We start from the raw sequence: 57,671 nt of genomic DNA, 5'->3' as shown, positions 1-57,671 counted from the left end.
AGGACTGACAGCGAGTCATTCACGCGCTCGGGTGCGGATTACAGTATCCTGAATACGCCCGGCACAAGCATGCAGGTGAAGAAAGAGCCGCCGGAGCTTGAAGAGCAGCTGGATGCGCTCAACAAAGAGGGCATCGACTTTGTATTGATCGAAGGCTATAAAGATCTTTCTTTCCCTAAAATATTCATGAGCTATTCATTCAGGTATGGTCATACAACTGTTGATAATATCGGTCTTGGAAATGTGTTAAAGACCTTTGATGTAAGGTATGATGGAGAGACAATGATGGATTGGTTTAAAGAATGGAGTTCTGACATATGAAACAATATGAAATTACGGAAGAACCGTTGGACATTACACGGTATCATTCATATACAATCAACGAAAGCCAGGGTGCCGTATGCATGTTCACCGGACATGTGAGGGAATGGACAAAAGGGACCCGGACTGTGTATCTAGATTATGAGGCATACAAGCCAATGGCGGAAAAGAAGCTCGCTGAAATCGGTGAGGAGATCAGTGAACGGTGGCCGTCGGTAATCACAACAATCGCGCACAGAGTGGGAAAGCTCGAAATATCAGATATCGCAGTGGTGATTGTAACAAGCGCACCCCACCGCAGTGACAGCTACCGTGCCAATGAGTATGCGATTGAACGCATCAAAGAAGTCGTTCCGATATGGAAAAAGGAAATATGGGAAGACGGCGAGGAATGGATCGGGGATTCACGCCAGTATCATTCCAGTCTGGAGGGGAATCAATCATGAATGTTCTGCTTTTTGCCGGTCTCAAAGAAAAAATCGGGGACAGCAGAGTCAAGCTGCCTGTCGAAGAAAAGATTACAGCGGGAGAATTGAGGGAACTCATATATGCAAGCTTTCCTCAAGTTGAAGGGGATGTTTTCCAGATTGCCTGCAATGAAGCATTCGTCAAAGACGGACACCTGATTGAATCAGGGGATGAAGTGGCATTGATCCCGCCGGTGAGCGGCGGATAATGAAGACGCTCGGAGTGATTCTGGCCGGTGGAAATTCGACCAGATTCGGTGAAGATAAATCATTGTACAAAATTGACGGGAAACCGATGGTCGAGCATATTGCAGACATCATCAAAGCATCACATGCAGCTGATGAAATCATCGTGAGTACAAACAGCAGACTGAAGACGGCTTTCAACTATGAGACAGTCACAGATGACGACAGATTCACAGACAAAGGGCCGATCGGCGGTCTATTTGCCGCAGCCAGTGCATATCCGGACAGCAGACTGCTGGTGGTCTCATGTGACACACCGTATGTACCCGCCCGGTGGCTCCGAAAGCTGCATGATGCAGCTCTCGCCGACAGTGAAACACTCGTCCTGACGAAAGAGGGAGACCGGATCCACCCGCTGATAGCTGTCTATCAGGGACAGGATCTTGCCGAATCACTGGAAGCACAGCTCAGAACAGGGCGGCTGAGCATGAAGGCATTTTTTGAACACAGGAAGACAGTTATACTTGATGCGAAAGAAAACGGTGTGCCGAAAGACGCGCTGGTAAATATAAACCGGAGGACGGATATCCTCTGAGGAGGGAAGCTATGGTCGAATCAATTACGGATAAGTTCGGCAGACCGATAAGAGATCTGCGCATATCGGTCACGGACCGGTGTAACTTCAGGTGCAGATACTGCATGCCAAAAGAGATTTTCGGTGATGATTTCGAGTTTATGAAGCGGGATGAGCTTCTGTCATTCGAGGAACTGGAACGGGTGGCACGCATATACGCTGAACTCGGAGTGAAAAAATTGAGGATCACAGGCGGTGAACCGCTTCTTAGAAAAGATCTTCACGAACTGATTGCGAAACTGGACAAGATCCCGGGTATTGAAGATATCGGCATGACGACAAACGGAATGCTTCTGAAAAAGCACGGACAGAAACTGTATGATGCAGGACTCCGGAGATTGAACATCAGCCTGGATGCAATGGATGACCAGCTCTTCGGTGAAATCAATGACCGGGGCATCGGAACTTCGCGCATCATAGAACAAATTGAGCATGCGATATCGCTCGGTTTCCAGATAAAGATCAACATGGTTGTGCAAAAAGGGCTGAACGAACATGAAATTCTGCCGATGGCCAGATTCTTCAAAACGCTGCCGGTGACCCTGCGCTTTATAGAATTTATGGATGTCGGCAATGATAACGGCTGGAACTTCGATAAAGTAGTGACGAAAAAGGAAATACTTGAAACGCTGCAGGAAGAATTCGACCTGGAGCCATTGGAGCCGGCATATTACGGTGAGGTGGCGAAAGTATACCGTCATAAGGATGCGGAATCGAATCTCGGGTTCATAACGAGTGTATCCGAAAGTTTCTGCTCCACATGCACAAGGGCAAGGCTGTCATCCGACGGCAGGTTCTACGGGTGCCTGTTTGCCACAGACGGTTTTGATATCCGCACCCTGCTCAGAGAAGGGATATCGGATGAGAGACTCAAAGAAACCCTGACAGGAGTTTGGAACAGGCGGGATGACCGTTACTCGGAACTACGCACAGAGATTACAGCAGAACGCCGCAGGCAGCGTAAAAAAATCAATATGAGTTATATCGGGGGGTAAAACGTGGAGGGTCACTTCACGTTTTTTGTAACTGAGGAAGGAATGTTATGAAGATTAATATACCCGCAAAATACCTGGTGCTTTATGTTCTGATGTGCCTTGGGGCCGTCAGTGCTTTTATATTATTCGGTCACAATCTGTCGCTGATCCTGGAGGACATAGTAATCCGGGCCAGTACGCCGGACAGCAGTCCTCTCATGTGGACGGCTGTATTTTTCATGCTGTTTGCCGTCCTGACCCTCACTTATAAACTGGTGAGCCAGCGTGTTGCGAACAAACGCATCGAGTCGCTGGGCAGGAAGGTTTTGGATAAGATAGATGACCAGACGATGAAGTATTCAGAATCCATGCTGAATGCTGTTTTTGTGCACCTTGAGAAGTACCGTCCGTTTGAAAGAGTGTTCATACCGACAATCATCCAGACGATGGTGAGGCTCGGGGCAATCATCATTGCGATGTTCTTCATTCACAGAAATGCAGCATTCATCATGATTTTCACCGCGCCCTTTGTACCGTTGTACTATGTGCTGGTGGGATTGAAGACAGCGGACGAATCAAAGGCACAGGCGTCACAATTCGATGCGCTCGGGACTTTATTCCTGAATCTGATCCGCGGAAAGAACACGGTGAGGAATATGCAGGCTGAAAGAACTGTGACAGGACGGCTGAAATCATTCAATGAACGGTATGTAAAAGAAACGATGGATATTTTAAAATATGCATTCCAGTCCACATTGATGCTCGAATTCATCACGATACTGGGCATCGGACTAATCGCACTTGAAGTCGGACTGCAGATTATCATATTCGAGAGTATTACATTTTATGCCGCGTTCTTTACACTGCTGCTTGCGCCTGAATTCTATAATGCACTGAAAGTGCTTGGAATTGAGTTCCATAATGGGAAGCTTGCGCAGGGCAACTTGGAAATGATTGAAGAATGGCTCGAAAAAGAGACGGTTGCCGGGGATTACCGGTTTCAGGGTATCAGGGACAATGCAATAGAGATGAGAAACATCAAACTCGGGTACGGCAGTGAAAATCTGCTCGAAGATGCGGAATTGACTGTGCCGGAAACCGGCTTTACCGCGATTACAGGGCCGTCCGGTATAGGCAAGACGACACTGCTGCGCGCCATTATGGGACTGCATGCTCCGGCAGAGGGCGAAGTGCACATCAAAGACGGGGACATCGGTTATATATCCGACCGGATATATTTCTCGGATACGACTATTTATGATTATGTATCTGAAGGCGGATATGATGAGGAGAGTGTCAGGAATATTTTAGAGGCGCTCGGCCTGATGGAGAGCATGGAGAATCTGGAAGAAGGTATCCACACAAAAATTGTGAATCACAATATCCCGTTGTCGGGCGGAGAGATTGTAAGGCTGAAAATGGCGAGGGTGCTGGTCAGACGGCCTTCCGTTATACTCATGGACGAGCCGACTGAATTCCTGGATGCAAAAACAGAACAGCTCGTAATGAGCCATCTGGAGATTCTTAAGGAAAGTACAGCTATTGTAGCGGTCGTACACCGCAGAAAACTCCTGAAAATCGCAGATCGGCATTACACGCTGGAAAACCGCCGGATTGTACGCCGAAATGGAGGGGAATACTGATGGAATACTTGAAAAGTGAAAGGAAGCAGATATTTTACAGTATACTCCTCGGGCTGGCCGGCGGGCTCGTCGGTGTTGCACTGTTTGGGCTGAGTGGCTATATGATCAGCCTGAGTTTCTTCGAACCGCCGTTTTTCATCATCATCCTGATCATTGCAGTCATCAAATTGTTCGGTATGATGAAAGGTGCTTTCCGTTATATTGAGCGGCTTCTGTCACATGAAGCGACATTTCAGATGATCGGAAGACTCAGACTGAATTACTTCACAAAATCGCTGGCCATGGATGAAGATACCCACAGCGTCAAGTTCATCCAGAAACTGAACCAGCATTTCGACCGTGTGGAGGACTACTATATAAGGATCATCTACCCATATGTTACAGCTGCGCTGCTGACATTGATACTTTTACTGCTGGCATTTTATATCAACACAGAAGTGGTACTCATAATGGCAGCAGCATCACTGCTGCTCCTTTTCGCAATTCCAAAGCTTTTTGAAGGGCTGTCATACAAAGAAGCTGAAAAAAGGGAAGAGACGGACGATGCTTTCTATATGAAACTCTATCATTACATCCATGACTATACTGATTTGTTCGTGCGCAGACAGACAGAAACACATAAAAAAGGATTGTATGGATATCTGGCCGGCATCAAAAGGCATGAAGATAAAAAGGCATTGTATGAGAGTCTGATGGGCTTTGCAGCGAACCTCATCCAGATTGCCATGATCATACTTGTGATTTTTGTAATGTATCAGGAAACACCAATGCTTGTTCCGATGGTCATGCTTCTCGGGCTCAGCTACTTCGACCAGGTGGTGCCTGTAATTCAGCCTGCGAGCAATTACCGGACGGTAAAAGATGCAGTCCGGGAGCTCGATACAGCAGAAGTGGAAAGGGAAGATGAAGCGGAGACAGATAAAAATATAGAAAAGATAATAATAGAAGATCTGGCTTACAAATATCCGGGCTCAAACACGAATGTATTGAAAAATATCGAGGTGGCTTTCACAGCGGGTGAGAAGCACGCAATCATCGGCAGCAGCGGATCGGGTAAAACGACATTGCTGAACCGCATTATAGAAGGCGATGATGCGGTAAACTTTTACGGCAATAGTGAAAAGGCGGGGCATGATACGCTCATCAATGATGCATCCGTAATGCCCCAGCACCTTGATTTCTACAATGCAACGATCGAGGCGAATATCACGATGTTCGGTCATCTGAAAACATCGGCGGAGTGCATGAAAAATCATCTGGCAGAGATGGAGATGTCCTATTACACGCCGGACACGATGATCACCCATACAGGCAGACTTTCAGGCGGGGAGCAGAAAAGGCTCCACTTCATCCGCATGATGATTGAAGATAAGCAGTGGTGGGTAATGGATGAACCGACAGCACGGCTGGATGAGAAGCTCCGGGAGAAAATCTGGAATCATGTGCTGGACCGCGAAACAGCCATTGTCAGCACCCATGACCTCAGCAGGCTGGATGCGTTCGACCGGATTTCTTATATGGAGCAGGGTGAGATAATAGAATCCGGAAGTTATGACGATCTGATGAACGAAAAAGGGGCGGTATATCATGCCGTCCTGCGCTACGCTGATAATTTATAGTAAATGGCCGTGTGAGATGCTAAAATTAAGATAATTTAAAAAGAGTTAGGAAAGAAGTGGTTGAATGAATAAAATAGCAATCGTTACAGATTCTGCTGCAGGACTGTCCCGGGAATATATCAATCAGCATGATATCAAAGTATTGCCGATGTCGGTCATTATCGACGGCAAAGCATACAGAGAAGGTGTGGATGCTTCTACAGAAGAAATATACGACATGCTGAAGAACAGCGGAGAAGGAGCCAAAACATCCCAGCCGCTCTTCGGTGAATTTCTGGAAATGTACGAAGCACTTGATAAAGACGATGCATACGATTCGATTGTGGCAATCCACGCTTCAAGTGAACTGACCGGAACATACCAGAGTTCACTCAGTGCGTCGGAAGAGGTGAATAAGACGGTTCACGTCATAGACTCCCGAATTGGAAGCTATCCGCTTGGGAAAATGATAAAAACAGTGGTTGAAGCACGCGGATCGAACGAAGCATTGCTTGATGTTGTGCAAAAGGTAAAGGACCTGACGCACCAGGCACAGCTCTATCTGTTGCCGCAAAGCTTTAGCCAAATGAGAAAGAGCGGACGTGTATCAGCCTCCCAATCCATGCTGGCATCGCTCCTTAACATCCATCTGAAACTGATGTTCGAAGACGGCAAAGTGATTGTCGGGGAAAAAGTGCGCACGAAGAAGAAATTGGTCAATGCCGTGATGAATAAGCTGGAAGAACACGTAAAAGAAGATGCCGTCCGTACTCTCGCAATCGTTTATGCGGGCAATGAATCATTGATTCATGACTGGAAAGAGCGCATCGAAGACCGGCTGGGAAATCTGGAACTCGTTGTAGAACCGCTTGTCCCTGTTGCAGGGGTGCATACAGGACACGGCACAGTCGGATTCGGATTTATAAAAGGATACTAGGACGGACGATTCGGATAATGTTTCCGAATCGTTTTATCTTTAATATATTTACTGGAGTTAATGTATATGGGTAGCGAAAATGTATAAAATTATGGTAAAATACCCTTAATTATTATGAAAAACGGTAGGAGGTGACTACAATTGGGAAGGCGTATTTGAAATCTTATTTGCAGATTGAAGTGTTGATCGGAAACATAGAAAAGATGGCAGGCAGCAGAGTAGAAAGCGCTTTTTCAAAAAATGTAGTCAAATATTACCGGAGGTGAATCCCTTTTCATAAAGGGAACTAATTGGACATATCCACTTTAATAAATTTAGCATTATTTACATTACTCATACTGCTTACAATGTTGTTTGTAGGCTCTGAGTTTTCATTAGTAAAAGCAAGAAAATCACGCATAGACCATTTGGTGGAAGAAGGCAGCAGACCTGCAAAACGTGTACAGGGGATGACAGCTCGGCTGGATTACTACTTATCCGCATGTCAGCTGGGTATTACAGTAACCGCACTCGGACTCGGTTGGATAGGTGAATCGACGTTTGAAGTCATACTGCATCCACTCTTCGCTTTCCTTGGCATACCCGATGAATTCAGCACAGTATTTACAGTAGCTGCAGCATTCTTCATCGTTACATTCATACACGTCGTAGTCGGTGAACTTGCACCTAAGACAGTTGCGATTCAGTATGCTGAAAAGATGGCGATGGCATTTTCAGGCCCGCTGTATTTCTTCGGTATCATAATGAAACCACTTATCTGGTCCATGAACGGGACATCAAGACTGCTTCTGAGACTGATCGGTTTCAAAGATATGCCGACAGAACAGGCCCATTCCGAAGATGAACTTAAGATCATCATGACACAGAGTTACCAAAGTGGTGAAATCAACCAGACAGAGCTTGCGTACATGCAGAATATTTTCTCATTCGATGAAAGACTCGCAAAGGATATCATGGTGCCGAGAACGCAGATGATCACTTTGACAGATCCGGTGAACATCGATGATGTGCTGGAAACAGTCAAAGAGCATAACTTCACAAGATACCCTGTAGCAGATTCAAGCGGGGACAAGGATCAGATCATCGGTTTCATCAACGTAAGGGAATTCCTGACAAACCATGTGTCGGATGAAGACGTTACACCCGAAGAATACATGCATGAGCTGCCGCTCATTACCGAAGTATCACGCATCAGCGATGCACTCATCAAAATGCAGAGGGAACGCGTCCATATCGCACTCATCATAGACGAGTACGGCGGTACGGCAGGGATGATTACAATGGAAGATATCCTTGAAGAAATTGTCGGCGAGATCCGTGACGAATTCGATGAAGATGAAGAACCGGAACTGGTGAAGGTCGAAGATAATATCTATCATATCAACGGCCGCGTGCTGCTCGATGATCTGGAAGAAAAATTCGATATCAGCTTTGATAAAAGTGAAGACATCGATACAATCGGTGGCTGGATCCAGAGCATCAACACAGACATCGAAGTCGATGACTATGTAAATACAGAAAACGACAAGTGGATCGTGCTTGATATGGAAAACCACCTCATCAAGCAGGTTGCATTGCTGAAAGACCATAACAAGAATAACTCGAATGAAGAAGAAAAAGATGAAGAGTAAAACTGAAACCGAGATGCGGATTTTAATCCGCATCTCGGTTTTTTAGTGTGTATGGGCTTCTAAATATCTGTAGATTTCATAATCCAATGCATGCTCCATCACCATGTTCATAGTAACTACCGGTTTCCCCTCTTTTGAACCATTCATCGTCGTCTCCCGGAGTGTGTCATAATCTATATCAGCTTTTCCGAGATAATAGAAATCTTTGCCTTCATCATCGTCTTTTTTAACAAAAATATAAATGGGAAGATCGTACTTTTCATGGCCTTCCAAAATATTTCTGATCTCTTTTGATTCCAATGTACGATTGCTTCGGGTAAACCATTTCAAAGTATGCTGATCTAAAAATTGATCCTCATATTTTATAGTATCTTCTATTTCATCATCTTTATGATAGGTGATGAAGATGGGGCATGTGTGATGTTTATTTTTATATCCATACATGGTGGATGCTTCATCCTTATCCCAATTCAGCAAGCGGCATACATCTTTTCTGCCATACTTGTTATTCAATGTAAGCTGTTCTGAGTGATTATAAGCTTCCGAATTCAGCAATGATAATTCAAGGATATCTTCTATCTGTTTCTTTATGATGTCTGTTTCCAGGGCATCATTGAAATTTTTTGTGAGTGCGAGAATATCATCATCCACTTCTACAAGAGGATACCCATACTTTTTCTGCTCTTGTGCCTTGAAAAAACTATGGGTCAGCACACCGATGATCGAATCCATCGTCCGGTCGGTCATATGATAGCCTTTCCTGATCATCTTCAGTTGGAATTCCCTGATGTCGACGGGACCTTTCATTGCCTCTTGTATCAACAATGTTTCCTGTACGCGTTTGCCTTCGGAGATTTCCTGGGAAATAAAAGTCAGTATGCGGTGATCCTTTTCCGCAAGGCTGATATCGATTTCTTTGATCTTCTGCAGAAACTCGATGTAGTGATTATATTTATCGAAGATGATCAGCGGATCCATGACATCTTTGTCTTCATGAAAATCGATGAGTGTCGGCTGATGACCAATTTTATTCTTCAGATAAGTATACATTTCCCGCATGAATTTCTGACTGTTCAAAGTGGAAGTGCTGATGGACTTATAGATCTTTTCTTTGGCTATCTTTTCAAAATTGACGGTCGAAACTCCAGAAATAGTATTTCGCGTATTGATTGATTTTCTCAATCTATCTTTGTTGTATGATTGGTCACCAGTAAGTGCAATGGGAATCATATAGTTGTTTTTATAATTCCCGATGAAATCTATTACCGTCAAATAGTCTTTATCATCATGTTTCCTGAGCCCACGGCCGAGCTGTTGGACGAATATGATACTGGACTGGGTCTGTCTCAACATGACGACCTGGTTGATGGAAGGGATGTCGACCCCTTCATTGAATATATCCACTGTAATGATATAGTCCAACTGGTTGGCTTCCAGTTTATCCACCGCATTTTTCCGATCTTCCTGTGAATCTTTTCCAGTAAGGGGAGCTGTTTTATATCCCCGCCCATTCAGCATAGTACTTATTTCTGCAGCTTCATCTCTGTTTGAGACGAACATGAGTCCGCGGCGTTCCTCTCCTGATTGTCCATAGTATTCTATCTTCTCGATGATATGGTCGATCCGTTCATTGCTTACCAGGTTGGAAAGCGAGGTGGTTTCATCAATCATGACACCATTTCTCTCATAATCAGTTACACCGAAGTAATGGAAAGGGGCGAGTATCTCCTCTTCCAATGCACGCTGCAGCCGTATTTCATAAGCGATGTTGTAATCGAATAAAGAAAATATGTCCATATCATCGGTTCTTTCCGGTGTAGCGGTCATCCCGACCAGGAAGTCAGGTTTTAAATAATCGATGATTCTTTTATAAGTTGCAGCACCGGAACGATGTGCCTCGTCGATGATGATGTAGTCAAAATCATCCGGGTCAAATTGTTCGAGGTTATCCTGCCTGGAAAGCGTCTGCACGGTGGCAAACAAATATTTAGCCTGGATATCCTTCTGATTCCCGCTATAGACACCAAACGCTGAAGGTGCCTCCTTAATCAATGATGAGAAATCCTGTTTGGACTTGTTCAATATTTGTTCGCGGTGTGCGAGGAACAGCATTCTTTTCGGTTTGTATTGCTTTACGTCGAAAGCTGCCAGATAAGTTTTCCCTGTGCCCGTGGCAGATATGACGAGACCCTTGTCCTTGCCTTCTGCACGAAGGCTCTTCAATTGGTGCAATGCTTCTTTTTGCATCAGATTCGGTTCGATCTTATCTTTGACGATAGATTTATATTCATATTTTGACTGGTCTTCGATAATCTGGATGATTTTTCTGCGTTCAGGTTCTTCCACGTATTCAGCTTCATACTTTTCAATCCATGATGCATCTACGGGCACGGAGTTTTCCCATAATTCCTCGAAATTTTCGTTAAAATGATTGATGACTTCCCCGTTTTCCAGACTGGTCAATTTCAAGTTATACTCATAGTTTTTCTTCAGTGCAGTGTCGGTCAAGTTGGAGCTTCCGATGAACATGGCACTGTATCTTCTATTATTGAATATGTAGCCTTTCGCATGGAACCCTTCCTGGCTGGTCACTTTCACTTCAACATTTTCCAACTTCAGAAGCTCTTTGAAAACTTTCGGCTTATTGAAATTCAGATAGGTGGATGTCACGATACGTCCTTTGACATTCCTTTTTGCGAGTTCATAAAGTGTAGACTTCAAAGTCGCGAGGCCGCCTTCAGTGATAAAAGCGACAGAAATGACAAAAGAATCGCAGGTCTCCATTTCGTCGAGAATAGGAGATAGAATATTTTCTTCACTGGAATTGATGATCAGTTTAGGAGGATGGTGCGCAATTTTATTGGAATTCTTATCCAAGAATCCTTTTTCGTACGCATTCAAAAGATTATTCGGATCGACCTGCATTTAAACGCCCGCTTTCTAAATCGTGATTATATCAAGTATAAGGAAAGAAGTTCCCTTTTTAAAGATCTTGCATGTCCATTTAAAGAAAAGTGGATGGGACTGCAATGTATTGTGGTAAAATATTACTAACAGAATAAGGGGTGTATGTATATGGGTATATTAGAATTTCTTGTGGCTACAATCCCAGTCGTAATGGTATTCTCCATTCCGCTTTATGCAATCGGCCGTACATTTAACCAGAAGGATAAGAAGCTTGAATTAAGAGAACTGGAAGAAAAAAAAGAGTTGGAAAGATTGAAGCAGGAGAATTTTGTTCTTGAAAATAAACAGATGCAGATTGAACTGGATAAATTGAAGAAAGAACGTGAAGAAAGGACACTCAATGAACCCAAAAAGGAACGCTGGTTGATTGAAGAGACTAAAGAAGAAGAACGCTTTTGACAAAATAATCCCTTCGGACTTCTGTCCGAAGGGATTTCGCGTTTTATATTATGCTCTGTTGCCGCCGAGGGCTTTCATGATGAATGATACAATCAAGATCAGGATGATTGCACCGAGTAAGCCGCCGATGATGCTGACGCCGCCGAGTGTAGGACCGAAACTGAGTCCAAGTGCATTGGCGATTGAAGCACCGATCAGACCGGCGATGATGTTGCCGATGATGCCGAACGGTACATCTTTACCTAAAATAAGACCTGCAAGCCAACCGATGATACCGCCTACGATTAATGTTATAATCCAACCCATTATCAATTCCTCCTTAACTTCTAAAAATAAATATTAATTATTATTTCTATTTAGTTAGTTCCCATATTGTTAAGGAAGTAAACAAAAAAGTGAAGATTTTATATGCGGGATGCATTGGATCCGTTTTCTTTTTTGTATCTGTTCATCATGATCAGGAAGAGTATCAGTGCGATGGACACACTCACTGCGCTTGTGAAGTAGATTGTACTGTAGCCGAAAGCTTCTGCGACGAAACCGTAAGTCATTGCACCGAATCCGACACCGAGATCGAACGCTGAGAAGTATGTGGCGTTCGCCATCCCGCGCCTGTTATTCTCTGATCGATTGACCGCCCATGCCTGGAGTGCCGGCTGCACGCAGCCGAACCCGAATCCGTACAGGGCTGCAGCGATGAACAGGTATGCAGGGGTTGGCAGGAATCCAAGCAGGATCATGGCAATGATGATAGACAGGGAGCCCGGTATGAATACGACCGCAATCCCTTTTTTATCATAAAGACGGCCTGCAAATAATCTTGACAGCATTAAAAATGCTGCATATATCATGAAATAAAACTGGATGTACTGTGAATCGAATCCCTTTTCAAATGTGTAGATCGGCAGGAATGTCGCGATGCCGCCGAATGTGACGGTGATGAAGAATAATAGAGAAGCGGCAGGCACGGCCTTTTTTTCCACGATATCGAAACGCGGAACGTAAGTGCTCTTTGTCTCAGGTGCTGATTCTGCTTTCTTGTATTTGATGTTTGAAGCAAGGATGAGTGCAGTGAGCCCGAGTACCCCGCAGATGGAGAAGAGCAGCGTAAATGAAATATGATCTGTTAGAAAGAGCCCGAGTGCGGGACCGAAGGCAAGTGCGATGTTACCGCTCAGGCCGTAGTAGCCGAGTCCTTCCCCGCGCCTTTCTTTTGGGACAAGGTCGGTTGCGATGGTACCTGATGAAGTGCTGGAAAGCCCCCAGCCGGCTCCCTGCATTATTCTGACCAGGAGCAGGATAGCTATCGTATAGCTTGCCGCCAGTGAGAACATAGATATGACGAAAATGCTGAGCCCGGTCAGAAAGACAGGCGCACGGCCTTTGGTATCGAGCATTTTACCTGCTGTCGGCCGGATAATGAGTGCCGAGAATGTGAAAATGCCGACGACGATGCCGATCCAGCGGTCACTCGCACCGATTTCCTGTACAAACAGAGGTAAGGTGGGGAGTGTCATCTGGAATGCAGTAAAGATGAAAAAATTGACGAAAATTATCAGTACAAAGTCCTTCGTCCATATTCTCTGATTGGGTTCTGACATTAAATTTCAACCTTCTTCTTATGATTATATTGATTTTCGGGATATTTTATTTCGAATTCCGAAAAATCATTGATGCCTATTATACAATATAGAAAACATTTTTTCATCCTCCATGGGACTGAATGAGAGGAGTTTTTGCATGCAGGCATTGTGTGGTAAAATGTAGAAAATAAAATGCAAAGGATAGTCGTTGAAACAATGAATATTCTCATGATAGACAACCATGACTCTTTTACATACAATCTGGTCCATTACATGGAGAGCGGTGTGTATGATATTGAAATGATCGTTATAAAACCGGAGGATTTATATGAAGGGATAATGACAGAAAAGGAAATTTCGGGTATCGTCATATCCCCGGGTCCGTCGCATCCTGCAGACCGGCCGGATGTCATTGATTTTCTGAGACGCCAATGGACGCGTGTGCCGATTTTAGGCATCTGCCTCGGTCACCAGTTATTGTGGCACATGGCGGGCGGAACGGTCGGACGGGGAGAACGTCCGGTTCACGGTCATGTTTCCCTTATCAATCATGACGGTTCATGGCTCTTTGAAGATATTCCGTCATCGTTCAACGTCACACGCTACCATTCGCTGGTGTGCTATGGAGAGACTCCTGAAGGATTTGAAATCTCAGCCAGGACAGAAGATGGGGTGGTGATGGCCATCCGCCATAAGCGATATGATATTGCCGGGTTACAGTATCATCCGGAAGCCATACTCTCTGAAAATGGAAAAAGGCAGCTGGAGTCATTTATAAGGAAGGTAATGGAAGGTGGACATCATGTACGTACACGCGAAGTTCAAGAAGGATGAAGCAGTAACTGACCTGTATTTTACAAAGCCGGTGGATGTGCTTACTGAACCTGCTTATACATACGCGTCGGCACTCCGCCAGGCGGAGATGTACGCAGAAGAAGGCAAATATGTGATTCCCGCACTTGCTTATGAAGCGGGATCGCACGGTGCAGAAGGCGGACTGCCTGCGTTTGTCATCGGCGTTTTTGATACTCCGGTGAGTGAGGCTTTATTCCGCGAGCATTATAAGGGTGACGGAGTCTACCGGATGGGTGAGCTGGAATTTCTGGAGCATCAGGATGATTTTAAGAATAACGTAGAAAAAATCCGCGGTTTAATAAGGGATGGACATACCTATCAGGTGAACTATACAACCCGGCTGGCCGGGGACTTTGAAGGAGACCCGCATGCTTTGTTCCAACAGCTCACTTCAGACAACAATGGAGATTACGCCATGTTCATCGAGTGGGAAGGCAGGTCCATCGTGAGCTGTTCACCGGAACTGTTTTTCGAGATCGACGGAAACCGGCGTATCCGGACGCGTCCAATGAAAGGGACTTCGAAGCGGTACAGTGATTCCGTGCTGGATGAAGCGAGTCTTGCATTCCTGAAGGGATCTGAAAAGGACCGTGCGGAAAATGTTATGATCGTCGATCTGCTCAGGAACGACCTTTCGAAAGTGGCCAAAAAAGGCACGGTGTCGGTCCCTGAACTATTTACGGTTGAGAAGTATGAAACGGTATACCAGATGACTTCGACTGTCGAAGCGGTTCTAAGGGAAGGTGCAGGTCTGCCGGAGATCATGGATGCATTGTTCCCGTGCGGTTCCATTACCGGTGCGCCGAAGGCGATCACCATGGAAATCATCGAAGCGCTGGAAAACACCCCGAGAGGGTTTTACTGCGGGACGCTGGGAATGATGTTTCCGGACGGTACGGCGGTATTCAATGTACCTATCAGGACGCTATATATAGAGCAGGGGCGTTTCATATACGGTGCAGGCGGCGGGATCACATATGATTCCGAACCTTCGGATGAGTATGAGGAAATGTTGGCAAAGACCCGTTTTTTAAAAGGCGGCATGTACCAGCTGATTGAGACCATGCGTCTTGAGGACGGTTATGTAAAACGGTTCGATCTCCATGAAGCGCGCATTTTAAAATCCGCGGAGAATCTGTCATGGAAGCGGCCGGACTTTAAAAGATCGGTGCTTTCATATATAGAAGAGAACGGGCTGGACCGCTCGGAAGGCATCGTTAAATTGAGGGTGACTGCGGAGACGGGAGGTACAGTATCACTTGAGCATGCTTCTGTCCGGGAAACAGGTGAAGCCAGAGCAAAGCTTGCTGATAAGGAAATCAGGGCGCCGCGGACATTTTTGGAGAATAAAACGACGGTACGGCATCACTACCATAGTACAGACGATGAATTCGGCATCGTTTTGTATTATAATGAATATCATCGAGTGACGGAATTCAACATCGGCAACCTGATTGTAGAGGAGGCGGGGGTATTTTATACGCCGCCGCTGTCTGACGGATTACTTGATGGTGTAATGCGCCGTTCACTTATAGAAGACGGCAGGGTTTTGGAGCGCACTTTTACTAAAGTTGAACTTGTCCGGAAATATAAGGACGGGGATATACAGGTATATATGATCAACAGCCTGAAAGAATGGGTTAAAATCAGTTTGGATGTTTCGGGGTGAAACCATGGTAACTATACTATTAATACTACTTGTCATCGCCATCGTACTGTTCACACATTTTGTGGTGACATATCTCATTGAGAATAACATTAAGATTGTGGGAATATTGTTTGCATTTGTCGGTGTCATCGCCGCCATTGTCGTTCTGCAATTCATAATCAGCGGCATGGCAGAATTCGTTGCAGGAGAGCTTTCGTTATTTTACAGGGATAGCTAGGCGTTTTTAATTAGGAGGAAGAAAGATGATTTTTGCAAATGGAGACTGCTACATTACGTATCAGCAGGAGGAATTGATCAGTGATTCCGAAAAGACGAGGATTGAGGCCGGCTTTGAAAAAGAGACGCACACATATCTGACAGAGCTGCAGACGACAGAACATACATTGACGTTCCTTTATTCACCGGTCAAAGTGATGGAAGCGCACAATACAATCGAACCATGCGACCTGGTAATAGATGAAGTCCGGGCATTTCTTGCCAGAATCGAGGTGACGGCATGAGTCTCATAGTACAGGACAGCGGACTGCTCACGATTCTGCAGACATTGGATCCACAGCCATCCGATAAAGGCAATGAGTATAATGGTGCATGTGACCGTCTGGCCCATCAGCTGGCGAATCAGCTGGTCGGCAATGACACATCGGCTCCGACTGTTGAAATGACACTGCAGCCTTCAGTAATCAAATTTACAGAGCCGACGATTATCGCATTCAGCGGCGCAGGGTTCAAGGCGAAATCGGGGGACCGTGATATATTCCTCAACCGCATCTATCTTTTTGACCGCGGGGACGAACTTGAATTCATTCCCCAGCCGAAAGGCAACCGGATTTATCTTGCAGTTGCAGGAGGTCTTGAAGCAGAAGGTTCAAATATCCTGAAGTCCGGTGATGAAATCATCATGTGCCGTAACTATACTGCGCATCATGATGAGCTGTTCAATATGCTGAAACGCCGGAGCCAGGTGAGCTGGGGAGTGGATACCTATGCTCTTGTGGAAGTCTACCTCTCCGATACTTATCATATTGTCAGACGTCCGGATATACCGGATGAAATTTATGAACAGCTTGAATCCGCAGAATATACGGTGAGAAATGAAAAGAACAGGGTTGCCCTCTATGTGGATGGTCCTGAGATTGCGCTCGAGAATGTCGGTATTGAACACGCAGGTGTAAAAGGCGGTGTGCATATCGCCGATAATCAGCCCGTGCTTGCATTGAATGACTTCAACAAAGTGACCACTGCGCCGCAGGTCGGGACGATTCCGTCATATCACCTGCACAAACTGTCACAAAAGAGCACAGGCTCCAAAATCCAGTTCAAGGCTATTGATGCAGCGGATGCCCATGCAAATCTGTACGCGCATCATCTCTGGGTGAAGAGTCTGTTTAAAGCGATAGACTATAAACTCTCCAAAGAACTCGTCAAAGAAAAAATGTAAGGCAGACTTTTATGGTTTGGGACAACGGTGTCCCGGACCTTTTTTATTTTAAAAAAACTTAGGGACAAACTGAAAATTTATACTGAAAAATGGTTGGAGAAGCAACAAAATATTGCCGAAATAAGGTATAATAATATATCAGTAAAAACGAATGCCGGTCAAATACGGCATATGGTGGGAATGGTTTTGACATGAGAAATATTCTAAAACAGTATTTTGGATTCGATAAATTTAGACCAAAACAGGAAGAGATCATCAATTCGGTGATGGCAGGGAAGAACACGCTAGGAATACTTCCGACGGGGTCGGGGAAATCACTCTGTTTCCAGGTCCCGGGGCTGAAGTACCCTGGCCTTACTCTGGTGATCTCCCCGCTGATTTCTTTGATGCGGGATCAGGTCGAGGCGTTGAACAGTCAGGGCATTCCCGCAGCATACTTGAACTCGACGCTCAAGAAAAAGGAAATTGATTCCCTGATGGTGGATCTGGAAGCAGGACATTACCAGTTCCTGTATGTCGCTCCGGAAAGGTTCAACAGTGAAGAATTCAATGCACTGATCAGACGCCTTGACGTGCCATTGATTGCATTTGACGAAGCGCACTGTATTTCCAAATGGGGACATGACTTCAGACCGAGCTACCAGAGCATCATACCGATTCTGAAAAAGCTTCTGCCGGATGCGGTGACCATCGGACTAACAGCCACTGCCACTCTGGAAGTCCAGGAAAACATCCAGGAACTCCTCGGGATAGAAACTGAAAATGTCTTTACTACAAGCGTTGCAAGGGAGAATCTCCATCTAAGTGTGAACAGGACATATCAGAGGGAACAGTTCATCCTCTCCTATATACAGAAGCGGTCTGATGTCTCGGGAATCATATATGCCGCCACCCGGGCGGAAGTGGAGAAGATATCGTTATTCCTAAAAGACAACGGTGTGGATAACGTTATTTATCACGGTGGTCTCGGCAAGGGAGAACGTAACGGCAACCAGCAGCAGTTCGTATCAGGTGAGAAGGATATCGCTGTTGCAACGAACGCCTTCGGCATGGGGATCGATAAGCCGGACATCCGTTTTATCATCCACCATAATCTGCCGGGGGATATCGAGAGCTATTATCAGGAGATTGGCCGTGCCGGGCGTGATGGGGCAGTGAGTGAATGCATACTGCTGTCCAGTCCGCGTGACGTCAACCTGCATCAGTTCTTCATCGACCGGTCGAGCTCCTCAGACCAGTATAAAGATCATATGAGGGCAAAGCTCGACAGAATGATCCAGTACAGCCGGACCAGCAAATGTCTGAGCAGTTTCATCACAAAATATTTCGATCCGGATGAATATGTGGAGGAATGCCTGACGTGCTCCAACTGTAAAAATCCCGAACGGGTCTATGACATGACATCGGAAGCAGCAGTCATCGTGGAACTGGTCGAAGTCTGCGAGCTTCCATTGACCAGGGAGCAGATCATCCAGGTGCTGAGGGGCGAGCAGTCGGAAAACATCACATCGCACAGCCTGGAGGAATTGGAGTCATTCGGCAGGATGGAAAATTACCTGACGGGCGAAATCAGTCACGTGCTGGAAGAATTGATTTTCAGGGGCTGGCTCCACATTGAAGAGGAACTTTTATATACTGTCCCGAGGAGTGAAGCGGTATTGAGCGGGGAAGCAGTCCTCAAGACTGTACCGTTCCGCAAACACTTCAATGAAAAAGTGGATGTCAGTACGGCGTCTTCGCCGAATGAGCTGTTCTTCCGGAAACTTACGGAGACCCGGAAGGCACTCGCAGAGAAATATGAAGTGCATGAAGAGGACATCTTTACGGATGCGACACTCAGGGAATTTGCTAAAAAGATGCCCGGATCCAAACAGGACATGGTGACCATCCAGGGTGTCGGAAGCTACAAGCTGAAGCATTACTGTCCGCATTTCCTTGAAACAATCCGTTCACATAAAGAAGGGGTCTTTGTGACGGAATAAACCCATAAAAGAAGCCGGCCCTCTTTAAAGGACCGGCTTGACTGTTTAAGCGTATTAGATTTTGACGGGTTTGTTCTTCATATACATATAATAGCTTGCTGCGAAGATGATGATATAGCCGATGATGGATAGTATGTCCGGAATATCGCCGAAGACGACGATGCTGAAAATCGCGGTAAATAGGATCGTCGAGTAGAAGAAGATGGATATCTCCTTGGCGGGGGCAAAGCTGTAGGCGATCGTCAGGCCGAATTGGCCGATGGCTGCAAACACACCTGAAAGGATCAGTGCCCAGAACTGTACCGTGGTCATGGACTCGAACTGCCAGATGAAGAAAGGCAGAAGGACGACGCATGAGAAGAATGAAAAATAGAACACTGTCGTATAGAATTTTTCACGGCTGCCAAGCACCCGGAGCACTGTGTAGGCCCCGGCAGCAAATAAAGCGCCGGCCACCCCAATCAGTCCATAGACGGTATCACTCGACATTGACGGTTTGATGATGAAAATCGCGCCGGCAAATGCGATGATGATGGAAATGACCTGATAGCGCCGTACATATTCCTTTAAGAATACCGCACACAGAAGAATTGTGAAGAAAGGACTGAGCTTGTTGAGTATATCGGCATCGCTCAGCACCATCCTGTCGATGACGAAAAAGTTGAGGACGACCCCGATCACTCCGAAAGTGGAGCGGGTGATGAGCAGAAGCTGGTTTTCTTTATGTCCGAAAAATTTTTCTTTATAGTATATGACAAAGGCGAACGCCATCAGCATGGATACTATATTTCTGAAGAACACTTTCTGTACAGTCGGAAGATCGCCGCTGTATTTGACGAAAACTGCCATCAGACTGAAACCAAGTGATGAAATGACAAGGGCGATAATCCCCTTAACTGTGCTATTCATTAAAAGTGATCCTCCAATTTAAAATATAAAGTTTCATACTTATGAGCACAAAGAATTTTACCAAAAAATTTTTAAAAAATCATGGGTACAGTATAACATATGAGTGGAGAGAGTTAGGGCTCTTTTATGTGAATATATTTCTATGAAATTACAAATCTTTCCTTTGCCTAAACCCAAAATGTATGGCATCATAGGATTTGTAAAGAGCACATATAGTGTTTAAAATTACAACAAAACACAACATATAGTGTTTGGAACCGTGCTGGAAAGTGTAAATGTAAAATAAGGCTTTGAGAAAATGATTCGAACGCAAGTTCGTTTATTTTATTTCTGCCAGTATGAGAGAAGGGGGAGGGATGGTATGCTTATCGCATTCTATTCCATGACAGGAAACGTACGGCGGTTCGTCAAAAATTCCGGTATCGGTGAACATTTCGAAGTCCATGAGATAAAGTCAGGGAACAAGAACGAACCGGTGAATAAGCCGTTCATCCTGGTGACAAGCACCTACGGATATGGAGGTGTACCGGCGGAAGTCGAATCTTTCCTCGGTGTGAACCACCGGAGGATGCTGGCGGTGGCATCGAGCGGAAACCGTAACTGGGGTGCTCACTACGCAATGGCGGGAGAACACATCAGCAATGAGTACAGTGTGCCTCTCTTATTAAAATTCGAGCTGCATGGTACTCCGGGAGACAGAGAAGAATTCATTGAAAAGGCAGGGGCTATACATGAAAGTATTAGACGAGAAGAAATACAATCACATTGAGTTGAATAACGAAGTCACGAAGCGCGACGAGACCGGATTCTACCAACTGGGCAAGGACCAGGAAGCACTTGAGGTGTTCAAGGAGGAAGTGAAGGATAAGACCATCCATTTCGATTCCGAGCTTGAGCGTCTGCACTATCTGGTGGACAACGACTTCTACTATAATCTGTTTGAAGAGTATTCAGAAGAAGCTGTGATGGAAATCGTTGAATATGCAGCATCCATTCCTTTCGAATTCAAAAGCTACATGGCTGCGAGCAAGTTCTTCAAAGACTATACACTTAAGACGAACGATAAAAAACAATACCTTGAAGACTACAAACAGCATGTGGTCATCGTGAGCATGTATCTTTCCAAAGGCAATGTGGAACAGGCGAAACGCTTCATCCTGTCAATGATCGAACAGCGTTACCAACCTGCGACACCGACATTCCTGAACGCCGGACGTGCACGCCGCGGTGAAATGGTTTCATGTTTCCTCCTTGAAGTGGACGACAGCCTGAACTCCATCAACTATATCGATTCCACAGCGAAACAGCTGTCCAAGATCGGCGGCGGTGTTGCCATCAACCTGTCCAAACTGCGCGCACGCGGTGAAGCAATCAAAGGCATCGAAGGGGTGGCCAAGGGCGTACTGCCGGTTGCCAAGTCCCTTGAAGGCGGCTTCGGATATGCTGACCAGCTCGGCCAGAGACCAGGTGCGGGTGCGGTATACCTGAACATCTTCCATTACGATCTACCTGAATTCCTGGATACTAAAAAAGTGAACGCAGACGAAGATATCCGTCTTGCAACGATTTCCACAGGCCTTGTCGTGCCATCCAAATTCTTCGATCTGGCTAAAAATGACGAGCCTTTCTATCTGTTTGCACCGCATACGGTAGAGCGTGAATACGGGCAGACACTGGATGATATGAATCTCGATGAAATGTATGATGAGCTTGTAGCGAATGACAAAGTGAAGAAACGCAAGCTCGATGCGCGTGAGATGCTGAATACGATCGCCCAGACACAGCTGCAGTCCGGCTATCCGTACATCATGTTCAAGGACAACGCCAATAAAGTGCATCCGTTGAAAGAAGTCGGACAGATTAAAATCAGCAACCTGTGTACTGAAATTTTCCAGCTTCAGGAAACTTCCACAATCAATGATTACGGTACGGATGACGAAATCCGCAGGGATATTTCATGTAACCTTGGATCCCTCAACATTGCGAATGTGATGGATTCCGGTAAAATACGTGAATCCGTCCATGAGGGCATTGAGGCATTGACTGTAGTCAGTGACGACACTGCGATCGCGAATGCACCAGGTGTCAAAAAAGCGAACGACGAGCTCCACTCGGTGGGACTTGGCGCGATGAACCTGCATGGTTATCTCGCAAAGAATAAAATCAACTATGAAGCCGAAGAGGCAAGGGATTTTGCCAACGTATTCTTCATGATGCTCAACTTCTATTCGCTGGAAAAATCAATGATGATAGCGAAAGAGCGCGGGCAGACATTCAAAGACTTCGAAAGATCGGAATATGCGACAGGGAGATACTTCGAGAAGTATATGGCTGTTGCTGTGGAGCCGAAATCAGATAAAGTGGCATCACTGTTCGCTGACATCCACATTCCGACGACCCAGGACTGGGAAGCGCTCAGCCGGGAAGTGATGGAGCACGGATTGTTCCACGCATACCGCCTGGCAATTGCGCCGACACAGAGCATTTCCTATGTGCAGAACGCAACAAGCTCAGTAATGCCGATTGTAGATACGATCGAACGCAGGACTTACGGCAACTCTGAAACATTCTATCCAATGCCGTTCCTGTCGCCTGAAACAATGTGGTACTACAAGAGTGCGTTCAACACGGATCAGATGAAACTCATCGACATGATTGCCACAATCCAGCAGCACGTAGACCAGGGCATCAGTACGATTCTGTACGTGAACTCTGAAATCTCTACGAGAGAGCTGGCGAAACTTTATATATATGCACACCACAAAGGGCTGAAATCACTTTATTACACAAGAAATAAATTGCTCAGTGTGGAAGAATGCACAAGCTGTTCCGTATAATCTAAAAGATCGATCGCAAAGGAGCCTTTACAATGATTGCAGTAAACTGGAATAAAGAAGACGACATGACAAACGTGTTCTGGCGTCAGAATATCTCACAGATGTGGGTGGAGACCGAGTTCAAAGTCTCAAAAGATCTGGGTTCATGGGAAGGCATGTCGGATGCTGAAAAAGATACATTCAAAAAAGTGCTGGCCGGACTGACCGGCCTCGACACCCACCAGGCGGATGACGGGATGCCCCTCATCATGCTCCACACGGAAGACCTCAGGAAAAAAGCGGTATATTCATTCATGGGAATGATGGAGCAGGTCCATGCGAAATCATATTCCCATATCTTTACGACGCTGCTTCCGTCTAAAGAGACAAATGATCTTTTGGATAACTGGGTGCTTGAAAACGAACAGCTGGCGTTCAAAGCTGATAAAATCGTCAGCCGCTACCATAAGCTGTACGGCAAAGACCCATCTGTATACGATCAGTATATGGCACGTGTCGCCAGTGTTTTCCTAGAATCTTTCCTGTTCTACTCCGGGTTCTACTATCCGCTGTATCTGGCGGGACAGGGCAGGATGACGACGAGTGGAGAGATCATCAGGAAAATCCTGCTGGACGAGTCCATACACGGTGTGTTCACCGGTCTGGATGCGCAGATGCTGAAAGCAGAGCTTTCAGACGAGGAGCAGGAACGTGCGGATAAAGAGATGTATGAACTCCTGAAAGAACTTTATGCCAATGAGGAGAAATACACGAAAGATCTGTATGACAAGCTTGGTCTTACGGAAGATGTCCTGAACTATGTTCAGTATAATGCGAATAAATCACTCGCAAACCTCGGTTTCGATGCTTACTTCGAAGAGAAGGCATTCAACCCGATCATCGAGAATGCACTGGATACGACGACGAAGAACCATGATTTCTTCAGTGTCAAAGGTGATGGTTATGTATTGGCGCTTAATGTAGAGCCGATACAGGATGAAGATTTCATTTTTGATGATGTAAAATAAGATTTCAGCCTCTGGAAGTCAAAACCTCCAGAGGCTTTTTCATGCATTTTTTTCTTATGAGAGCAATTGTGTTGACATTCCATATAAATAACATATGATTAAGGTAGAGTTTTTCAACTGAATACTATGATTCTTTCGGGGCAGGGTGAAATTCCCAACCGGCGGTAAGCTTTAAAGCGAGCCCGCGACCCGTACTGTTTTCTTACGGTGCGGCTGATTCAGTGCAAGTCTGAAGCCGACAGTCAAAGTCTGGATGGGAGAGAGAATGAGATGCAGCGTACCTTTGGAAACGGTCATTACCGTCCTTTGGGATAATACGCTATATTTGGTATTGCTTTCGGGCAATGCTTATTTCCGCATACATTAAATGACGCCGAAGGATAGATTGATATCCTTCGGCTTTTTTATATTCAGGAGGGAAGAACTTGAATCGATATATGAAAAAGGCACTTGATCTTGCCAAAATGACAAAAGGACAGACAGGGAAGAATCCGCCGGTGGGCGCCGTCGTCGTCAAAGAGGGCAGCATCATCGGAATGGGTGCGCATTACGGCTACGGACAGCCGCATGCAGAGAGGCAGGCGCTCCAATCATGTAACATGGACCCCCGGGGTGCGGATATTTATGTGACGCTGGAACCCTGCTCCCATCACGGAAAGACACCGCCGTGCACCGATGCGATCCTCGAAGCGGGCATCAGGAATGTTTTCTACGCTGAAAAAGACCTTAATCCTAAAGTGAGCGGTCATGAGGTGCTCGCAAATGCCGGAGTGAGTGTGGAACATACTCCGGATGACGAGACGGCGGCGCTTTACAGGGATTTCTTCAATCATCTGGTCAGACAGCGGCCGAATGTCACACTGAAATGTGCGATGAGCGTGGACGGGAAACTGGCGCTGCACGACGGTACAAGCAAATGGATCACGGGTGAAGCGGCAAGAATGGATGTGCACGAGGCGCGGAATGTCCACGATGCAATCCTGGTCGGTGCGCATACTCTGCTGCATGACAATCCGAGGCTGACGACGAGAATTGAAGGCGGCGGTCGCTCACCGAGACCGGTTGTACTGCTGGGTGCAGGTGCGCTCAGGGAAGATCTTGAGATTTTCAAGCATCCGAAACGTCCTGTCATTTATACGACGAATGAAGATAATTTAAAATATGAAGACCGGTGTGATGTCAAGACCGGTGACTGGAGTCCAGCGGCAGTGCTCCGCGACTTGTATGAGATGGGACTGACTTCGATTTTTGTCGAAGGCGGCGCTTCAGTACTCACTTCATTTATAAAAGAAGAATTATATGATCAGATATTTTTATATGTTGCCCCGAAAATATTTGGTGAATCGATGCACAGTCTGTACAGGGAGAAAATCTTCTCCATGGACGAGGCAGTGCAGCTTGAACTGGTGGATGTTGAAAAGCTCGGGCCGGATTTTAAAATAACCTACAGAAAGGCTTGAGCAGTATGTTTACAGGAATAATCGAACAGGTTGGCGAAGTGGAGAAGTTAAAAGACACGGGCGCACTTACTGTATTTGAAATAGCGTCAGGAATCTTCAATGATATTGAGTTGGGGGATTCCATCAGCGTAAACGGTACATGTCTGACCGTAACGGAAATCAAAGAAGGTTCGTTTACGGTGGAAATGGTGAATGAGACGAAACGTATCACCAGTCTCGGCACAACAGGAGAGGGAGATAAGGTGAATCTCGAACGTGCATTGACCCTTTCTGCAAGACTCGGAGGACATATTGTTTCCGGGCATGTTGACGGCACAGGTGAAATTACGGATGTCAGCTATGATGGAGAAGCGATGGTAATGCGCATCAAAGTGCCCGGGAATCTGATGAAATATATGTCTAAAAAAGGATCGGCTGCGATAGATGGTATCAGCCTGACGCTGTTTGACGTCGATGGGGAATCATCGGAAATAATACTCAATCTGATTCCTGAGACGCAGGACAGAACGACGCTTTCAGGAAAAAGACAGGGTGATCTTGTCAATATTGAAGCGGATATGCTGATGAAGCATGTAGCACATTTACTGGAAGCAGGTGTTGGAAATGTTTGATTCCATTGAAGCGGCAGTTGAAGATTTGAAGCAGGGCAGGCTGGTGGTTGTGGTCGATGATGAGAACCGTGAAAATGAGGGGGATCTCGTCGGAGTTGCAGATTTTATTACAGCGGACGAAGTGAACTTCATGGCGATTCATGGGCGTGGATTGATATGTACACCGGTGACGGCGGAAATCGCACGTAAAGCCGGGCTTTCACCGATGGCGGTGAGCAACAGCGATCCGTACGGCACGGCGTTCACGGTGTCGGTGGACCATGTATCCACAACGACAGGCATCAGTGCCCATGAGCGGTTCGATACGATCCGTGCACTGGCGGAAAACGACGTGAAGGAAACGGAGTTCAATACACCCGGACATGTATTTCCACTGATTGCGAAGGACGGGGGAGTCATTGAACGGATGGGGCACACGGAAGCGGCCGTGGATCTTGCGAAACTTGCCGGAGGGTCACCCGTCGGTGTCATCTGTGAAATCATGAATGACGACGGCACGATGGCGAGAGTTGATGACCTTGAAGCGTATAAGGAAAAACATGATCTGAAAATGATTACGATTGAAGACTTGAAAAAATATATGAAACAGCATTCAGGTGTGACCCTCGAAAGCACAATCAAACTGCCGACGGATTTCGGCGACTTCAAAATGTACGGGTTCGTGGATAACAGTACAGGAAAAGAACATCTTGCCCTTGTACATGGTGAATTGTCGAAAAAAATGAATGTACGCATCCATTCGGAATGTCTGACGGGCGATGTTTTCCACAGCAAACGCTGTGACTGCGGAGATCAGCTCGAGCGTGCGATGAAGATCATGAGCAGCGAAGGCGGTGTCATCCTCTACATGAGGCAGGAGGGGCGTGGCATCGGTCTGATCAACAAGCTGAAAGCATATGAACTGATTGAACAGGGATATGATACAGTCAGTGCCAACGAGCATCTTGGGTTCAATGCGGATCTGAGGGAGTACGATGTCGCAGCGGAGATGCTGAAACAGCTCGGCATCGAAGCAGTCACCCTGCTCAGCAATAACCCAAGGAAGATCAGAGGTCTTGAAGATGAAGGCATTTCGGTCAACCGCCGCAGCCATATCGTCAAAGCCAATGTTGTGAATAAAGATTACCTGAAAACGAAAAAAGATAAACTCGGACATCTACTCTAGGAGGACAATATAAAATGAATAAAATCGAAACGAAAATGATTGGTACGGACTTGAAAATTGCGGTTGTCGCAGGAAGATTCAATGATTTCATCACTTCACAGCTTGTGTCGGGAGCTGAAGGCATGCTCATCAGCCATGACGTAAAATCAGAAGACATCGATCTTGTATATGTGCCGGGAGCGTTTGAAATCCCGCTCGCTGCAAAAACACTTTCAGAGTCAGGGAAATACGATGCGGTCATCGGACTCGGCTGTGTCATCCGCGGCAGCACGACACACTATGACTATGTATGTAATGAAGCGGCAAAAGGCATCTCTCAGGCAGGGCTCACTACGGGTGTGCCGGTGATGTTCGGCATCATCACCACAGAGAACATCGAGCAGGCAATTGAGCGTGCGGGTACAAAAGCGGGCAATAAGGGTGCAGATGCCGCGGCAGGCGCTATTGAAATGGCGAATCTGATGGGACAGATTAAAGGGTGACAGATTTTATTGGAACCGGAACACTGCAGCAATGCAGTGTTCCGGTTTTTTGATGAGGGAGCTGTTTGCTGATGTGTGTGGGGCCCGTGCGCCTTATCGTTTTTCGATCGTTGATGTGAGCGGCGGAGCCTTGCCTCAACGTTCGTTGTTCATTGAGGTGAGAATGATGCGTTCACCTCAGCGTTTCCAGATCGATGAGGTGAGAGGTGGCATCTCGTCTCAACGATTTTTATTCGATGATGCAAGAAAGGAGTTACACATTATCGGGCGTATTCCATTAAGGTGAGCGTGCTGTCCTCATATTAATGTTTCGGAATCATTGAGGCGTGATGGGGCATGTCGTCTCAATGGTTTTTATTCTATGAGGTGAGGGAGTGGGACATCATCGAAATGAAATCGAAGACAGGAGCGGCACAGGCGCTTACCGTTGATTCTTGATTGACAATAAGAGAAAAAGCCGGCTTATTATCGAAATGAAATCGTTAATAAGAAAGGAAGGTCCTATCACCATTGATTTATAATCGACAATAAGAGAATCGCTTGCGTGATCATCGAAATAAAATCGAAGACAGGAGCGTTATGGTCTCTTATGATCGGTCGGCAACCGAGAACAAGAGGCCGGATTCTCTTATCATTGAAACAGAATCGACAATAAGTGATGGCCTCTCCCTTATCACCAAAATGGAATCGATGATAACAGCTGTCTGTAACCAGGATTATCTCATCAATTTTTGCGAATCAATGAGAAGGAACGGCGCATACCCGTCCCACACACATTCGTCACAATACCTTCAACCAACTTTCAAATATCGGTCAAATTCTGGTATATTACACATGCTAAAATGGAAATCGGGTCTTTGAACCGAAATACGGACTTATGAATAGGAAAAGGAGATATCGCATATGAAATTAAAAATGCTGATGACGGCAATGTTCGCAGGTGTAATGATGCTGGCGGCCTGCGGCAATGATGTCAATACCGAAAACAAGGATTACGGCTCCCAGGAAGAAGGGGATGACGAAATAAGGTCTCTGGAAGTCGATCTGGAAGTGCCTGAAACGGCTGAAGCCGGAGATACTGCTGAATTTACAGCCCATGTCCATTCCAACGGAGAAGACGTGACGGATGCGGATAAAGTCAGGTTCGAGGTACTGGATGCAGATGGTGAAAGCCTTGACATGATTGAAGCGGAACACTCTGAAGACGGCCTGTATACAATCGAGTATACATTTGAAGAGACGGGGGACTTTACAGTGATTTCCCATGTGGATGCCTTCCAGCTCCATACAATGCCCGAGAAGCAGGTCACGGTGGAATAACGCCCCGTATAACGCCCTTGTATACAGCTGCTCTTGATTGTATTGTCCGCCATTAAGGTTTACAATATATATATAATTAGAAGCATAAAATCAGGAGGTAGCCATGGAGTTGCAGGATAAGACGTATATTGTGTCGAACGCAGCAAAATCACTGGGCAGGGAGATGTCCATGCACCTTGCAGAACAGGGTGCGAACGTTATTCTGGCCGGCGTCGACCATATTGAATTGGATAACCTCTTGGGAGAACTTCAGGAAAAATCAGAAGGAAACCATAAGGTGGTTATGCTGGAGCAGTCTAAGGAAATCGACTGGCTGGCCATCATGGAAGAAATACAGGAAGCCTTCAGTACACTGAACGGCATCATACTCGTACATACGATATTCACAGAGAACCGTTCGGTGTATGATGTTTCCTTTGATGAGTTCAACCAGGTGATGTATGAACATGTCTGGGGGACATATCTCGGGATCCGTACGCTCCGTCCGATGCTGAAGGATGAACGGGATGCGAAGATCATCAATGTCATTGAACCGTCATTTGAAGATGTATTTGAAAGAAATTTATATTACACAGTAACCGGAGCCATTGAAGCACTCACACATTCTACAGCGATAGAGCTCAGAAAAGAAGATGTGGATGTATATGCACTCAGTTACCGCCCTTCGATCAAAGAGGGCGAATCGCCCGAACGTTCAAATCCGGAGGCGATCAGTACAGTAATGTCCATTTTGTCCGGCACGGGGAAAGCACCAACGGGTGAAACAATCATCATCAATTAGATAATTGTTAACGAATTGTGACCAAAACCAGCCAGTAATCCAAGCGGCTGGTTTTTTTGTGTGAAAATATTCAAACTTCGGTTGAAAATCAAATATTTCACTGTATAATTAGACTCATGGTTATCACTGATAATCATTATCATTTAAGGTGGCTTTCTATGATAAGAAAATTATTCAGATTAGACGTACTTATAGTTTTACTTTTGATTTTTTCTATTCTGTCTATGTTTGTAGGCGTTGTTGAACTGCGCCCGAGGGATTTATTCAGTCTGACAGAAGAACAGCAGGGCATACTTCTCAACAGCCGGCTGCCTAGAACTGTATCCATTATTATCGCCGGTGCGTCACTTGCGGTCTGCGGTCTGATCATGCAGCAGCTGACACGCAACAAATTTGTCTCTCCGACTACTGCAGGGACGATGGACTGGGCCCAGCTCGGCATCCTTATCGGCCTGGTTTTCTTTCCGGGCGTGAGCATGCTCGGCAGACTGGCATTTGCGTCAGTACTTGCGGTTGTCGGTACACTGCTTTTCATGCAGATCATTTCCAGAATAAAATTCAAAGATATCATCTTCGTTCCGCTGATTGGACTGATGCTGGGCGGCGTGGTCGCGAGCGTCAGCACATTCCTCGCAATCAGAACGAATATGCTGCAGGCGATTTCCGGCTGGATGCACGGGAGTTTTTCAACGCTTATCGCCGGCAAATACGAAATACTTTATATCAGCATTCCACTTTTCATAGTGGCGCTGCTGTATGCACACCAATTCACCGTCGCAGGGATGGGGGAGGACTTTTCCAAAAACCTGGGGCTTAATTACCAGAAAGTACTATACATAGGGCTGTTCATCACAGCAGTCATCACTGCACTGGTCGTAGTATCAGTCGGGATGCTGCCGTTCCTCGGATTGATCGTCCCGAATATCGTCTCGGTATTCAGGGGGGATCATCTCCGGAGCACCATTTTCCTTACAGCGGTGCTTGGAGCGATATTCGTTATGATATGTGACGTAATAGGCCGTGTAGTCATTTATCCATATGAGATTTCGGTGGGGCTGACCATCGCGATCATCGGCGGATTCGTCTTCTTATTCCTGATTTTCAGGAGGGCCGGTGCAGATGCTTAAAATGACTAATAAAAAACTGATTTTGATACTCGCTCTAGGTGCAGTCGCATCGATTGTCCTGTATATGCTTTATGATCTGAACCCTGCAATCTTCTTCTATCAGATCCCTTCGAGGGCGAAGCGGGTTGCGGCAATCGTCATTGTGGGTGTGGCGATCGCAGTATCCACAGTGATATTCCAGACAATAGTCAAAAACAGGATTCTGACCCCGTCCATAATGGGACTGGATTCCGTTTATGTATTTATACAGACATCCATGATATTTTTCGGGGGCGCCTCATCGGCGATACTGCTGAACAGCAAGGCGAATTACTTTGTCAGCATGGTGCTGCTCGTGATATTCACATTATTCGTTTTCAAATTTCTATTCAAGTTTACAAAGAACAACGTATTTCTGCTGCTGCTGATCGGTATCATCCTTGGTACTTTATTCGGCAATCTGGCAACATTCATGCAGATGATGATCAGTCCTGAGGACTTCCTCATTCTGCAGAATAATCTGTTCGGTTCGTTCAGTGCAGTTGACGAGTCACTGCTCTGGATTACCGGGATCATCGTCCTTGTGTCAATCCTGTTCGTGCTCAAAGATTTCAATTCGCTTGATGTCATGTCGCTCGGACGGGATCACGCAATGAATCTCGGCGTGAACTATGACAGGAAGGTGTCCCAGCTGCTTGTCATCATCGCGGTCCTTGTATCTGCTGCAACGGCGCTTGTGGGGCCGATGATGTTCCTGGGACTGCTTGTTGTGAACATCGCTCACGAAGTGTTCAGCACCTACAGGCACGTCTATCTGATCATCGGCTCTGCCATGATCAGTATCATTACACTGGTGTTCGGGCAGATGATCATACAGTTCATGTTCGACGGCGGAGTGGAACTGAGTATCATCATCAATCTGGTTGGTGGATTATACTTCATTTATCTAATGCTTAGGAGGAGTAAAATATGATAAAGGTAAGAGATATTGCTAAATCATATGGCGAGAAGAAAGTAGTTGACGACGTATCACTGTCTATTGAAAAAGGTAAGATTACTTCTATGATCGGTCCGAATGGCGCGGGTAAGAGTACGGTGATCTCCATGATCACGAGGCTGCTTGATAAAGACAGCGGTGAAGTATTAATTGAAGGCGACAACATATTCACCCAGCCGAACAATGAACTGGCCAAAAAGATTTCGATACTTAAACAATCGAACCATCTTGAACTTAAAATTACAGTGCGTGAGCTTGTAAGTTTCGGCCGTTATCCGTACTCCAAAGGCCGTCTGAAGGATGAAGACCACAGAGTCATAGATGAAGCGATCGAATATATGGAACTGGAAGAGCTCGAGGATCGTTATATAGATGAACTCTCGGGCGGACAGAGACAGCGTGCATACATTGCGATGACGATTGTCCAGGATACCGAATATATTTTCCTGGATGAGCCTCTGAACAACCTGGATATGAAGCACTCCGTGCAGATCATGCAGATTTTGAGAAGACTCGTGCGCGAGAAGAATAAAACGATTATCATCGTCATTCATGACATCAACTTTGCATCCTGCTATTCCGATAACATAGTGGCACTGAAAAACGGCAAAATCGCCATCAGCGGAACAAAACACGAAGTCATCAAGAAGAGCATACTGGAGGAGATTTATGAGATGGAGATAAACATCCAGTGCATCTTCGGACATAACATCTGCATATACTTCGATGACCAGATCGGTGACGTCACTGAAAACGATGCAAAGGAATATGCACAGACGGTCCAGCATGAACAGCTCAGGGCTTAGCATGAGTGTGTTCAGACCCCTTAAAGGAGGTGGTGGCAGCTTTAATCGGATGTATTTTTTGTAGTTTTTAGTGGGGGCTAAAAATATACTTAACGGGAGAGGTATTTAAATGGATTTTAAGAAATTTTACTTAATGCTTGCCATGGCTGTAATGCTCGTGCTTGGAGCATGCGGCAATGGTGAGGAAACAGCAGAAGAAGGCGCTGAAACTGACGAAGCAGGTGCAGAAGAGAGTTCACAGGAAACAATAGCATACGAAAACAAGTTTGAAATGGGACCTGCACGCGGAGAAGAAGGCGATACAACAGAAGTAAATGAAACGATTGAACTTCCTAAGAACTCCGATAAAGTTGCTGTCTACGACCTGGGTGTTGCATCCACTTTCAAGGCACTCGGGATTGAAGAGAATATCATCGGTCTTCCAAAAGGCGATAACAACGCTTCACTTTCAGAAGTGAATGAAGAATTCGCATCAGATGAATATGCAAACCTTGGCGGATTGAAACCGGATGAATTTGAAACACTTGCCGAGCTTCAGCCGGAAGTGATCATGATCCACGGCCGCCAGTCAAATACTCAGACAATTGATGAAATGAAAGCTGCTGCACCGGATGCGGAAATAGTATTCGTAGCTGCTGATAACAACAATTATTTCCAGGATATCATGGACATGACGACATTCCTTGGAGAGATGTACGGTGTCCAGGATAAAGCGGAAGAACTCGTTGCAGATATGCAGACGAAAATCGATGTAGTGAACAGCACAGTGACTGAAGCGGATAAAGATATGCTGTTCATCCAGACGAACGGCGGAGACCTGTCATTCCACGGTGAGGGCGGCCGTTACGGTTTCCTTTATAACGACCTGGGATTCACTTCTGCCGGTGAACAAAGCGAAGGTGAAACGACGGACAACCACGGCAACCAGGTCAGCTTTGAGTTCATCGCTGAAACCGATCCGGGCGTAATGCTTGTAATGGACAGAGGTGCCGCAGTTTCCGAAGGAGAGGCGACACCTGTGGATGTTGTCAAAAATGATGTGACTGCAGGTGTGGATGCTGTTGAGAATGATAATATCATCCAACTTAATCCGCAGTCATGGTACTTGAATTCAGGCGGATACCTGAGCGGTATGGCACAGCTTGAAGAAATTGAAGCCGGCATGGCTGAAATGGAATAATTGATGATACAGAAGAAACCCATCCGGATCCGGATGGGTTTCTTTTCAATTCTGTGCTGTCATCTGTCATTTATGACGGTCTGCACGCTTATATACATGATCGCCGATGATCCGGACTTCACGGTTCAGCTGGACGCCGAACTCATTTAAAATGACATCCTGGACGTGGGTGATCAGGTCTTCATAGTCACCGGCCGTCCCGCCATCAACATTGACCATGAAACCGGCGTGCTTCCTGGATACTTCAACACCGCCGATGCGATGCCCCTGAAGTCCTGCATCCTGTATCAGTTTCCCGGCAAAATTACCGGGAGGACGCTGGAATACGCTGCCGCAGGAGGGGAATTCCAGCGGCTGCTTCGATTCCCTGCGGTATGTCAGGTCATCCATGAGGGCTTTTATTTCAGAAGGTACACCGGGTTTCAAAGCAAATTTAGCTTCCATCACGACGTAGTCATTTTCCTGGACGATGCTCTTACGGTAGCCGAGCCCGAGTTCTTCATTTTTAAGGGTGATGATATTCCCTGACTTATCGATTGCAGTGACTTCGAGCAGGCAGTCCTTCACTTCGCCCCCGTATGCTCCGGCATTCATATAGACGGCACCTCCGACACTGCCGGGGATGCCGCAGGCAAATTCCAGTCCGGTGAGGGAGAGCTCATGGGCGAAATTCGAGACATCGATAATCGCTTTGCCGCTGCCTGCTGTAATGATGCCACCTGCTTCCTCCAGATGGTCCAGCCTGAGCAGATTGAGGACGATTCCCCGGATGCCCCCGTCCCGGATAATGATATTGGATCCGTTACCGAGGTATGTGACGGGAATATGATTTTCATCACTGTAGCGGAGCACCCGGCATGCATCCTCGACATTGTGGACTGTGACATAGAAGTCGGCGGGGCCGCCTGTCTCTGTGTAGGTATAATTTTTTAAGGGTTCATATATTTTAATATCAGGATCCAGAAGCAGTGCCTTCAGATCTGTTTCTATTTGCGTTGTATTCACCGTAGTAATTCCTTTCAAGTGAGATTGACTATGTATATTATAATAGAAGTGGCCCATTTTTGGAAATGGGTTGATATTTTAAGCAGATTGTACACTAAACTGATGTGTGCTATATTTTGTTTAGCCACTGACAGCCAGTGTAACACAACGATACTATAATAAGGGTGTGACACCTTTTGCATCATTCTTTAAAAAATAGATTTGGACTGCTTCTGCTGTTCAGTCTGATTATCATGGCAGGATGCTCCAATGCGCTCGCCGAAGACATGGAGGAATATATGTCTGATATGGAAGAAATCCATGAGCTGGATGAACAGTTTACGGCTGAAGCGGAATCATTGGATTATGAGTATCTCCCTGAGGAATTATCTTCCAGAAGTGTGGATGTCGACACTGAACGTCTGGAAAAAATCAGCGGAAAACTCGAAGAGGACATAGTCCCGCTCGCCGATCAGATGGCAGAAAAGATCAAGGCAGTCGAAGTGGACAACGAGGAATTGGCAGAAATGCATGATTCATTCAAAGAAAGCGTCGAAATCAAACAGGACTTTGCAGGTCAGCTCGATGAATATGTGAAAGCCTACCTGATGTCAGTCCGTTCGAGTGAGGAACTGATTGAACTGAGCCAGTCATTTATGGAAAATCAGGAAGAGCGGGATGAAATCATCGAGAACACGGAAAATGAAAAGGCAGTTGAGGAAATCGACAGTCTTATAGAACAGATCAATAAAAACAGTGAATCGCTGGAATCAGAATCCCAGCTGCTCCAGGGGGACGAGCCGGTAGATGTGAAACAGGAGCACATTGATGATGTGATGACACCGCTGATCGATAAGCATATACAGTCACTCAATCAGATTAACCTGGAAACAGAAAGTGCCATACGTGTACGCAGTTTGTCTTTGGAAATGTACTATGGGTTTGAAAAGTATTATCATGAACGTAAAAATACGATGACATACAATGAGAAACTGCAGGGTCTTCAGCTTCAGAGCATCATCCCCATGAAGGAAACCTACCAGAAGCTGGATGAAAATTACTACAGCCGTATAAAAGAAATTGAGAGTGAACTCGAATAGTTCACTCTCAGTCTTTGGCGTTATTCTTTTCTCCCGGCTGCGGATGCATTGGATGATTCGGGTCTTTCATTACTCTGGTGATGAAGATGTTTCTCAGGATGACTGTCACGATCCAGAATGCAAAAACTGCAAGCAGAATCCACGAGACTGTCGCGTTGTTCTGGAAATCAAGCATGAACAGGACAACGACGATGAGCAGCGCAGCATTTATCGTATCGAGAAAAGTCCACCGTTTAAGTGATTTGTTATTCATAAGGCATACCTCCAATCCCTGTCATTATATCACATGAGAAAAAGCAGATTTGCTTATTTTCCGGATAAATGATAAATTAATAAAAGTTTACTGAGAAGGTGATGAAATGTTAACAAAAACGACAACAATTGAATCTTTTCAAAAGCTACTTGAAGAAAAGAAGGCCTTCTTCTTTATGAAGCACAGCAGCACATGCCCGATTTCGGCAGCTGCATTCGAGGAGTTTCAGAAGTTTCACTATGAAAGGGACATGGACGGTTACTATCTGGTCGTCCAGGATCATAGACAGCTTTCTGATTATATCAGCGAAGCTTTCAATATCAGACATGAATCCCCGCAGGCTTTTTATTTTGTGGACGGGGAACCAAAATGGCACGACTCCCATCAGAAGATCACTTTGAACAGTTTATCATCTGTTGAAGATTAGAAAGATTAAAGCCAATCCCGTCCGGGATTGGCTTTTTAACTTAGGTAGGGGATGAACATCACTCTGTTCTGCCCCTGCTTTTTTGCAGCATGAAGCATATCGTCGGCATCTGTGAACATCCTGCCCTTCGTAACGTCCGCTTCCGCCTTGTATCCGACACCGATTGAAACGGTGAGCCGGATGGTCTCGTCTTCACTGATATGGAAGTTCGCACGTTCCACACTGTTGCGGATCGCTTCGCCCAGGCGAACGGTCTTGTCAAATGACAGGTTCGGTATGACCATGGCGAATTCCTCGCCGCTGTTACGGAATAAAGAACCGCCGTTCGGCACATGGTTATCGAGCAGGTTCGCCATCTGTTTGATGAGTGCATCCCCCGACTTGTAGCTGTGTTCATCGTTGACGACTTTGAAATTATCAATATCAATGAGCAGCAGGCTGAGCGATTCGCTTTCATCAATCAGTATATTGACCTCTTCATCGAATGATTTTATGTTGCCGAGCTGCGTCAGATAATCCTTATACTCATCTTCCTCGTAACGCTTCAGCAATTTCAATATCGTATTGATATCTTCATACATCATCATCGCAAAGAACATGACCGTTGTACTGGTGGCGACGAATACGAACATCTGCCACAGGCTCAGATCACTGATGAACAGATTGATTCCTAAAACGTAGAGTATTGAAAAGATGATGCAGGCACTTGTCAGTGTCCTGAGCTTTTCAAACTTCAGGAATGGCAGAATTGCCATGACGAAAATATAAAGTACGGCAAATATCAGATAGACCTGCCAGCCGTAGCCGAATATCAGATGATGGAACAGATAGACCGCAGCCAGAGATCCGAGCATATAATAGGGCACACTGTACTTGACCAGTATGAGCAGCGGGATGAAATACAGGCTGAAGGTGATCCCTGATACATGGATGGGCACCATCAGCAGAAGCACTGCCAGGGTGGTCATTAGAAGTGCCTGGAATATCCCCGAATCGATGAGCCGCCGGTCCTCGGCATACTGCAGGCGGTGGAATAGGTATATACCGCTAATTGTCAGCGAAATGTTCAGAACAAAATCAATCAGCATATACTATCCCTCCTTGGCTGATGTTATTCGTCGAGTTCCAGATTCTGACGGAGTTCGCTTCTGACATTATTGTATGACTGGTCGGCCGGGAAGAAATACCAGAGACCGTCTCCTCCGCGTTCGTTGACGCCGTCAAGTGTCAGACGCTCGACGTTCTGTGCCGGATCCTGATAGTTGGAGCGAAGTGCATTCATTTCACCGAATGGTATGTTGGTCTGGATGTTGTCGCTCAGTACGTTCAGTATCGAATTGAAGTTGGTGATCGTCTGGAGACTTACCATTTCACCGGCGATTGCCTGCACGACCTGCTGCTGGCGCATCTGTCTGCCGGTATCTCCGCCGGCACCGGCTGATTTCCTGCTCCGGGAGAATGCGAGTGCTTCTTCCCCGTCCATATCGTATGTTTCCCCGGCGACAAATGAGTAGCCGGACTGTTCGAACGTATCCTGGCTCGTAATCGTGACGCCGCCGAGCTCATCTATGATCGTTTCGAACCCGTCCATATTGATCGAGACGAAATAATCCATCGGGGTATCGAGGAAATTCTCCACTGTCGATTTGGCAAGTTCAGGCCCCCCGTATGCATAGGCATGGTTGATTTTCTCCATGGTGCCGCGTTCGGCAATTTCTGCCTGGGTATCCCGGGGGATACTCACGATTTTCCCTTCATCCGTGTTCGGGTTCAAAGTGACGACCATGATGGTATCGGAACGCTGTCCCATGGACTGCGATTCACGCTGTGCATCACTGTCTGTACCGAAAAGTACGACTGAGATGGGATCGCCGTCTTTGACGCTGACTTCAGTTTCCCTCAGTTCAGATGATGAGTCGGCAAAATCCTCATCGTACATTTTGTCGGCGGCTCCTTTTAGATTAATGTAGACGTAAGCGATGATTCCTGCGAAAATCAGTACCGAGATAAGTAAAAAAGCAAGCAGCACTTTAAGTGCCGGGTGCATTCGTTTTCTTTCAGTTCTTTTCATTAATGAATCTCCTTTTCCATATTGATACAATTATACAACGAAACGGACACCATGAAAATTATTATTGTGCAAAACAGGATATACATTCCATATCCAGACAGTAATATGATATAGTAAATTGGAAATCTTACAGATGGTGATGATATGTATACTTTATTTTTACTCACGGTGTCTTTCTTAATTACATTGATTTTGATGCCGATATTCATATGGGGGAGCCGCAAATTCGGCTTTGTCGACTATCCGAACTTCCGGAAAGTCCATGTTAAACCGATTCCCTATCTCGGCGGTGTGGCAATCCTGATCTCCATGGTGATCGGAATCATGATTGCACGACCGATAGAAGCGGAATATAAATCCATCATCATAGGCGGCATCATCATTGTCATCGTCGGTGTCATTGATGATAAATATGATCTCAGGCCTTCTCTGAAACTCGTGGGACAGCTGCTTGCGAGCAGCATTCCGATCTATTACGGCATCGTAATCGATCATATCACCCCATTCGGGGTGGCGATTGACTTCGGAGTGATGACGATACCGATTACGCTGATCTGGATGATCGCAATCATCAATGCCATCAACATCATTGACGGTCTTGACGGTCTGGCTACGGGCGTTTCGGTCATTGCACTGTCAAGCATCGGATTTATCACTATACTCCAGGGGAATGTATTCGTCATGATGATCTGTGTCATCCTGATCGGGTCCTGCCTCGGCTTCCTGATGTATAATTTTTTCCCTGCGAAAATATTCCTGGGGGATAACGGGGCGATGCTGCTCGGCTTCGTGCTGGCGGTCGTATCACTGATGGGATTCAAGAATATCACCCTGATATCCCTGTTCTTCCCGATCATCATCCTGGCAGTACCGTTCATCGATATGGTATTTGCAGCGCTCCGGCGATACCGCAGTAAAGTGTCGCTCGTCAAAGCGGATAAAAGCCATATCCACCACAGGCTAAGGAACCTCGGCTATTCGCATATGGAAAGCGTGATACTCATCTACTTCATCGCGATGCTGTACGCAGGCGGGAGCATCATTTTGTACCTGTCTACGATTCCGGGTTCTGTGATCATCGTCCTGCTGCTGGTCTTTACAACGGAAATCATTGTTGAAGCCATCGACCTGGCGGAATCCGACAGGAAGCCGGTGCTCAACTTTGTACGAAGGTTCGTCCATAAGATATTTTCATAAATCAGACAGCGCCCTCGGCCTGGATGACGTCATGTTCATCCAGTTCGTGGGTGTTTTTTGTTATTTCGGTAAGCCGCCCGATGAAGTCCTCCCTGTCCTCCTCTTTCACATGGAGGAGATATGTCACCTTATCCGTGTACCGGGTGTCCCTGATTTCGATGTCGGTTTCACCAAGGTAATGTTCAAAACGGCTGGTGTGCGTATAATCCACCGTCACTTCCATCGGGATGACGGGGATCTTTATTACTTTGCCCGAAGCTTTTACAGCGCTTGAGGCAGCGCCTGAATAGGCGCGTATCAATCCGCCGCCGCCCAGTTTGATGCCGCCGAAGTAGCGGGTCACGACAATCGTCGTATCATACATGCCTTCCTGCTTCAGCACTTCAAGAATCGGGACGCCGGCTGTGCCCGTCGGTTCCCCGTCATCATCGGCTCTTTGAATCAGTGCACTTTCACCGATGATATAGGCGCTGCAGTTATGATTTGCGCCCTTGTGGCGGGCCTTTATTTCGCTGATGAAAGATTTTGCCGCTTCTTCTGTCGGTGTACGGCGGATGTACGTAATGAAGCGTGATTTGCTGATGGTCGTTTCCGTCTCCGTATTGAGTCTGTTCAGATACTGCTGTTCCATTAAATTCACCTCTCAGAAGTATTTTAACACATGGCTGAATATGGACGGCAACCAACAGTGTGTAGTAGAATATTTTTAAGTGTGAATGTAGAATTGGAGGAACCCATATGAAGATTGCAGTGGTGGTGGATTCGACATCCTATCTCCCGGAGGCGCTGAAAGATAAATACGATATCCGCACAATTCCTCTCAGTGTAGTCATCGGTGATGAATCCTACAAGGAAGATGCCGAAATAACCCCCGATGAATTTTATGACAGAATACGCGATATGGACGAACTCCCGCGGACAAGCCAGCCGTCCATAGGGGACTATATACTGCTGCTAGAAACATTGAGACGGGAAGGGTATACAGACGTCATCAGCGTCCATCTTTCAAGCCGTATCAGCGGCACGTACCAGAATGCGATCGCTGCCGGCGGGAGCGTGCAGGGGATAGAAGTCCATGCCGTCGATTCGGAAGTTGCATGCTATGTACAGGGCTTCCTCGCCCTGTATGCGGCGCAGCATAAGGATGAAATGGAGATCGAAGTGCTGCTGGATGAACTCGAGGAGATGAAACGCAAGAAAAATACAAATGCGTATTTCATCGTCGATACGCTGACGAATCTTCAAAAAGGCGGGCGTCTGACGAATGCCCAGGCCATGATCGGCAGCCTTCTGAAAGTGAAGCCGATCCTTGAATTCCAGGATGCACAGATCGTACCGTATGAAAAGATCCGGACGAAGAAGAAAGCGATGAAGAAAGTCGAAGACCTTTTTGATTCAGAGATGGAACGTCACAGAGGCAAACCCGTCACTGCGGTCGTCATCCATTCGAATGCAGAGGCGGAAGCGAAAGCATGGATGCAGTCCCTCGAAGCGGCACACCCGGATGTAACCTTCAGATTGAGCTATTTCGGTCCTGTCATCGGAACGCACCTTGGTGAGGGTGCGCTTGGACTCGGATATACCACATTTGAAGTCGATACAGAGATATGACGCAATTGAATATTCAGGACGCAGCTTATTTTTGCTGCGTCTTTTTTTATGAGGAGATGGGAAATGATCATCAAACATATGGCAGAGGAGATTTATAAACCCAGGGGCGTTGATCCTGACAAGTATGTGTGCCACCGCTGCAGCAACAGCTCAAAGCGCTATTTTTACAAATATTATTCCGAATTTCACGGCACGGATGTCGTGTATTGCCTGAAATGCGTAAACATCGGCCGTTCCGACAGTGTCACGCCGCTGAGAGTCGTCCGTGCCTCCCCGAAACCCGAACCCTGCAGATATCATCTCGGCTTCGAGCTGAGCCCGGCGCAGAAATCAGCTTCTGATAAAATCATAGAAGCGCTGGAGGCGAATAAAAACCTGCTGCTCTATGCTGTGACCGGCGCCGGAAAGACCGAGATCACTTTCGAAGCGATCTCCCTCGCAAGACAGCGGGGCCTGAATGTTGCATTTGTATCCCCGAGGATCGATGTGATCAAGGAAGTGTATCTGCGGCTGACGGATGCGTTCAGGGAAGTGGATATCGAACTTTTGTATTCCGGGGTGAAGGTGGAGTTTGAACACCGGTTTACAGTATGCACCGTGCATCAGCTTTATAACTATATCGACCATTTCGATCTGATCATCGTGGATGAGACAGATGCGTTCCCCATGCCGGCAGACAGCCAGCTGATGAATGCCGTCACACGGGCGGCATCCGGAAAATCAACCATCGTCCTGATGACCGCCACCCCGGACCGGAAGATGATCGACTTTGTGGGGCATGAGAACGTGGTGAGTCTGACACGCCGGTATCACGGCCATGACCTGGCCATACCGAAAGTCGTCTGGCAGAGTGTGACGAAAGATATCAGGAGACAGCGGCTGCCAAAGAAACTGGAGAGGCTGATCGATGATATCATCAGGGCGGACCGGCGGGTCCTCGTGTTCCTGCCGGAAATCAGCCTGATGGAGAAACTCTATCCGCTTGTAGCAGAAAAATTCCCCGATTCGGATTCGGTGTACAGCGGGGATGAGGAAAGAGCTGCAAAAGTGGAGGATATGCGGAACGACCGGACAAAGGTACTTTTGACGACGACAATTCTGGAAAGGGGCGTGACTTTCAAAGGGCTCGATGTGATCGTTGTGAATGCAGAGATGTTCAATACGGACAGCCTGGTGCAGATATGCGGCCGGGTCGGACGGAAAACCGACGATCCGACAGGCAATATATGGTTGATGGCGGGACACAATACCGGGCATATCAGACAGACAATCAGAATCATCAAAAATTTCAACGCCGGGAAGACTACGATATGATCTGCCTCTACTGTCACAGGAAGGTGAAGGAAGAGGCGGATATTATCACGATGTTCAAGCCCGCAGAACCGTTGTGCAGGGAGTGCCGCAGGAAACTTTCCGTCTGGCGGGAGGGCAGACGGTGCGGCTTCTGCCACCGCCTCATGGAAGAGTCGTGGCAGGTGTGTCCGGATTGCAGTTTCCTCTCTGAAAACTACAGGCGTCCTGGAAAGATCATGTGCATGATGGATTACAGCGGGGAAGTGAAAATGCTTTTCCACAGATATAAATTTACGAAAGATGCTGCACTCATGGAAGTGATTTCGATGTTTCTGAAATGCAGCTTCGGGGAATATGATATGTCCATACCTATTCCTGTCTCCCCGGCAAGAATGGAAGAACGGGGTTACAACCAGACTTCCATGGTGCTCGGTGCGGCAAAGGTCCCCTACCGGGATGTGCTGGTGACAGACAAAGCCGGACGCCAGTCGGAACTTGGCAAGTCGGCGCGTATGAACGGTCCCAATCCTTTTGATTTCAAGGCGGATTTTGATTCCGGGACACTTTCGGGGAAACAGATACTGGTCGTGGATGATATTTATACCACCGGCATTACGGTACATCAGGCGCTTGAGAGGTTATACACTGAGAATCCCGCTGCGGTCGATGTGTTAACGTTTTCAAAAGCCTGAATACTCTGATATAATATCAAGTAGGAAGTATAATGCATTGAAGGAGGGGTTTCACTATGATCAGATGTGAAATTCGTGGAGAGAACATTGAGGTAACTGATGCGATCAGAAGCCACATCGAGGAAAAAATCAGCAAGCTGGAACGCTACTTTACAAATGCTCCGAATACCCATGCGCACGTCAACATCAAGACGTATAACAACAGCCAGGGGAAGGTTGAAGTCACGATTCCCATGAAAAATCTGACGCTGAGAGCGGAAGAGAAGCACGATGATCTCTATGCGGCAGTTGACCTGATTGTGGGCAAACTGGAGAGACAGATCAGGAAATACAAGACGAAGATCAACCGCAAGTTAAAGGAGAAGAATCCGGAACAGGAGTTCTTTGCCAAACTCGAGATGGATGCGAATCATGAATTCAGAGGGGAAGAGGACGATGAGAACACAAATGAAAACTATATTGTGCGTTCTAAAAAATTCCAGCTGAAACCGATGGACTCTGAAGAGGCAGTATTGCAGATGAATATGCTGGGCCATGATTTCTTCGTCTTCAACGACAGGGAGACGGAAGGCACAAGCATTGTATATAAACGCAAGGACGGCAAATACGGACTCATCGAAACGAATTGATCAGAATGATATATTCATATTCCCAGTGAAAATGGGATGTTCTCCCCGGCTGCCGTCAGCCGGGGATTACTTGTGAAATTCCTTCAATGCTTACATATTTTATTTTAGGCTGTTTAGTGGTAATATAATGAGATGAATTCATAGTGACAGATATAATGAGGGAGAGAAATCCATGGGTATTTTGGACAAAGTCTTTGACGGTAATAAAAGGGAGCTGCGCTCCCTCCGGAAAATCGCTGAAAAGGTCGAGGACTATAAAGAAACAATGGCAGGCCTTGACGATGCATCCCTTCAGGGGAAAACGGATGAGTTTAAAGAAATGCTCGCCGGAGCGGAAGATGATAAAGCGGAAGAGAAAATGCTGGATCAGATTCTGCCCGAGGCTTTTGCCGTTGTCCGTGAAGCTTCAAAACGGACGCTCGGCCTGGAACCCTATCCTGTTCAGATAATGGGCGGGGCGGCGCTTCATAAAGGCGACATTTCCGAGATGAAAACAGGTGAAGGTAAGACACTGACCGCAACGATGCCGGTATATCTGAATGCATTGACGGGCAAAGGCGTCCATGTCATTACGGTCAACGAATACCTTTCTGCAACCCAGATGGAAGAAATGTCCGTGCTCTACAACTTCCTGAAACTGACAGTCGGTCTGAACCTCAATGCCAAGAACAGTGAAGAGAAACGGGAAGCGTATGCCGCGGATATTACGTATACGACGAACAATGAGCTCGGATTCGACTACCTCAGGGATAACATGGTTACTTATAAGAAAGACCGTGTCCTGAGGGGGCTCAACTATGCAATCATCGATGAAGTCGACTCCATCCTGATTGATGAAGCGCGTACACCGCTGATCATCTCAGGCAGGGCGAACCAGACGAACACCCAGTATATCCAGGCCAATCAATTCGTCAAGATGCTCAAGGAAGATGAGGATTTCACCTACGATATAAAAACGAAGAACATCCAGCTTAATGATGACGGTATGGAAAAAGCGGAGAAATGGTTCAAGGTGGATAATCTGTATGATGTGAAACACGTCAATCTGCTCCACCATATCAACCAGGCGTTAAAAGCACACTTCTCAATGCAGCGTGACACTGACTATGTCGTTGAAGAAGATAAAATCGTCATCGTCGACCAGTTCACAGGCCGTAAGATGAAAGGGCGCCGCTTCTCAGACGGGCTGCACCAGGCCATCGAGGCAAAAGAAGGTGTGGAAATCCAGAATGAATCCCGTACGATGGCATCCATCACATTCCAGAACTTCTTCAGGCAGTACAATAAACTCTCAGGCATGACCGGTACCGCCAAAACCGAGGAAGAGGAATTCATCAATATATATAACATGAAAGTGACTGTCATTCCGACGAATCTTCCAATCGCAAGAGAAGACAGGACGGATAAAATCTACTCGACCAAAGACATCAAGTTCAAGAACGTCGTTGATGAAGTTGTGGAACGGCACCGCAACGGCCAGCCGGTACTGATCGGAACAGTCGCGGTTGAAACAAGTGAATACATCGCGAATCTGCTCAGCAAAAAAGGCATCCGCCATAATGTGCTGAATGCCAAAAACCATGAAAGAGAAGCGGATATCATCATGAGTGCCGGTAAAAAGGGCGCGGTGACGATTGCCACGAACATGGCCGGACGCGGTACGGATATCAAACTTGGTGAAGGCGTCAAAGAAGCGGGCGGACTTGCTGTGATCGGTACGGAACGGCATGAATCCAGGCGTATTGATGATCAGCTCCGCGGCCGTGCAGGACGTCAGGGGGACGTCGGAGTCAGTACATTCTATCTTTCACTTGAAGACGACCTTATGAGACGTTTCGGCTCAGAACGCATGCAGGGCATGATGGGCCGTCTTGGAATGCAGGAAGAGGAGATCACATCAAAAATGATTTCAAAAGCGGTTGAATCTTCCCAGAAACGGGTTGAGGGGAACAACTTCGACTCACGTAAGAAACTGCTGGAATACGATGATGTGCTGAGACGTCAGCGTGAAATCATCTATGATGAACGCAATGACATCATCGATCAGGATGACGTAAGGGACCAGCTGATGGGCATGATAGAAGCATCTGTGGAACGCACGGTCAATTACTACATTCTGGATGATGACGAACTGATCGATTATGACCAGTTCATCAAGACGATCGAAGATATGTATCTCTCGGACGAATCAATTGAAGTGCCGGATGTGCGCGGCAGAGAGAACGACGAGATCATTGCACTCATCCTTGAAAAGGTGAACGCTGAACTGGAACGTAAAGAAGAAAAACTCACAAGTGAAAAGATGAGGCTGTTCGAGCGGATGATGATGCTCCGCACAATCGACCAGAAATGGGTGGAGCACATCGACAGCATGGATCAGCTGAGAACGGGGATCCATCTCCGTTCATACGGCCAGATCAATCCGCTGCGTGAGTATCAGAATGAAGGGCTGCAGATGTTTGAGGACATGCTTGTGGCAATTGAGGATGATACTGCGAAGTATGTGCTTAAGACTGAACTGAAATCCGATGAGGAAATCAAGCGTGAGCAGGTCATCAAGCAAAACGAAATGCAGACGGGCGATGGCAAGGAAAAAGTCAAAAAAGGTCCGGTTAAAAAAGAAATCAAAGTTGGGCGCAATGATCCCTGCCCGTGCGGCTCAGGTAAGAAATACAAAAACTGTCACGGACAATAACAGAAAGAAGGAAAATTTATGGAATTACACGAAATAAAAAATTTCGTCCAGGATATGCACGGTAAATTAGACGACTTCAGGGGGTCTCTTTGACTTAGAGGAAAAAGAGACTCAGATACGGGAGTATGAAGAACGCATGACAGATCCTGAGTTCTGGAACGATCAGGAAAAAGCGCAGGAAGTCATCGACAGCAACAATCATCTGAAGAAGATTGTGGAGGGTTTCCGGGATATTGAAGCGGATGTGGAGGAGATTGAAGTTTCCCATGAACTGCTGAAAGAGGAAAGCGATGCAGAAATGAGGGAAATGATCGAGCAGGATGTCAAAGAGACACAGAAGAAAATCGATGCATTCGAACTCAATATCCTGCTCGATGACGAGCATGACCATCTGAGCGCCATACTGGAACTCCATCCGGGTGCAGGCGGCACAGAATCCCAGGACTGGGCGGAAATGCTGCTCCGCATGTATCAGAGATATGCGGAAGGCCAGGGCTGGAAAGTTGAGACGATGGATTATCAATCCGGTGATGAAGCGGGTGTGAAAAGTGTGACGCTCTCCATCAGAGGTGTGAATGCATATGGAATGCTGAAAGCGGAAAAAGGCGTGCACCGTCTGGTCCGCATATCACCTTTCGATTCATCAGGCAGACGGCATACTTCATTCGTGTCATGTGAAGTTACACCGCAGTTTGACAACACAGAAATCCAGATCGAAGTGAAAACTGAAGATATTTCAATCGACACTTACCGCGCGAGCGGTGCCGGCGGGCAGCACGTCAATACGACAGACTCCGCCGTAAGGATTACGCACCATCCGACCGGCATTGTTGTAACCTGTCAAAACGAGCGTTCGCAGATCAAAAACCGTGAACAGGCGATGCATATGCTGAAATCCAAGCTCTATCAGAAAGAGCTCGAAGATCAGAAGGCGGAAATTGCAGCAATCAAAGGCGAACAGAAAGAAATCGGCTGGGGCAGCCAAATCCGCTCCTATGTATTCCACCCGTACTCAATGGTCAAAGACCACAGGACGAACTATGAGGTCGGAAACACGGATAAGGTCATGGACGGCGGACTGTCGCCGTTTATCGAATCCTATCTCAGAATGAATATGTAGTGTTGATAAATGATTTATGATGAAGGGCGGTTCTCCTGCGGGGAGCCGTCTTTTATTAATTTGTGACAAATATCCTGCGATTGTTTGAACGAGGTGGGATTCAGGGTATGTTAAATATGTAACAAAAAATATATATTTAAGTCGGGGGGCTTATTTATGAAAAAGTTCTGGTTACTTATGAGTTTTGCAGCAGTGCTTGTACTCGGCGCATGCGGCGGTGGCGGTGAAGGCGGCGAAGACGAATCCGATCAGCCGGCAGATGAAGGTGTGACGACAGAGGAGGAATCTTCTGAAGAGGGCAGTGAAGGCTCCGACAGTGCAGATGCAGGGGATGCCGAGCTTGCCAAACAGACATATGAGCAGAGCAACTGCATGAGCTGTCACGGTGAAGATCTCTCAGGCGGATCCGGTCCGGCGCTCACAAACGTGGGCAGTAAGCTTTCCGAAGATGAAATCCGCACTAAAATCGAAGAAGGCGGCGGCGGGATGCCGGCCGGCCTTGTAACAGATGAAGAGCAGCTTGATGCACTCGTTACATGGTTATCTTCCCAGACAGCAGAATAGATCAATTATGAATGAACGCAAAATCCTGATGGATTTTGCGTTTTTTATTTGCCCTGTCATTCAAAATGCGGGCATAGCGGTCAAATAAGCCTGTAATTTATTTAGCATTATATTCCATGTAATATGACACGCTGAAGGCAATAATCCCGTCACGGCGGACGTCTCGAGGGGTGTAAAAATAAACTTATATGTTACAAAGCGTATGCTGTCATTTCCTTTCGTTTACAAGTCAGTTACATCCCACAAAAAGAAGGGTTGTGTATGCTATAGTTTTGAACGTGGTCAGAGAGGCATGCACTTTGGCCGGCTTTACAACAAAATACTAAATTAAATAAAGAATATATAATTGCCCAATTAAGGGATAGAGAGACAAGACTTGGATTTTGGGTGCAGGGAAAAACAGGAGGATTCAATTATTATGAAGAAGACGTTGTTTTCATTAGCGACGGTCACAGCAATTACAGGAGTGGCAACAGGAAATGCAGAAGCGGGCGGATACAGCGAGGGTCAGGACAACACTGTAAACAATACGGAACAGGCAGCAGTTTCCTCAGTATCAAACTATGAGAGCCATTCATACTCCTATGATGAAAATGGATATACTTACTCGTACGGCAGCCAGACTTCAGAGGAAACGGCAGCAGAGACATCTTATGAAGCACCGGCAGTACAGGAGGAAACACCGGCAGTACAGGAATATGATGCACCGGCAGCCCCGGCGCCCCAGGCACCGGCGCCGGTTGATGAGGCGATATCTTCCGCTGCAAACTATTATGCCTACGGCGACTGCACGTGGCATGTATTTGAACGTCTCAGTGAGATGGGCAAATCTGTCAGCAGCAGCTTCGGCAATGCATCCAACTGGGATAATGCTGCATGGGGCGCGGGGATGACAGTGGACAATTCACCATCCGTCGGAGCAATCATGCAACTTGATCCAGGACAGGGCGGAGCCGGCAGCATGGGACATGTTGCTGTTGTCGAAGCTGTCAACGCTGATGGTTCCATACAGATTTCAGAAATGAACTGGAACGGCGGAATGGGTGTAGAATCAAACAGGACAGTAAGTGCGGCAGAAGTGTCGTCTTATGATTTCATACATTAAAATAATTTGAGCAGGCCGTCATCTCCACCTGATTGAGTGGGTGGCGGTTTTTTTCTGGCTTAGACTGGCCGGAAATAATAAATAATCCTTCCTTTTTGTCCAGGCACGGCCCCCCCTGGAACAGCTGAATACCCCGTAAATCCCCGGTTTACATAATGATTCAACTGTAACCTTTTTCTGCATATGTTCTGTGAAAAACACCACGTAAAACACTCTGTGGCCGGCATGCCGGGAGTTCAAGAATGCTAAATGGATAATCCCTTCTGTTACAGTATGTTTCAGTCATTTCTTTTATATTACAAGTGGATTACAAACGCCCAAATCATGTTTAAGGTGTGCTATAGTTTTGAACGTAGTCAAAAGGGCTTTTCCTTCAAGACTTTTTATAAACTTAACACCAATTAAATAATCAATATAAATTTTACCCAATTAAGGGACATAAAGAGAGACAAGAGTTGCATTTGGGTCTAGGAAAATTAGGAGGATTTTTTTATTATGAAGAAAACGTTATTGTCAGTTGCGACAGTTACAGCGCTAACAGGGATTGCGTCACACAATATTTCGGCGGCAGATTACACTGTAGAAAATGGAGATACTCTATGGGGCCTTGCCAATGAAAATGGTACTTCAGTTTCCAGCCTTAAAGAAGTAAACGGTCTTTCAAGCGATCTTATCTTCCCTGGAGATGTCATTGAACTGGGCGGAGAAAGCAACGAAGCACCTGCAGAAGAAGAGACGGCAAAAGAGAATGATGGTACATATGTAATTGAACCAGGCGACACTCTTTACGAAATCGGCCAGAAATTCGGCGTGGACTACAACCAGATCATGGAGTGGAATAATCTTTCTTCAGACATGATCTTTGCCGGTAAAACGCTTATCGTATCTGCAGATGCGGCTCCGGCGGCAGCTTCAGTAGAAGAAGCACCTCAGACTGAAGAGGCTCCTGCAGCTGAGGAAGCGCCTCAGGCAGAAGAAGAAACTGAGGATCAGAACACAGCTCAGGCAGCTGAAGTACAGGAAGCACCTGCAGTTGTCGAAGAAGACAACAGTGCAGATGAACAAGCTGCAGAGCAGCAGGCAGCAGAACAGCAAGCTGCGGAACAGCGTGCGGCTGAACAGGAAAGAATTGAACAGCGCGAAGCTGAACAGGCAGAAGCAGAGCAGGAAAAACAGGAAGCCCAGGCAGCTGCGCCACAGCAGACTTCCAATGTCAGCGGCGGTAATGCAGTATCAGTGGCCCAGTCCGTAGCAGCAGGAAAATCCTATGTGTACGGCGGCAACTCTGCATCAGCGGTAGATTGCTCAGCACTGACTCAGCAGTTCATGCAGGCCTACAAAGGCAAAACGATTCCAAGGACAGCTGCAGCTCAAAAAGCGGCTGGTACACCGACATCAAACCCGCAGCCGGGTGATCTTGTATTCTTCAACGGCGGATCCCACGTTGGAATCTACATCGGCAACGGCCAGATGATTGATGCACTCAACCCTTCCGAGGGCGTTGGTGAGCGTTCAGTGAGCTATGTACACGGTTCTGTAGACGGCTACTACACTTACTAATATAGGCACGAATATTAAAAGGGCATCCCGCGCACAATGCGGGATGTCTTTTTGTGTGTGAAAGACTGTATACTTCCCGTGCATGTGTTAAAATGGTTGAAATAATAGAGTTAGGTATGTTGTGTGTATGAAAAAGAAAAATATAATCATCATAATCTTACTTGCAGTATTCTTCATACTGGTCGGTGCAGGAATCGGCGCGGTCCTGAATGTTTCGGATGAACGCCTGCGGCAGCAGTCGCTCGAGACACTCCAAAACTCCGAAGGCCGGGACAACCACCATGCAGTGGGGCGGAATATCATGGACGAGGCATTTACCGGCATAATGAACGACGATGAAGCATTGCGGGATATCATCACCTCCAATGAAGTGACAGTCGTCAATTTCTTCGCCTCGTGGTGTGATCCGTGCCGCCGTGAAACACCGGAGCTGATTGATTATCAGGCGGACCACAGCGGGGAATCACTGGATGTGGTCGGCGTCAACATCGATGATAATCCAAAGAACCGGGATGAATTCCTTGAAGAGTTCGGAGTGACATATCCGGTGTTCGAGTTTGAAGATGAATCTGCGGCAATTGAATCTTATAAGATCCACCTGATGCCGACGACATTTTTCGTTGACAGCGAAGGGACAATCGTCCGCGCTTATATCGGGGAAGTCGGAACAGACCTGATAGACAGTTATGTTAACTACGTGAAGGAGGAGTCCTAATGGGAGTACATCAATATTTTAAGAGTCTGAATGATCTGGAGAAGCTGATACGCTGTCCGGGCAAATTCAAGTATCAGGAGCACAATGTTGCTGCGCATTCCTTTAAAGTGACAAAGATTGCCCAGTACTTGGGGACGGTCGAAGAATACCACGGCAATGAGGTCAACTGGAAAGATCTTTATGAGAAAGCACTCAATCATGATTACCCCGAGATCTTTACAGGGGATATCAAGACCCCTGTGAAATATGCATCGGGTGAACTCAATATGCTTTTCATGGAAGTGGAGGAGACGATGACCTCCCGCTTCATCGAAGAGGAATTCCCCGAGCAGTATCAGGAAATCTACAAACGCCGGCTGAAGGAAGGGAAGGACGGGACACTGGAAGGGCAGATCCTTTCTGTGGCGGATAAGATCGACCTCCTGTATGAATCATTCGGAGAGATACAAAAGCGGAATCCGGAACCTTTATTCTTTGAAATATATGAAATGTCGCTCGTGACCATCAAGAAATTCTCACACCTTTCCTGTGTGCAGGATTTCCTGGAAAACATCCTTTCCGATATGCTGAAGGAACGCTTCATACCGAGGACGGAACTTATGGAAATTACTGAATCTATAATGGACAAGGAGATTTAGACCCTGTGGAGATTTACTGGTATATGATGGCCATGGCCGTACCGGCTGTGACCGTAGTGTTTTTCACTCGTATGACCCGAAACAAATACGTTGCCGTAATATTGACATTCATCATATTCGGGGTTTCCATATACCGGGGATTCTACCATTCGGAATGGGTGATTTTCATCGATGCAATGTCAATCGTCATCGGATACATGCTTGTAGAACTATATAATCTGGATAAAGTGGAAGATGAGTAGAAATAACCGAACAAATGTTTGTTATTTCTATTTTTTATTTGATAGAATAATATAGTACAAAAAATAATGGGGGAAGAGAATATGGCACAATTTGAACTCGTCTCTAAATTCGAACCCGCAGGGGATCAGCCAAAAGCAATCAAGGAATTGACCGAACAGATACGTTCCGGCAACCGGCACCAGACTTTGCTTGGTGCGACAGGCACCGGTAAGACATATACGATGAGCCAGGTAATCAGGGAAATCGGCAAGCCGACTCTGATCATCGCTCACAACAAGACGCTGGCAGGACAATTGTACAGCGAATTCAAGGAATTTTTTCCGAACAACAGGGTAGAGTACTTTGTAAGTTATTATGATTACTACCAGCCGGAAGCGTATGTTCCGCAGACCGATACATTCATTGAGAAGGACGCGCAGATCAATGAGGAGATTGATAAGCTGAGGCACTCTGCGACGAGTGCCCTCTTTGAGAGGGATGACGTGATCATCATTTCATCCGTCAGCTGTATCTACGGCCTCGGTAATCCGGAAGAATACAGGGATATGGTCGTGAGTACACGTGTCGGCATGCAGATGGACCGCAATGAATTTCTGCGCAAACTTGTCGACATCCAGTATACCCGCAACGATATCGATTTTAAGCGGGGGACTTTCAGAGTCCGCGGGGATATCGTCGAAGTGTTTCCTGCTTCACAGGATGAACAGTGTATCCGGGTGGAATTCTTCGGGGATGAAATTGACCGCATCCGGGAGATCAACTACCTTACGGGTGAAGTGCTGGTTGAACGCGAACACACTGCAATCTTCCCGGCATCCCACTTCGTCACGCGTGAAGAGAAGATGAAGGTGGCAATCGAACGCATCGAAAAGGAACTGGAAGAACAGCTTGAAAAACTGCGTGAGGACAATAAACTGCTGGAAGCCCAAAGGCTTGAACAGCGCACAAACTATGACCTTGAGATGATGAGGGAAATGGGTTTTTGTTCAGGCATCGAGAACTATTCGGTCCACCTGACACTAAGGCCCATGGGATCCACGCCTTACACACTGCTCGACTATTTCGATGATTTTCTCATCATGATCGATGAATCGCACGTAACGCTGCCGCAGGTCAGAGGAATGTACAACGGTGACCAGGCGAGGAAGAAAGTGCTCGTCGACCACGGATTCAGACTGCCGAGTGCACTGGATAACCGTCCGCTTCAATTCGGGGAATTCGAATCGAAGGCGCAGCAGCTGCTCTATGTATCCGCGACGCCGGGACCCTACGAAATGGAACATACCGAGAAAATGGTCGAGCAGATCATCCGTCCGACGGGACTCCTGGATCCGGTCATCGAGGTGAGACCTTCCGAGCATCAGATTGATGACCTTCTTGAGGAGATCGTTGCACGCAGCGAACGGAATGAGCGTGTACTGATCACCACTCTGACGAAGAGAATGTCTGAAGATCTGACGGATTATCTGAAGGAGGCGGGAGTGAAGGTGCAGTACCTGCACTCCGAGATAAAAACTCTTGAACGGATTGAAATCATCCGCGACCTGCGCATGGGGACATTCGATGTGCTTGTCGGCATCAACCTGCTTCGGGAAGGACTCGATATTCCGGAAGTCTCACTCGTCGCGATACTGGATGCGGACAAGGAAGGTTTCCTCCGCTCGAGCCGGTCACTTGTACAGACCATCGGCCGTGCAGCGCGTAACAGTGAAGGCAGGGTGATCATGTATGCGGATAAGATTACGGATTCCATGCGTTATGCTCTGGATGAAACACAGCGCCGCCGTGAAACCCAGATGGCGTTCAACGAAGCGCACGACATCACACCGACAACGATATCGAAGGAAATCCGTGATTCGATCAGCGCTGAAATCGAGATCAAAGAGGATGCGCATAAAGAGAACAGGAAACAGGCGAAGAAGATGACGAAGAAAGAACGGGAGAAAACCATCAGCCAGCTGGAGAAAGACATGAAACAGGCGGCGAAAGATCTAGACTTCGAAACGGCATCGGAACTGAGAGATGCTTTATTCGAACTGAAAGCAGAAGGGTGATTCAATCGTGAGAAATACACATATAAGCATTAGAGGTGCAAGACAGCACAATTTAAAAGACATAAATGTGGATATTCCGAGGGATAAGCTGATCGTCATGACCGGCCTGTCCGGTTCCGGCAAGTCTTCGCTCGCCTTTGATACGATTTATGCAGAAGGGCAGCGCCGCTATGTGGAGTCGCTCAGTGCATATGCCAGGCAGTTTCTCGGCAATATGGAGAAGCCTGATGTTGATTCCATCGAGGGGCTCTCGCCCGCGATTTCCATAGATCAGAAGACGACGAGCAACAATCCCCGCTCCACTGTGTCCACAATTACGGAGATATATGATTATCTGCGTCTGCTTTATGCACGCGCGGGTACACCATACTGCCCGATCCACGGGGTGGAAATTACATCGCAGACCATCCAGGAGATGGTCGACCGTGTAATGGCACTCCCCGAGCGTACAAAGATCCAGCTTTTTGCACCGATTATCCGCGGCAAGAAAGGCATGCATGAAAAACTGCTCGAAGACCTGGGGAAAGAAGGCTATGCCCGCGTTGTCGTAGACGGTGAAATGCATGATATAGAATCGGTGCCGGAGATGAATAAAAATAAAAAGCACGATATCGATGTCGTCATCGACCGGCTGGCGGTACGCGAAGGTGTAGAGGCGCGCCTCAGTGATTCCCTTCAGACGACGCTTGAAAAAGGGAACGGCAACGTCGTCGTCAACGTGATCGGGGGCGAAGATCTGCATTTCTCGGAAAACTTTTCCTGTCCGGAATGCGGATTTACGATTTCCGAGATGGAACCGAGACTGTTCTCCTTCAACGCCCCGTACGGGGCATGTCCGGATTGTGACGGACTCGGCATGAAGATGGCCGTGGACGAGCGCCTGGTCGTGCCGGATCCCGGACTTACTCTCGGGGAAGGCGCGCTCCAGCCGTGGGAACCGATCAGTTCCAATTACTATCCGACGCTGCTGCGCCAGACATGTGAACATTTCAAAATATCGATGGATGTACCCTTCGAAGATCTGCCGGCGGCGGACAGGAAGCTTGTGCTGTTCGGTTCAAAAGGTGAAACTGTGGATTATGTCTTCAAACAGGACAATGGTGTAACCAGACGCAGGACGATGCCGTACGAAGGTATCATCAATAATATCGAACGCAGGTACAGGGAAAGCCCTTCTGACTATACAAGGGATGCAATGAGCAGATATATGCGCGAAATTACATGTAAGACATGTAACGGCTACAGGCTCAATGAAGAGGCGAAAGCCGTGAAAGTCGACGGCAGACATGTGGGTGAAGCGGTAGACCAGTCCGTGAAAGAGGCACTGGATTTCTTCGGGACACTGACCCTGTCCGAACAGAACACCCAGATCGCAGCGCCGATCCTGAAGGAAATCAACGAACGGCTGCTGTTTTTATTCAACGTGGGGCTTGATTATCTGACACTGAACCGCAGAAGCGGGACGCTCTCAGGCGGTGAGGCACAGAGGATCAGGCTGGCAACACAGATCGGTTCCCGGCTCTCCGGCGTCCTCTATATACTGGATGAGCCCTCGATCGGTCTTCACCAGCGGGATAATGACCGTCTGATCGGAACATTGCAGAGCATGCGTGACATCGGCAACACTCTGATCGTCGTGGAGCATGATGAAGATACGATGCTTGCCAGTGACTACCTCATTGACATCGGGCCCGGTGCCGGCGAACACGGGGGACAGATCATTTCCCAGGGGACGCCGGAGGAAGTGATGCAGGATGAGAATTCCATCACAGGACAGTATCTGAGCGGAAAGCGGCAGATTCCGCTTCCCGGCGAATACAGGAAACCTGACATGTCCCGGGCGCTCGAAATACGTGGGGCAAAAGAAAACAACCTTAAAAATGTGAACGTCAAAGTGCCGCTGTCCGTACTGAATGTCGTGACCGGTGTATCCGGCTCGGGGAAAAGTACGCTGATCAACGAGATCCTCTACAAAGGACTTCACACCGGCCTCTATAAGTCCAAGCAGATTCCCGGCAAACACAGGGAAATCAAGGGTGCGGAAAATATAGAGAAGATCATAGACATCGACCAGTCACCGATCGGCAGGACACCCCGGAGCAACCCGGCGACATATACCGGTGTCTTTGACAATATACGTGATGTATTCGCACAGACGAATGAAGCAAAGGTCCGCGGCTATCAGAAGGGCCGCTTCAGCTTCAACGTCAAAGGCGGGCGCTGTGAAGCCTGCAAGGGCGACGGCATCATAAAGATTGAAATGCATTTCCTTCCGGATGTGTTCGTACCATGTGAAGTATGCGACGGAAAACGTTATAATAGAGAGACACTGGAAGTGACATACAAGGACAAGAGCATTGCAGATGTTTTGGCGATGACTGTCGAGGAGGCATACTACTTCTTCGAAAATCTGCCTAAGATCAAACGCAAAGTCAAAACATTGATGGATGTCGGCCTGGGTTATGTAAAACTCGGCCAGCCGGCAACGACACTTTCCGGTGGTGAGGCGCAGCGTGTCAAGCTTGCCTCGGAACTGCACAAACGCTCGGACGGCAAATCGCTGTATATCCTGGATGAGCCGACCACGGGTCTTCATTCAGAGGATATCCGCAAGCTCATCGATGTCATCCAGCGGCTCGTGGACAACGGGGATACGGTCATAGTCATTGAACACAATCTCGATGTGATCAAAGTGGCGGACCATATCATCGATCTCGGACCGGAAGGCGGCGACGGCGGCGGTACGATCGTCGTAAGCGGCACGGTGCAGGATGT

General features: G+C 46.9%; 55 protein-coding genes and 1 riboswitch (2 of these 56 running past the window's edge). Of the genes, 46 read left to right on the top strand and 9 right to left on the bottom strand.

Annotated elements, in window-relative coordinates:
• From mobB to BM271_RS10015, 9 genes are all read left to right on the top strand, one after another.
• On the top strand, positions 1 to 321 hold the 3' portion of the coding sequence (gene mobB, locus BM271_RS10055) for a molybdopterin-guanine dinucleotide biosynthesis protein B (protein WP_046789361.1). Its footprint begins 141 nt before the window's first position; only the last 321 of its 462 coding nucleotides appear in the window; its start codon lies beyond the left edge, outside the window; its stop codon occupies positions 319 to 321.
• Complete coding sequence (locus BM271_RS10050; protein WP_046789362.1) at positions 318 to 767, top strand: molybdenum cofactor biosynthesis protein MoaE; 450 nt, start codon at positions 318 to 320, stop codon at positions 765 to 767. Before mobB ends, BM271_RS10050 begins: the two co-directional genes overlap by 4 nt.
• A complete protein-coding gene (gene moaD, locus BM271_RS10045; protein ID WP_046789363.1) occupies positions 764 to 997 on the top strand; it encodes a molybdopterin converting factor subunit 1 in 234 nt (77 codons plus the stop codon). The genes BM271_RS10050 and moaD overlap by 4 nt, the downstream gene beginning before the upstream one ends.
• Positions 997 to 1,569: a molybdenum cofactor guanylyltransferase gene (gene mobA / locus BM271_RS10040; protein WP_046789364.1), complete on the top strand. Its 573-nt coding sequence runs from the start codon at positions 997 to 999 to the stop codon at positions 1,567 to 1,569. The genes moaD and mobA overlap by 1 nt, the downstream gene beginning before the upstream one ends.
• 11 nt (positions 1,570 to 1,580) lie before the next feature.
• A complete protein-coding gene (gene moaA, locus BM271_RS10035) occupies positions 1,581 to 2,603 on the top strand; it encodes a GTP 3',8-cyclase MoaA (protein ID WP_046789365.1) in 1,023 nt (340 codons plus the stop codon).
• Between the two features lie 47 nt (positions 2,604 to 2,650).
• Entirely contained in the window at positions 2,651 to 4,225 is a 1,575-nt protein-coding gene (locus BM271_RS10030) for an ATP-binding cassette domain-containing protein (protein WP_046789366.1), read from the top strand.
• Positions 4,225 to 5,844: an ATP-binding cassette domain-containing protein gene (locus tag BM271_RS10025; protein ID WP_046789367.1), complete on the top strand. Its 1,620-nt coding sequence runs from the start codon at positions 4,225 to 4,227 to the stop codon at positions 5,842 to 5,844. The genes BM271_RS10030 and BM271_RS10025 overlap by 1 nt, the downstream gene beginning before the upstream one ends.
• Before the next feature lie 64 nt (positions 5,845 to 5,908).
• Positions 5,909 to 6,760 carry a DegV family protein gene (locus BM271_RS10020; RefSeq protein ID WP_046789368.1) on the top strand — a complete coding sequence of 284 codons (852 nt, stop codon included), beginning with the start codon at positions 5,909 to 5,911 and terminating at the stop codon, positions 6,758 to 6,760.
• Positions 6,761 to 7,050: 290 nt separating this feature from the next.
• Positions 7,051 to 8,391, top strand: coding sequence for a hemolysin family protein (locus BM271_RS10015; protein ID WP_046789369.1), 1,341 nt, complete (start codon positions 7,051 to 7,053; stop codon positions 8,389 to 8,391).
• A gap of 42 nt (positions 8,392 to 8,433) precedes the next feature.
• Here the strand turns inward: BM271_RS10015 and BM271_RS10010 are convergent, their stop codons facing one another.
• A complete protein-coding gene (locus tag BM271_RS10010) occupies positions 8,434 to 11,316 on the bottom strand; it encodes a DEAD/DEAH box helicase (RefSeq protein ID WP_046789370.1) in 2,883 nt (960 codons plus the stop codon).
• A gap of 150 nt (positions 11,317 to 11,466) precedes the next feature.
• On the opposite strand from BM271_RS10010, the gene BM271_RS10005 reads away from it, so the two are divergent.
• The gene (locus tag BM271_RS10005) at positions 11,467 to 11,757 is read left to right on the top strand and encodes a hypothetical protein (RefSeq protein ID WP_046789371.1); all 291 of its coding nucleotides are present in this window, start codon (positions 11,467 to 11,469) and stop codon (positions 11,755 to 11,757) included.
• Between the two features lie 48 nt (positions 11,758 to 11,805).
• Here BM271_RS10005 and BM271_RS10000 read toward each other — a convergent pair whose 3' ends face one another.
• Both BM271_RS10000 and BM271_RS09995 read right to left on the bottom strand, forming a co-directional pair.
• Positions 11,806 to 12,063, bottom strand: coding sequence for a GlsB/YeaQ/YmgE family stress response membrane protein (locus BM271_RS10000; RefSeq protein ID WP_046789372.1), 258 nt, complete (start codon positions 12,061 to 12,063; stop codon positions 11,806 to 11,808).
• A gap of 98 nt (positions 12,064 to 12,161) precedes the next feature.
• Positions 12,162 to 13,358 (bottom strand): MFS transporter, encoded by a 1,197-nt coding sequence (locus BM271_RS09995; RefSeq protein WP_046789373.1) that lies wholly within the window; start codon positions 13,356 to 13,358, stop codon positions 12,162 to 12,164.
• 174 nt (positions 13,359 to 13,532) lie between these two features.
• Here BM271_RS09995 and BM271_RS09990 point away from each other — a divergent pair, with 174 nt between their 5' ends.
• From BM271_RS09990 to recQ, 6 genes are all read left to right on the top strand, one after another.
• The gene (locus tag BM271_RS09990) at positions 13,533 to 14,174 is read left to right on the top strand and encodes an anthranilate synthase component II (protein ID WP_082103627.1); all 642 of its coding nucleotides are present in this window, start codon (positions 13,533 to 13,535) and stop codon (positions 14,172 to 14,174) included.
• Complete coding sequence (gene pabB, locus BM271_RS09985) at positions 14,143 to 15,864, top strand: aminodeoxychorismate synthase component I (RefSeq protein WP_046789375.1); 1,722 nt, start codon at positions 14,143 to 14,145, stop codon at positions 15,862 to 15,864. Before BM271_RS09990 ends, pabB begins: the two co-directional genes overlap by 32 nt.
• 4 nt (positions 15,865 to 15,868) lie before the next feature.
• Complete coding sequence (locus BM271_RS09980; RefSeq protein ID WP_046789376.1) at positions 15,869 to 16,081, top strand: hypothetical protein; 213 nt, start codon at positions 15,869 to 15,871, stop codon at positions 16,079 to 16,081.
• Between the two features lie 25 nt (positions 16,082 to 16,106).
• Positions 16,107 to 16,364: a hypothetical protein gene (locus BM271_RS09975; RefSeq protein ID WP_046789377.1), complete on the top strand. Its 258-nt coding sequence runs from the start codon at positions 16,107 to 16,109 to the stop codon at positions 16,362 to 16,364.
• Entirely contained in the window at positions 16,361 to 17,302 is a 942-nt protein-coding gene (locus BM271_RS09970) for a 5-oxoprolinase subunit C family protein (RefSeq protein ID WP_046789378.1), read from the top strand. The genes BM271_RS09975 and BM271_RS09970 overlap by 4 nt, the downstream gene beginning before the upstream one ends.
• A gap of 191 nt (positions 17,303 to 17,493) precedes the next feature.
• The gene (gene recQ, locus BM271_RS09965) at positions 17,494 to 19,284 is read left to right on the top strand and encodes a DNA helicase RecQ (RefSeq protein WP_046789379.1); all 1,791 of its coding nucleotides are present in this window, start codon (positions 17,494 to 17,496) and stop codon (positions 19,282 to 19,284) included.
• A gap of 54 nt (positions 19,285 to 19,338) precedes the next feature.
• Here the strand turns inward: recQ and BM271_RS09960 are convergent, their stop codons facing one another.
• The gene (locus BM271_RS09960; protein ID WP_046789380.1) at positions 19,339 to 20,193 is read right to left on the bottom strand and encodes a DMT family transporter; all 855 of its coding nucleotides are present in this window, start codon (positions 20,191 to 20,193) and stop codon (positions 19,339 to 19,341) included.
• A gap of 361 nt (positions 20,194 to 20,554) precedes the next feature.
• Here BM271_RS09960 and nrdI point away from each other — a divergent pair, with 361 nt between their 5' ends.
• The 13 genes from nrdI (at position 20,555) to BM271_RS09895 (ending at position 33,945) form a co-directional block, all read left to right on the top strand.
• Positions 20,555 to 20,962: a class Ib ribonucleoside-diphosphate reductase assembly flavoprotein NrdI gene (gene nrdI / locus BM271_RS09955; RefSeq protein ID WP_046789381.1), complete on the top strand. Its 408-nt coding sequence runs from the start codon at positions 20,555 to 20,557 to the stop codon at positions 20,960 to 20,962.
• Positions 20,925 to 23,030 (top strand): class 1b ribonucleoside-diphosphate reductase subunit alpha, encoded by a 2,106-nt coding sequence (nrdE, locus tag BM271_RS09950; RefSeq protein WP_046789382.1) that lies wholly within the window; start codon positions 20,925 to 20,927, stop codon positions 23,028 to 23,030. Before nrdI ends, nrdE begins: the two co-directional genes overlap by 38 nt.
• Before the next feature lie 32 nt (positions 23,031 to 23,062).
• Entirely contained in the window at positions 23,063 to 24,037 is a 975-nt protein-coding gene (nrdF, locus tag BM271_RS09945) for a class 1b ribonucleoside-diphosphate reductase subunit beta (protein WP_046789383.1), read from the top strand.
• Between the two features lie 127 nt (positions 24,038 to 24,164).
• A riboswitch (FMN riboswitch) is annotated at positions 24,165 to 24,306 on the top strand.
• A 156-nt stretch (positions 24,307 to 24,462) separates the two neighbouring features.
• Positions 24,463 to 25,497: a bifunctional diaminohydroxyphosphoribosylaminopyrimidine deaminase/5-amino-6-(5-phosphoribosylamino)uracil reductase RibD gene (gene ribD, locus BM271_RS09940; RefSeq protein ID WP_046789384.1), complete on the top strand. Its 1,035-nt coding sequence runs from the start codon at positions 24,463 to 24,465 to the stop codon at positions 25,495 to 25,497.
• Positions 25,498 to 25,502: 5 nt separating this feature from the next.
• The gene (locus BM271_RS09935; RefSeq protein ID WP_046789385.1) at positions 25,503 to 26,108 is read left to right on the top strand and encodes a riboflavin synthase; all 606 of its coding nucleotides are present in this window, start codon (positions 25,503 to 25,505) and stop codon (positions 26,106 to 26,108) included.
• Positions 26,101 to 27,273 (top strand): 3,4-dihydroxy-2-butanone-4-phosphate synthase, encoded by a 1,173-nt coding sequence (ribB, locus tag BM271_RS09930; protein WP_046789386.1) that lies wholly within the window; start codon positions 26,101 to 26,103, stop codon positions 27,271 to 27,273. The genes BM271_RS09935 and ribB overlap by 8 nt, the downstream gene beginning before the upstream one ends.
• Positions 27,274 to 27,287: 14 nt before the next feature.
• The gene (gene ribH, locus BM271_RS09925) at positions 27,288 to 27,755 is read left to right on the top strand and encodes a 6,7-dimethyl-8-ribityllumazine synthase (protein WP_046789387.1); all 468 of its coding nucleotides are present in this window, start codon (positions 27,288 to 27,290) and stop codon (positions 27,753 to 27,755) included.
• 903 nt (positions 27,756 to 28,658) lie between these two features.
• A complete protein-coding gene (locus BM271_RS09920; RefSeq protein ID WP_046789388.1) occupies positions 28,659 to 29,075 on the top strand; it encodes a FixH family protein in 417 nt (138 codons plus the stop codon).
• A 103-nt stretch (positions 29,076 to 29,178) separates the two neighbouring features.
• A complete protein-coding gene (locus tag BM271_RS09915) occupies positions 29,179 to 29,856 on the top strand; it encodes an SDR family oxidoreductase (RefSeq protein WP_046789389.1) in 678 nt (225 codons plus the stop codon).
• A gap of 158 nt (positions 29,857 to 30,014) precedes the next feature.
• Positions 30,015 to 30,983 (top strand): ABC transporter permease, encoded by a 969-nt coding sequence (locus BM271_RS09910; protein ID WP_046789390.1) that lies wholly within the window; start codon positions 30,015 to 30,017, stop codon positions 30,981 to 30,983.
• The gene (locus BM271_RS09905) at positions 30,976 to 31,935 is read left to right on the top strand and encodes an iron chelate uptake ABC transporter family permease subunit (protein ID WP_052749808.1); all 960 of its coding nucleotides are present in this window, start codon (positions 30,976 to 30,978) and stop codon (positions 31,933 to 31,935) included. The genes BM271_RS09910 and BM271_RS09905 overlap by 8 nt, the downstream gene beginning before the upstream one ends.
• On the top strand, positions 31,932 to 32,765 hold the full coding sequence (locus BM271_RS09900) for an iron ABC transporter ATP-binding protein (RefSeq protein WP_046789391.1): 834 nt from the start codon (positions 31,932 to 31,934) through the stop codon (positions 32,763 to 32,765). The genes BM271_RS09905 and BM271_RS09900 overlap by 4 nt, the downstream gene beginning before the upstream one ends.
• A gap of 109 nt (positions 32,766 to 32,874) precedes the next feature.
• A complete protein-coding gene (locus BM271_RS09895) occupies positions 32,875 to 33,945 on the top strand; it encodes a siderophore ABC transporter substrate-binding protein (RefSeq protein ID WP_046789392.1) in 1,071 nt (356 codons plus the stop codon).
• A gap of 66 nt (positions 33,946 to 34,011) precedes the next feature.
• Here BM271_RS09895 and murB read toward each other — a convergent pair whose 3' ends face one another.
• A complete protein-coding gene (gene murB / locus BM271_RS09890) occupies positions 34,012 to 34,950 on the bottom strand; it encodes a UDP-N-acetylmuramate dehydrogenase (protein ID WP_046789393.1) in 939 nt (312 codons plus the stop codon).
• A 176-nt stretch (positions 34,951 to 35,126) separates the two neighbouring features.
• Here murB and BM271_RS09885 point away from each other — a divergent pair, with 176 nt between their 5' ends.
• Positions 35,127 to 36,029: an EMYY motif lipoprotein gene (locus tag BM271_RS09885; RefSeq protein WP_046789394.1), complete on the top strand. Its 903-nt coding sequence runs from the start codon at positions 35,127 to 35,129 to the stop codon at positions 36,027 to 36,029.
• Between the two features lie 7 nt (positions 36,030 to 36,036).
• On the opposite strand, the gene BM271_RS09880 is transcribed toward BM271_RS09885, so the two are convergent.
• The gene (locus tag BM271_RS09880; RefSeq protein WP_046789395.1) at positions 36,037 to 36,282 is read right to left on the bottom strand and encodes a hypothetical protein; all 246 of its coding nucleotides are present in this window, start codon (positions 36,280 to 36,282) and stop codon (positions 36,037 to 36,039) included.
• Positions 36,283 to 36,388: 106 nt separating this feature from the next.
• Between BM271_RS09880 and ytxJ the strand changes: the two genes are divergently transcribed.
• The gene (gene ytxJ / locus BM271_RS09875) at positions 36,389 to 36,709 is read left to right on the top strand and encodes a bacillithiol system redox-active protein YtxJ (RefSeq protein WP_046789396.1); all 321 of its coding nucleotides are present in this window, start codon (positions 36,389 to 36,391) and stop codon (positions 36,707 to 36,709) included.
• Between the two features lie 35 nt (positions 36,710 to 36,744).
• Here the strand turns inward: ytxJ and gdpS are convergent, their stop codons facing one another.
• Both gdpS and BM271_RS09865 read right to left on the bottom strand, forming a co-directional pair.
• The gene (gene gdpS / locus BM271_RS09870) at positions 36,745 to 37,797 is read right to left on the bottom strand and encodes a GGDEF domain-containing protein GdpS (protein ID WP_046789397.1); all 1,053 of its coding nucleotides are present in this window, start codon (positions 37,795 to 37,797) and stop codon (positions 36,745 to 36,747) included.
• 23 nt (positions 37,798 to 37,820) lie between these two features.
• Positions 37,821 to 38,780 carry an LCP family glycopolymer transferase gene (locus tag BM271_RS09865; RefSeq protein WP_046789398.1) on the bottom strand — a complete coding sequence of 320 codons (960 nt, stop codon included), beginning with the start codon at positions 38,778 to 38,780 and terminating at the stop codon, positions 37,821 to 37,823.
• Between the two features lie 144 nt (positions 38,781 to 38,924).
• Here BM271_RS09865 and BM271_RS09860 point away from each other — a divergent pair, with 144 nt between their 5' ends.
• A complete protein-coding gene (locus BM271_RS09860; protein WP_046789399.1) occupies positions 38,925 to 39,977 on the top strand; it encodes a glycosyltransferase family 4 protein in 1,053 nt (350 codons plus the stop codon).
• A gap of 1 nt (position 39,978) precedes the next feature.
• On the opposite strand, the gene BM271_RS09855 is transcribed toward BM271_RS09860, so the two are convergent.
• Positions 39,979 to 40,608 carry a YigZ family protein gene (locus tag BM271_RS09855; RefSeq protein ID WP_046789400.1) on the bottom strand — a complete coding sequence of 210 codons (630 nt, stop codon included), beginning with the start codon at positions 40,606 to 40,608 and terminating at the stop codon, positions 39,979 to 39,981.
• A gap of 107 nt (positions 40,609 to 40,715) precedes the next feature.
• Here BM271_RS09855 and BM271_RS09850 point away from each other — a divergent pair, with 107 nt between their 5' ends.
• The 14 genes from BM271_RS09850 to uvrA form a co-directional block, all read left to right on the top strand.
• Positions 40,716 to 41,588 carry a DegV family protein gene (locus BM271_RS09850; protein WP_046789401.1) on the top strand — a complete coding sequence of 291 codons (873 nt, stop codon included), beginning with the start codon at positions 40,716 to 40,718 and terminating at the stop codon, positions 41,586 to 41,588.
• 63 nt (positions 41,589 to 41,651) lie between these two features.
• On the top strand, positions 41,652 to 42,902 hold the full coding sequence (locus tag BM271_RS09845) for a DEAD/DEAH box helicase family protein (RefSeq protein WP_046789402.1): 1,251 nt from the start codon (positions 41,652 to 41,654) through the stop codon (positions 42,900 to 42,902).
• Positions 42,899 to 43,573: a ComF family protein gene (locus BM271_RS09840; RefSeq protein WP_046789403.1), complete on the top strand. Its 675-nt coding sequence runs from the start codon at positions 42,899 to 42,901 to the stop codon at positions 43,571 to 43,573. The genes BM271_RS09845 and BM271_RS09840 overlap by 4 nt, the downstream gene beginning before the upstream one ends.
• Before the next feature lie 56 nt (positions 43,574 to 43,629).
• Complete coding sequence (gene hpf / locus BM271_RS09835; RefSeq protein WP_046789404.1) at positions 43,630 to 44,202, top strand: ribosome hibernation-promoting factor, HPF/YfiA family; 573 nt, start codon at positions 43,630 to 43,632, stop codon at positions 44,200 to 44,202.
• Between the two features lie 172 nt (positions 44,203 to 44,374).
• Positions 44,375 to 46,897: a preprotein translocase subunit SecA gene (secA, locus tag BM271_RS09830; RefSeq protein WP_046789405.1), complete on the top strand. Its 2,523-nt coding sequence runs from the start codon at positions 44,375 to 44,377 to the stop codon at positions 46,895 to 46,897.
• Positions 46,898 to 46,915: 18 nt separating this feature from the next.
• Positions 46,916 to 48,017, top strand: a protein-coding gene (prfB, locus tag BM271_RS09825; RefSeq protein WP_200795339.1) for a peptide chain release factor 2 whose coding sequence is annotated in 2 segments (ribosomal slippage) — positions 46,916 to 46,987 and positions 46,989 to 48,017 — 1,101 coding nt in all. Because the reading frame shifts where the segments join, the coding sequence is not laid out codon by codon here.
• A gap of 156 nt (positions 48,018 to 48,173) precedes the next feature.
• On the top strand, positions 48,174 to 48,581 hold the full coding sequence (locus BM271_RS09820; protein ID WP_046789407.1) for a c-type cytochrome: 408 nt from the start codon (positions 48,174 to 48,176) through the stop codon (positions 48,579 to 48,581).
• Positions 48,582 to 48,999: 418 nt separating this feature from the next.
• Positions 49,000 to 49,686, top strand: coding sequence for a CHAP domain-containing protein (locus tag BM271_RS09815; RefSeq protein WP_046789408.1), 687 nt, complete (start codon positions 49,000 to 49,002; stop codon positions 49,684 to 49,686).
• Positions 49,687 to 50,181: 495 nt separating this feature from the next.
• A complete protein-coding gene (locus BM271_RS14100; protein ID WP_046789409.1) occupies positions 50,182 to 51,246 on the top strand; it encodes a LysM peptidoglycan-binding domain-containing protein in 1,065 nt (354 codons plus the stop codon).
• A 127-nt stretch (positions 51,247 to 51,373) separates the two neighbouring features.
• A complete protein-coding gene (locus BM271_RS09795; protein WP_046789410.1) occupies positions 51,374 to 51,961 on the top strand; it encodes a TlpA family protein disulfide reductase in 588 nt (195 codons plus the stop codon).
• Complete coding sequence (locus BM271_RS09790; RefSeq protein WP_046789411.1) at positions 51,961 to 52,599, top strand: YfbR-like 5'-deoxynucleotidase; 639 nt, start codon at positions 51,961 to 51,963, stop codon at positions 52,597 to 52,599. Before BM271_RS09795 ends, BM271_RS09790 begins: the two co-directional genes overlap by 1 nt.
• 5 nt (positions 52,600 to 52,604) lie before the next feature.
• Positions 52,605 to 52,841, top strand: coding sequence for a CsbA family protein (locus BM271_RS09785; protein WP_082103630.1), 237 nt, complete (start codon positions 52,605 to 52,607; stop codon positions 52,839 to 52,841).
• Between the two features lie 81 nt (positions 52,842 to 52,922).
• Positions 52,923 to 54,896: an excinuclease ABC subunit UvrB gene (uvrB, locus tag BM271_RS09780; protein WP_046789412.1), complete on the top strand. Its 1,974-nt coding sequence runs from the start codon at positions 52,923 to 52,925 to the stop codon at positions 54,894 to 54,896.
• 7 nt (positions 54,897 to 54,903) lie between these two features.
• Positions 54,904 to 57,671, top strand: the 5' portion of a protein-coding gene (gene uvrA, locus BM271_RS09775) for an excinuclease ABC subunit UvrA (protein WP_046789413.1). The gene runs 73 nt beyond the window's last position; the window shows 2,768 of its 2,841 coding nt (coding positions 1-2,768); it begins with the start codon at positions 54,904 to 54,906; its stop codon lies off the right edge, out of view.

This window comes from Salinicoccus halodurans (assembly GCF_900114445.1).
Classification (GTDB): Bacteria; Bacillota; Bacilli; order Staphylococcales; family Salinicoccaceae; genus Salinicoccus; species Salinicoccus halodurans.
The sequence above is the reverse complement of the archived record's forward strand: the minus strand, read 5'-3'. Positions and strand labels throughout refer to the sequence as shown.

Bases quoted from the DNA above. Each gene is read 5' to 3' on its own strand.
- BM271_RS09865 (WP_046789398.1), bottom strand. From the start codon at position 38,780: ATGAAAAGAACTGAAAGAAAACGAATGCACCCGGCACTTAAAGTGCTG.
- BM271_RS09820 (WP_046789407.1), top strand. From the start codon at position 48,174: ATGAAAAAGTTCTGGTTACTTATGAGTTTTGCAGCAGTGCTTGTACTC.
- BM271_RS09910 (WP_046789390.1), top strand. From the start codon at position 30,015: ATGATAAGAAAATTATTCAGATTAGACGTACTTATAGTTTTACTTTTG.
- BM271_RS10030 (WP_046789366.1), top strand. From the start codon at position 2,651: ATGAAGATTAATATACCCGCAAAATACCTGGTGCTTTATGTTCTGATG.
- BM271_RS10025 (WP_046789367.1), top strand. From the start codon at position 4,225: ATGGAATACTTGAAAAGTGAAAGGAAGCAGATATTTTACAGTATACTC.
- uvrB (WP_046789412.1), top strand. From the start codon at position 52,923: ATGGCACAATTTGAACTCGTCTCTAAATTCGAACCCGCAGGGGATCAG.
- nrdE (WP_046789382.1), top strand. From the start codon at position 20,925: ATGAAAGTATTAGACGAGAAGAAATACAATCACATTGAGTTGAATAAC.
- ribH (WP_046789387.1), top strand. From the start codon at position 27,288: ATGAATAAAATCGAAACGAAAATGATTGGTACGGACTTGAAAATTGCG.
- BM271_RS10000 (WP_046789372.1), bottom strand. From the start codon at position 12,063: ATGGGTTGGATTATAACATTAATCGTAGGCGGTATCATCGGTTGGCTT.
- BM271_RS09970 (WP_046789378.1), top strand. From the start codon at position 16,361: ATGAGTCTCATAGTACAGGACAGCGGACTGCTCACGATTCTGCAGACA.
- BM271_RS09905 (WP_052749808.1), top strand. From the start codon at position 30,976: ATGCTTAAAATGACTAATAAAAAACTGATTTTGATACTCGCTCTAGGT.
- mobA (WP_046789364.1), top strand. From the start codon at position 997: ATGAAGACGCTCGGAGTGATTCTGGCCGGTGGAAATTCGACCAGATTC.
- BM271_RS09980 (WP_046789376.1), top strand. From the start codon at position 15,869: ATGGTAACTATACTATTAATACTACTTGTCATCGCCATCGTACTGTTC.
- moaD (WP_046789363.1), top strand. From the start codon at position 764: ATGAATGTTCTGCTTTTTGCCGGTCTCAAAGAAAAAATCGGGGACAGC.
- BM271_RS09815 (WP_046789408.1), top strand. From the start codon at position 49,000: ATGAAGAAGACGTTGTTTTCATTAGCGACGGTCACAGCAATTACAGGA.
- pabB (WP_046789375.1), top strand. From the start codon at position 14,143: ATGTACGTACACGCGAAGTTCAAGAAGGATGAAGCAGTAACTGACCTG.
- recQ (WP_046789379.1), top strand. From the start codon at position 17,494: ATGAGAAATATTCTAAAACAGTATTTTGGATTCGATAAATTTAGACCA.
- BM271_RS09975 (WP_046789377.1), top strand. From the start codon at position 16,107: ATGATTTTTGCAAATGGAGACTGCTACATTACGTATCAGCAGGAGGAA.
- BM271_RS09900 (WP_046789391.1), top strand. From the start codon at position 31,932: ATGATAAAGGTAAGAGATATTGCTAAATCATATGGCGAGAAGAAAGTA.
- nrdF (WP_046789383.1), top strand. From the start codon at position 23,063: ATGATTGCAGTAAACTGGAATAAAGAAGACGACATGACAAACGTGTTC.
- ribB (WP_046789386.1), top strand. From the start codon at position 26,101: ATGTTTGATTCCATTGAAGCGGCAGTTGAAGATTTGAAGCAGGGCAGG.
- BM271_RS10050 (WP_046789362.1), top strand. From the start codon at position 318: ATGAAACAATATGAAATTACGGAAGAACCGTTGGACATTACACGGTAT.
- BM271_RS09915 (WP_046789389.1), top strand. From the start codon at position 29,179: ATGGAGTTGCAGGATAAGACGTATATTGTGTCGAACGCAGCAAAATCA.
- BM271_RS09990 (WP_082103627.1), top strand. From the start codon at position 13,533: ATGCAAAGGATAGTCGTTGAAACAATGAATATTCTCATGATAGACAAC.
- secA (WP_046789405.1), top strand. From the start codon at position 44,375: ATGGGTATTTTGGACAAAGTCTTTGACGGTAATAAAAGGGAGCTGCGC.
- BM271_RS10020 (WP_046789368.1), top strand. From the start codon at position 5,909: ATGAATAAAATAGCAATCGTTACAGATTCTGCTGCAGGACTGTCCCGG.
- BM271_RS09855 (WP_046789400.1), bottom strand. From the start codon at position 40,608: ATGGAACAGCAGTATCTGAACAGACTCAATACGGAGACGGAAACGACC.
- BM271_RS14100 (WP_046789409.1), top strand. From the start codon at position 50,182: ATGAAGAAAACGTTATTGTCAGTTGCGACAGTTACAGCGCTAACAGGG.
- nrdI (WP_046789381.1), top strand. From the start codon at position 20,555: ATGCTTATCGCATTCTATTCCATGACAGGAAACGTACGGCGGTTCGTC.
- BM271_RS09790 (WP_046789411.1), top strand. From the start codon at position 51,961: ATGGGAGTACATCAATATTTTAAGAGTCTGAATGATCTGGAGAAGCTG.
- BM271_RS09845 (WP_046789402.1), top strand. From the start codon at position 41,652: ATGATCATCAAACATATGGCAGAGGAGATTTATAAACCCAGGGGCGTT.
- BM271_RS09840 (WP_046789403.1), top strand. From the start codon at position 42,899: ATGATCTGCCTCTACTGTCACAGGAAGGTGAAGGAAGAGGCGGATATT.
- BM271_RS09850 (WP_046789401.1), top strand. From the start codon at position 40,716: ATGAAGATTGCAGTGGTGGTGGATTCGACATCCTATCTCCCGGAGGCG.
- gdpS (WP_046789397.1), bottom strand. From the start codon at position 37,797: ATGCTGATTGATTTTGTTCTGAACATTTCGCTGACAATTAGCGGTATA.
- BM271_RS09880 (WP_046789395.1), bottom strand. From the start codon at position 36,282: ATGAATAACAAATCACTTAAACGGTGGACTTTTCTCGATACGATAAAT.
- ytxJ (WP_046789396.1), top strand. From the start codon at position 36,389: ATGTTAACAAAAACGACAACAATTGAATCTTTTCAAAAGCTACTTGAA.
- BM271_RS09860 (WP_046789399.1), top strand. From the start codon at position 38,925: ATGTATACTTTATTTTTACTCACGGTGTCTTTCTTAATTACATTGATT.
- BM271_RS09960 (WP_046789380.1), bottom strand. From the start codon at position 20,193: ATGAATAGCACAGTTAAGGGGATTATCGCCCTTGTCATTTCATCACTT.
- BM271_RS09920 (WP_046789388.1), top strand. From the start codon at position 28,659: ATGAAATTAAAAATGCTGATGACGGCAATGTTCGCAGGTGTAATGATG.
- moaA (WP_046789365.1), top strand. From the start codon at position 1,581: ATGGTCGAATCAATTACGGATAAGTTCGGCAGACCGATAAGAGATCTG.
- BM271_RS10005 (WP_046789371.1), top strand. From the start codon at position 11,467: ATGGGTATATTAGAATTTCTTGTGGCTACAATCCCAGTCGTAATGGTA.
- BM271_RS09795 (WP_046789410.1), top strand. From the start codon at position 51,374: ATGAAAAAGAAAAATATAATCATCATAATCTTACTTGCAGTATTCTTC.
- BM271_RS10010 (WP_046789370.1), bottom strand. From the start codon at position 11,316: ATGCAGGTCGATCCGAATAATCTTTTGAATGCGTACGAAAAAGGATTC.
- BM271_RS09995 (WP_046789373.1), bottom strand. From the start codon at position 13,358: ATGTCAGAACCCAATCAGAGAATATGGACGAAGGACTTTGTACTGATA.
- hpf (WP_046789404.1), top strand. From the start codon at position 43,630: ATGATCAGATGTGAAATTCGTGGAGAGAACATTGAGGTAACTGATGCG.
- BM271_RS09895 (WP_046789392.1), top strand. From the start codon at position 32,875: ATGGATTTTAAGAAATTTTACTTAATGCTTGCCATGGCTGTAATGCTC.
- BM271_RS09935 (WP_046789385.1), top strand. From the start codon at position 25,503: ATGTTTACAGGAATAATCGAACAGGTTGGCGAAGTGGAGAAGTTAAAA.